Source organism: Bilifractor sp. LCP21S3_A7, assembly GCF_052118825.1.
Taxonomy (GTDB): Bacteria; Bacillota; Clostridia; order Lachnospirales; family Lachnospiraceae; genus Bilifractor.
Window position 1 is genome coordinate 173,015 of record NZ_JBQKGL010000004.1, and the last position, 57,671, is coordinate 230,685.

General features: G+C 47.5%; 49 protein-coding genes and 4 pseudogenes (2 of these 53 running past the window's edge). 37 read left to right on the forward strand and 16 right to left on the reverse strand.

The features are described 5' to 3' along the window. The 9 genes from ACTQ1O_RS05160 to ACTQ1O_RS05200 all read left to right on the forward strand — a co-directional run. Positions 1-1,327, forward strand: the 3' portion of a protein-coding gene (locus tag ACTQ1O_RS05160; RefSeq protein ID WP_441486387.1) for an ABC transporter substrate-binding protein. It extends 119 nt beyond the left edge of the window; only the last 1,327 of its 1,446 coding nucleotides appear in the window; its start codon lies beyond the left edge, outside the window; its stop codon occupies positions 1,325-1,327. Positions 1,328-1,533: 206 nt separating this feature from the next. Next, positions 1,534-2,418 (forward strand): carbohydrate ABC transporter permease, encoded by an 885-nt coding sequence (locus ACTQ1O_RS05165; protein ID WP_441486388.1) that lies wholly within the window; start codon positions 1,534-1,536, stop codon positions 2,416-2,418. Between the two features lie 4 nt (positions 2,419-2,422). Beyond that, positions 2,423-3,253 carry a carbohydrate ABC transporter permease gene (locus ACTQ1O_RS05170; protein ID WP_441486389.1) on the forward strand — a complete coding sequence of 277 codons (831 nt, stop codon included), beginning with the start codon at positions 2,423-2,425 and terminating at the stop codon, positions 3,251-3,253. 40 nt (positions 3,254-3,293) lie between these two features. After that, positions 3,294-5,270 carry a glycoside hydrolase family 127 protein gene (locus ACTQ1O_RS05175; RefSeq protein ID WP_441486390.1) on the forward strand — a complete coding sequence of 659 codons (1,977 nt, stop codon included), beginning with the start codon at positions 3,294-3,296 and terminating at the stop codon, positions 5,268-5,270. A gap of 49 nt (positions 5,271-5,319) precedes the next feature. Next, the gene (locus tag ACTQ1O_RS05180) at positions 5,320-6,762 is read left to right on the forward strand and encodes a four-carbon acid sugar kinase family protein (RefSeq protein WP_441486391.1); all 1,443 of its coding nucleotides are present in this window, start codon (positions 5,320-5,322) and stop codon (positions 6,760-6,762) included. Further along, on the forward strand, positions 6,759-7,433 hold the full coding sequence (locus ACTQ1O_RS05185; protein WP_441486392.1) for an aspartate/glutamate racemase family protein: 675 nt from the start codon (positions 6,759-6,761) through the stop codon (positions 7,431-7,433). The genes ACTQ1O_RS05180 and ACTQ1O_RS05185 overlap by 4 nt, the downstream gene beginning before the upstream one ends. A 153-nt stretch (positions 7,434-7,586) precedes the next feature. Next, complete coding sequence (locus tag ACTQ1O_RS05190; RefSeq protein WP_441486393.1) at positions 7,587-8,666, forward strand: response regulator transcription factor; 1,080 nt, start codon at positions 7,587-7,589, stop codon at positions 8,664-8,666. A 24-nt stretch (positions 8,667-8,690) separates the two neighbouring features. Further along, positions 8,691-9,515: a 3-keto-5-aminohexanoate cleavage protein gene (locus tag ACTQ1O_RS05195; protein ID WP_441486394.1), complete on the forward strand. Its 825-nt coding sequence runs from the start codon at positions 8,691-8,693 to the stop codon at positions 9,513-9,515. Between the two features lie 171 nt (positions 9,516-9,686). Then, on the forward strand, positions 9,687-11,417 hold the full coding sequence (locus tag ACTQ1O_RS05200; protein WP_441486395.1) for a sensor histidine kinase: 1,731 nt from the start codon (positions 9,687-9,689) through the stop codon (positions 11,415-11,417). 219 nt (positions 11,418-11,636) lie between these two features. On the opposite strand, the gene ACTQ1O_RS05205 is transcribed toward ACTQ1O_RS05200, so the two are convergent. Then, complete coding sequence (locus ACTQ1O_RS05205; RefSeq protein WP_441486396.1) at positions 11,637-14,441, reverse strand: family 78 glycoside hydrolase catalytic domain; 2,805 nt, start codon at positions 14,439-14,441, stop codon at positions 11,637-11,639. 111 nt (positions 14,442-14,552) lie between these two features. Then, on the reverse strand, positions 14,553-16,097 hold the full coding sequence (locus ACTQ1O_RS05210) for an ASKHA domain-containing protein (RefSeq protein ID WP_441486397.1): 1,545 nt from the start codon (positions 16,095-16,097) through the stop codon (positions 14,553-14,555). A gap of 384 nt (positions 16,098-16,481) precedes the next feature. Between ACTQ1O_RS05210 and ACTQ1O_RS05215 the strand changes: the two genes are divergently transcribed. Then, complete coding sequence (locus ACTQ1O_RS05215) at positions 16,482-16,946, forward strand: DUF2798 domain-containing protein (protein ID WP_441486398.1); 465 nt, start codon at positions 16,482-16,484, stop codon at positions 16,944-16,946. A 299-nt stretch (positions 16,947-17,245) separates the two neighbouring features. Here the strand turns inward: ACTQ1O_RS05215 and ACTQ1O_RS05220 are convergent. Then, a pseudogene (locus ACTQ1O_RS05220) lies at positions 17,246-17,571 on the reverse strand (transposase); the annotation flags it as partial. 487 nt (positions 17,572-18,058) lie between these two features. Between ACTQ1O_RS05220 and ACTQ1O_RS05225 the strand changes: the two are divergent. The 3 genes from ACTQ1O_RS05225 (at position 18,059) to ACTQ1O_RS05235 (ending at position 20,797) form a co-directional block, all read left to right on the forward strand. Further along, positions 18,059-18,298: a hypothetical protein gene (locus ACTQ1O_RS05225; protein WP_441486399.1), complete on the forward strand. Its 240-nt coding sequence runs from the start codon at positions 18,059-18,061 to the stop codon at positions 18,296-18,298. A 71-nt stretch (positions 18,299-18,369) separates the two neighbouring features. Further along, positions 18,370-20,478, forward strand: a complete 2,109-nt coding sequence (locus ACTQ1O_RS05230; RefSeq protein WP_441486400.1) for a clostripain-related cysteine peptidase — start codon at positions 18,370-18,372, stop codon at positions 20,476-20,478. After that, positions 20,468-20,797 carry a hypothetical protein gene (locus ACTQ1O_RS05235; protein ID WP_441486401.1) on the forward strand — a complete coding sequence of 110 codons (330 nt, stop codon included), beginning with the start codon at positions 20,468-20,470 and terminating at the stop codon, positions 20,795-20,797. The genes ACTQ1O_RS05230 and ACTQ1O_RS05235 overlap by 11 nt, the downstream gene beginning before the upstream one ends. Positions 20,798-20,878: 81 nt before the next feature. On the opposite strand, the gene ACTQ1O_RS05240 is transcribed toward ACTQ1O_RS05235, so the two are convergent. Continuing rightward, on the reverse strand, positions 20,879-21,517 hold the full coding sequence (locus ACTQ1O_RS05240; protein ID WP_441486402.1) for a hypothetical protein: 639 nt from the start codon (positions 21,515-21,517) through the stop codon (positions 20,879-20,881). A gap of 599 nt (positions 21,518-22,116) precedes the next feature. Here ACTQ1O_RS05240 and ACTQ1O_RS05245 point away from each other — a divergent pair. The 6 genes from ACTQ1O_RS05245 (at position 22,117) to ACTQ1O_RS05270 (ending at position 25,762) form a co-directional block, all read left to right on the forward strand. Next, positions 22,117-22,503, forward strand: a complete 387-nt coding sequence (locus tag ACTQ1O_RS05245; protein ID WP_279198801.1) for a hypothetical protein — start codon at positions 22,117-22,119, stop codon at positions 22,501-22,503. Between the two features lie 60 nt (positions 22,504-22,563). Next, a complete protein-coding gene (locus tag ACTQ1O_RS05250) occupies positions 22,564-22,857 on the forward strand; it encodes a hypothetical protein (protein WP_279198802.1) in 294 nt (97 codons plus the stop codon). A 78-nt stretch (positions 22,858-22,935) separates the two neighbouring features. Continuing rightward, a complete protein-coding gene (locus ACTQ1O_RS05255; RefSeq protein WP_441486403.1) occupies positions 22,936-23,667 on the forward strand; it encodes a LytR/AlgR family response regulator transcription factor in 732 nt (243 codons plus the stop codon). A 20-nt stretch (positions 23,668-23,687) separates the two neighbouring features. Continuing rightward, positions 23,688-24,005, forward strand: coding sequence for a hypothetical protein (locus tag ACTQ1O_RS05260; protein WP_279198804.1), 318 nt, complete (start codon positions 23,688-23,690; stop codon positions 24,003-24,005). A gap of 105 nt (positions 24,006-24,110) precedes the next feature. Then, entirely contained in the window at positions 24,111-24,812 is a 702-nt protein-coding gene (locus tag ACTQ1O_RS05265; protein WP_441100884.1) for a TIGR00266 family protein, read from the forward strand. A gap of 428 nt (positions 24,813-25,240) precedes the next feature. Continuing rightward, on the forward strand, positions 25,241-25,762 hold the full coding sequence (locus tag ACTQ1O_RS05270; RefSeq protein WP_441486404.1) for a phosphatase PAP2 family protein: 522 nt from the start codon (positions 25,241-25,243) through the stop codon (positions 25,760-25,762). A gap of 201 nt (positions 25,763-25,963) precedes the next feature. On the opposite strand, the gene ACTQ1O_RS05275 is transcribed toward ACTQ1O_RS05270, so the two are convergent. Then, positions 25,964-26,923 (reverse strand): DMT family transporter, encoded by a 960-nt coding sequence (locus tag ACTQ1O_RS05275; RefSeq protein ID WP_441486405.1) that lies wholly within the window; start codon positions 26,921-26,923, stop codon positions 25,964-25,966. A 128-nt stretch (positions 26,924-27,051) separates the two neighbouring features. Between ACTQ1O_RS05275 and ACTQ1O_RS05280 the strand changes: the two genes are divergently transcribed. After that, positions 27,052-28,080: a Gfo/Idh/MocA family protein gene (locus ACTQ1O_RS05280; RefSeq protein ID WP_441486406.1), complete on the forward strand. Its 1,029-nt coding sequence runs from the start codon at positions 27,052-27,054 to the stop codon at positions 28,078-28,080. A gap of 54 nt (positions 28,081-28,134) precedes the next feature. Continuing rightward, entirely contained in the window at positions 28,135-28,563 is a 429-nt protein-coding gene (locus ACTQ1O_RS05285; RefSeq protein ID WP_441486407.1) for a hypothetical protein, read from the forward strand. A 34-nt stretch (positions 28,564-28,597) separates the two neighbouring features. Here ACTQ1O_RS05285 and ACTQ1O_RS05290 read toward each other — a convergent pair whose 3' ends face one another. Together ACTQ1O_RS05290 and ACTQ1O_RS05295 are read right to left on the reverse strand one after the other, a co-directional pair. Continuing rightward, a complete protein-coding gene (locus ACTQ1O_RS05290) occupies positions 28,598-28,945 on the reverse strand; it encodes a hypothetical protein (protein WP_441486408.1) in 348 nt (115 codons plus the stop codon). Continuing rightward, positions 28,936-29,694: a type IV toxin-antitoxin system AbiEi family antitoxin domain-containing protein gene (locus tag ACTQ1O_RS05295; RefSeq protein WP_441486409.1), complete on the reverse strand. Its 759-nt coding sequence runs from the start codon at positions 29,692-29,694 to the stop codon at positions 28,936-28,938. Before ACTQ1O_RS05295 ends, ACTQ1O_RS05290 begins: the two co-directional genes overlap by 10 nt. 443 nt (positions 29,695-30,137) lie before the next feature. On the opposite strand from ACTQ1O_RS05295, the gene ACTQ1O_RS05300 reads away from it, so the two are divergent. Beyond that, complete coding sequence (locus ACTQ1O_RS05300) at positions 30,138-30,365, forward strand: hypothetical protein (protein ID WP_441486466.1); 228 nt, start codon at positions 30,138-30,140, stop codon at positions 30,363-30,365. 94 nt (positions 30,366-30,459) lie between these two features. Here the strand turns inward: ACTQ1O_RS05300 and ACTQ1O_RS05305 are convergent. Both ACTQ1O_RS05305 and ACTQ1O_RS05310 read right to left on the reverse strand, forming a co-directional pair. Next, a pseudogene (locus ACTQ1O_RS05305) lies at positions 30,460-31,307 on the reverse strand (recombinase family protein); the annotation flags it as partial. A gap of 271 nt (positions 31,308-31,578) precedes the next feature. Then, entirely contained in the window at positions 31,579-32,394 is an 816-nt protein-coding gene (locus ACTQ1O_RS05310) for an alpha/beta fold hydrolase (protein ID WP_117943784.1), read from the reverse strand. Between the two features lie 540 nt (positions 32,395-32,934). On the opposite strand from ACTQ1O_RS05310, the gene ACTQ1O_RS05315 reads away from it, so the two are divergent. Beyond that, on the forward strand, positions 32,935-35,232 hold the full coding sequence (locus tag ACTQ1O_RS05315; protein ID WP_117943785.1) for a glycoside hydrolase family 3 C-terminal domain-containing protein: 2,298 nt from the start codon (positions 32,935-32,937) through the stop codon (positions 35,230-35,232). 175 nt (positions 35,233-35,407) lie between these two features. After that, positions 35,408-37,885, forward strand: coding sequence for a glycoside hydrolase family 2 protein (locus tag ACTQ1O_RS05320; protein WP_441486410.1), 2,478 nt, complete (start codon positions 35,408-35,410; stop codon positions 37,883-37,885). 21 nt (positions 37,886-37,906) lie between these two features. Here ACTQ1O_RS05320 and ACTQ1O_RS05325 read toward each other — a convergent pair whose 3' ends face one another. Beyond that, complete coding sequence (locus tag ACTQ1O_RS05325) at positions 37,907-39,106, reverse strand: helix-turn-helix domain-containing protein (protein ID WP_441474033.1); 1,200 nt, start codon at positions 39,104-39,106, stop codon at positions 37,907-37,909. Between the two features lie 225 nt (positions 39,107-39,331). Between ACTQ1O_RS05325 and ACTQ1O_RS05330 the strand changes: the two genes are divergently transcribed. From ACTQ1O_RS05330 to ACTQ1O_RS05345, 4 genes are all read left to right on the forward strand, one after another. Then, entirely contained in the window at positions 39,332-41,971 is a 2,640-nt protein-coding gene (locus tag ACTQ1O_RS05330) for a glycoside hydrolase family 3 C-terminal domain-containing protein (protein ID WP_441486411.1), read from the forward strand. A gap of 77 nt (positions 41,972-42,048) precedes the next feature. Next, positions 42,049-44,796 (forward strand): family 78 glycoside hydrolase catalytic domain, encoded by a 2,748-nt coding sequence (locus ACTQ1O_RS05335; protein ID WP_441486412.1) that lies wholly within the window; start codon positions 42,049-42,051, stop codon positions 44,794-44,796. 99 nt (positions 44,797-44,895) lie between these two features. Continuing rightward, a complete protein-coding gene (locus ACTQ1O_RS05340) occupies positions 44,896-46,296 on the forward strand; it encodes an MFS transporter (protein WP_441486413.1) in 1,401 nt (466 codons plus the stop codon). A 769-nt stretch (positions 46,297-47,065) separates the two neighbouring features. Continuing rightward, the gene (locus tag ACTQ1O_RS05345; protein ID WP_441474029.1) at positions 47,066-47,983 is read left to right on the forward strand and encodes an AraC family transcriptional regulator; all 918 of its coding nucleotides are present in this window, start codon (positions 47,066-47,068) and stop codon (positions 47,981-47,983) included. Here ACTQ1O_RS05345 and ACTQ1O_RS05350 read toward each other — a convergent pair. Further along, positions 47,952-48,176: an AAA family ATPase gene (locus ACTQ1O_RS05350; protein WP_441474028.1), complete on the reverse strand. Its 225-nt coding sequence runs from the start codon at positions 48,174-48,176 to the stop codon at positions 47,952-47,954. The genes ACTQ1O_RS05345 and ACTQ1O_RS05350 overlap by 32 nt on opposite strands. 56 nt (positions 48,177-48,232) lie before the next feature. Between ACTQ1O_RS05350 and ACTQ1O_RS05355 the strand changes: the two are divergent. The 9 genes and pseudogenes from ACTQ1O_RS05355 to ACTQ1O_RS05395 form a co-directional block, all read left to right on the forward strand. After that, a pseudogene (locus ACTQ1O_RS05355) lies at positions 48,233-48,418 on the forward strand (phage tail tape measure protein); the annotation flags it as partial. Between the two features lie 137 nt (positions 48,419-48,555). Further along, positions 48,556-48,735, forward strand: a complete 180-nt coding sequence (locus ACTQ1O_RS05360; RefSeq protein WP_441486414.1) for a hypothetical protein — start codon at positions 48,556-48,558, stop codon at positions 48,733-48,735. Further along, positions 48,689-49,870: pseudogene (locus ACTQ1O_RS05365) on the forward strand (flavodoxin domain-containing protein); the annotation flags it as partial. The gene ACTQ1O_RS05360 and the pseudogene ACTQ1O_RS05365, both read left to right, overlap by 47 nt. Then, positions 49,868-50,080 carry a rubredoxin gene (gene rd / locus ACTQ1O_RS05370; protein WP_441486464.1) on the forward strand — a complete coding sequence of 71 codons (213 nt, stop codon included), beginning with the start codon at positions 49,868-49,870 and terminating at the stop codon, positions 50,078-50,080. The pseudogene ACTQ1O_RS05365 and the gene rd, both read left to right, overlap by 3 nt. A gap of 690 nt (positions 50,081-50,770) precedes the next feature. Next, complete coding sequence (locus ACTQ1O_RS05375; protein ID WP_441486415.1) at positions 50,771-51,049, forward strand: hypothetical protein; 279 nt, start codon at positions 50,771-50,773, stop codon at positions 51,047-51,049. Further along, positions 51,037-51,363: an N-6 DNA methylase gene (locus tag ACTQ1O_RS05380; protein ID WP_441486416.1), complete on the forward strand. Its 327-nt coding sequence runs from the start codon at positions 51,037-51,039 to the stop codon at positions 51,361-51,363. Before ACTQ1O_RS05375 ends, ACTQ1O_RS05380 begins: the two co-directional genes overlap by 13 nt. Positions 51,364-51,544: 181 nt before the next feature. Then, positions 51,545-52,009, forward strand: coding sequence for a hypothetical protein (locus ACTQ1O_RS05385; RefSeq protein ID WP_441486417.1), 465 nt, complete (start codon positions 51,545-51,547; stop codon positions 52,007-52,009). A gap of 47 nt (positions 52,010-52,056) precedes the next feature. After that, positions 52,057-52,218: a hypothetical protein gene (locus ACTQ1O_RS05390; protein WP_441486418.1), complete on the forward strand. Its 162-nt coding sequence runs from the start codon at positions 52,057-52,059 to the stop codon at positions 52,216-52,218. A gap of 13 nt (positions 52,219-52,231) precedes the next feature. Beyond that, positions 52,232-52,468 (forward strand): cytochrome C, encoded by a 237-nt coding sequence (locus ACTQ1O_RS05395; RefSeq protein ID WP_441486419.1) that lies wholly within the window; start codon positions 52,232-52,234, stop codon positions 52,466-52,468. 93 nt (positions 52,469-52,561) lie between these two features. On the opposite strand, the gene ACTQ1O_RS05400 is transcribed toward ACTQ1O_RS05395, so the two are convergent. The 5 genes from ACTQ1O_RS05400 to ACTQ1O_RS05420 all read right to left on the reverse strand — a co-directional run. Beyond that, positions 52,562-54,148 (reverse strand): recombinase family protein, encoded by a 1,587-nt coding sequence (locus ACTQ1O_RS05400; RefSeq protein ID WP_441486420.1) that lies wholly within the window; start codon positions 54,146-54,148, stop codon positions 52,562-52,564. Further along, on the reverse strand, positions 54,127-55,920 hold the full coding sequence (locus ACTQ1O_RS05405) for a recombinase family protein (RefSeq protein ID WP_441486421.1): 1,794 nt from the start codon (positions 55,918-55,920) through the stop codon (positions 54,127-54,129). The genes ACTQ1O_RS05400 and ACTQ1O_RS05405 overlap by 22 nt, the downstream gene beginning before the upstream one ends. A gap of 50 nt (positions 55,921-55,970) precedes the next feature. Beyond that, positions 55,971-56,141, reverse strand: a complete 171-nt coding sequence (locus ACTQ1O_RS05410; protein ID WP_441486422.1) for an SHOCT domain-containing protein — start codon at positions 56,139-56,141, stop codon at positions 55,971-55,973. After that, entirely contained in the window at positions 56,138-56,557 is a 420-nt protein-coding gene (locus tag ACTQ1O_RS05415) for a helix-turn-helix domain-containing protein (RefSeq protein WP_441486423.1), read from the reverse strand. The genes ACTQ1O_RS05410 and ACTQ1O_RS05415 overlap by 4 nt, the downstream gene beginning before the upstream one ends. Positions 56,558-56,648: 91 nt before the next feature. Further along, a protein-coding gene (locus ACTQ1O_RS05420) for a DNA polymerase (protein ID WP_441486424.1) crosses the window boundary here: on the reverse strand, positions 56,649-57,671 show its 3' portion. 960 nt of this gene lie beyond the right edge of the window; only the last 1,023 of its 1,983 coding nucleotides appear in the window; its start codon lies off the right edge, out of view; it ends in the stop codon at positions 56,649-56,651.

The following is a 57,671-nucleotide window of genomic DNA, read 5'->3' on the forward strand; positions in this document are numbered from 1 at the left end:
AGCGTCCGCAAGCGTATCGACATCCACACAGTCAGAGGCACAGTCATCATCCTCAGAGGTGGCCGCGACTTCGACATCCGCAAGCAGCGCGGCGTCAGGAGATGTGGATACGACAGCAAAGAAGGAGATCAAAATCCTTGCAATCTGGGCAGAGGACAGTACGGAGGGCAAGATCATCAATGAGCTTACCCAGAAATACATCGATGAAGTAAACCCGAATTTTTCCTTCGAATATGAATATGTGGCACAGGCGGATCTGTCTTCCAAGATTTCCACACTGGTTGCATCGGATGATCTTCCGGATGTTTTTGTTTACTCGGCAGGAAAACCGCTGCAGCAGCTAATTGAGTCGGATAAGGTTGTGAATATTTCCGAGGCACTTGACAAGGTCGGCGAATCGGACTGCCTGCTTCCGGCGGCGAAGTCCAGCCTGCTCGGTCTTTCCAATACGGATGATCTCTATGATCTTCCGTTCGGCTTAAACATTGAGGGCTTCTGGTATAATAAGTCGGTGTTTGAGAAGGCCGGTGTAAAGATTCCTGAGACCTGGGACGAATTCCTTAAGGTTTGTGATACGCTCAAGAGCAAGGGAATCCAGCCGCTGGCAACCGGTGGCGCGGATAAATGGCCGACGACAAGACTTGTCAATGCGTATGCATATCGCTCCATGGGACCGGATGCGGTCAAGAAGGCCAGCGACGGCGAGGCAAAGTTCACGGATGACGGATACGTAAAGTCCGCACAGATGGTTGCGGATATGGCAAAGAAGGGCTATTTCGGAGAAGGCGCTACGACGGTTGACTCTACAACGGCGGAAGGAATGCTTCTGAACGGACAGTGCGCGATGCTTTATGATGGCTCCTGGTTCAGCTCTTCTATCACAGACCCGAATACAAATCCGAGCGGCGAAGACAACATCGGATTTATGGGGGTTCCGGTTGTAGATGAATCCGTAAGTCCGGCTACCGAATACCCGACAAACTGCGGTAATGTCATTTGTCTCTCCAAGGGCAAATACGATGCGGCAACAGCAGGATGGCTTCAGTATTTTGTAAAGAATATCGGAAACTACTCGATGGAAAATTATCAGAGCATCCGTGGATTCAAGTATGATACCGACGACAGCAAGCTGGGTACAACCGTTAAGACTATCATCGACGACATCAATAACGCGACCGGCTCTACCGCATGGTGGGAAGCTTATATGGACGACGAGACCAAGGCAGCGGCGCAGGATAATATCCAGAACGTTCTGAATGGAGACATGGACGGACAGCAGTACTGCGAGGCAATTCAGAACGCGTATGATGTATACACAACGGAATGATTTCAATCATTAAACGGTAAATACAGTACATACTGTATACGCTCTTCGAAAACGCAGAAGGGCTCGCCGCACGCGAAGTGCGCGTAAGAGGCTTTGCGCAGGCAAAGCAGGAAACCAGAAAAACAGGAGGCTGCTGAAGGAGGTGTTTGAGCCTTCAGCAGCCTTCTTTAATGGAAATTTTAATGGAAATATAATGGGGAAATACCATGAATAAAGTCTTGTCCAACCGAAAGGTGATTGCGCTGTTTGTCATCCCGGCACTGATCTTATTTACCGGGCTGGTTGTCGTTCCTGTTCTCTGGTCCTTTTATTATTCCCTCTATAAGGGAACGCCGGGACTTAACTGGAAATTCACCGGCCTGACCAACTACAGAAAGCTTTTTATTGATGCGAAATTTCATGCGGCCTTGATGGTAACCATCGAGTATATTCTGATGACTATGCTGGGCATGGTGATTCTGGGACTGCTGCTGTCCTTGATCTACCGTTTCTGGCTTGACCGGTTTAAAAACATTGTGAAGACGATTACCTTCTTCCCGGTTGTACTTCCGACGGTAGCGGTAGGACAGCTCTTCAAGAAGATCTATGAAATTCAGCCGTATTACGGACTGCTGAACAGTTTGCTGGCGGCGCTGGGAAGGCAGGATCTGATCCAGCCCTGGATCGGACAGCAGAGCACGGCTCTGAAATGCCTGAGTATCATGGATATCTGGGTATCTCTGGGCTTCTACGCGGTGATCTTCTACGGAGGTCTTCTGGATATCTCAGAGGATGTTATTGAGGCGGCCAAAATAGACGGCTGTAACAGCTGGCAGCTGTTCACCAGAGTTCTGCTGCCGCTCCTGCGCCCGGTGACCATTACGTGTCTGGTGTTTGCCTTTGCGGGAACAGTGAAGATGTTTGAATCGGCGATGGCGCTGACCGGGGGAGGACCGGCAAGTGCGACGACTTCGCTGTCGATGTATATGTACAACGTTGCCTTTGAGTACAGGAACTACGGTTACGGCTCCGCGGTAGCAATCGTGATCTTCCTGATCTGTATTATCGGAACGCAGATTATTAAACGGTTTGACGTGAAGGAGAATGATTGAGACGATGAAAAAAAAGACCTACGAAATATTTAAAGGAATCATTGTATTACTCATCGTGATCATTGATGCCTACCCGATTTTCTGGCTGTTGACTTCGGCAATGAAAGCGCCGACAGAATTCACATCGAGTCCGTCCTATGCGCTGCCGAAGGGATTCTATTTTCAGAACTTTGTAAATGCCTGGACACGGGGGCACATGGGAAGGTATTTCCTGAACAGCCTTTTGTACACGGTGATCTCTCTGTTTTTCATCGTGCTGATTGCCGTACCCGTCAGTTTTGCACTGACAAAGATGCGTTGGAAGGGGAGATCCTTCTTCGCCAATTATTTCCTGACCGGTCTTATGGTCCCGGTGGCGACCGCCCTGCTCCCGTTGTTCCGCATCTATGGTAATATGGGAATTCTGAACACCAGGCTCTGCCTGATTCTCACCTACGTGGCATTTGGACTGTCGCTTTCTATTTTTCTGATGAGCGGTTACATGCGGTCCCTGTCGGATGAGATCCTGGAAGCCAGCGTCATTGACGGATGCGGAATCTTTTCCATGATGTGGTACATTGTCGTGCCGCTGATGAAGAACGGAATCGTCACCGTGCTGGTACTTCAGTTCTTCTATAAGTGGAATGATCTGCTGTTCTCCATGACCTTCATCAGTGACAGCAAGCTCAAGACAATTCAGACAGGACTGCTTTACTTCACAAACGAATTCGGTACTAAGGACTGGGGATCGATTTTTGCTTCTATCGCGATCAGCGTGCTTCCTATGCTGGTGATTTACCTGGTGCTGAACCGGACAGTCGTGGAAGGAATGACGAGCGGAGCGGTAAAGGGATAAGGCGGAATGACTGTAAGAAAGAGGGAGGAAAGGAAAGCAAATGCTTACAGATACCAGGAATTCCAGATACGCAAAATTGTGCGGAACCGGTGGTAAGGACGTCCGATGGACGAACGGATTTTGGAGGGATGCGGTTGCTTCCTGCGCAAAAAGCATGGTTCCACAGCTGGAGCATATGTTTGAAGCGAAGGAGATCAGCCATGTCGTAGAGAATTTCCGAATCTGCGCCGGAGAGGCGGAGGGCGATTTCGACGGTACCTTTTTCGGGGATGGCGATTTTTACAAGTGGATGGAATCCGAGCTGTATTCCGCTGTATTGCTGAAGGATCCGGAAAGATTTCAAAGGCTCAGGGCGTATATCTCCTTGATTGGAAAGGCGCAGCAGCCGGACGGTTATCTTTCGACGAAGCAGATCATCGCGGCGATGCATGGGGAATCGGCCAGAAATAAGGACATCAATGAATTTGAAGTCTACAACATGGGCCATCTGTTTACGTCTGCCTGCCTCTATAAGAGAATGACGGGAGAGGATTCTTTCCTGGACATTGCCAGAAAGGCGGCCGGTTATCTGGCAAATCTCTATGATCAGGCGGAGAAAACGGGAAATGTCCAGACAGCGGTGTGTCCTTCTCATTATATGGGACTGATTGAACTGTATCGGACGACCGGAGACGAAAGCTATCTGGAGCTGGCAGAAAAGTCAATCCGGCTGCGGGACAGTGTCGTCGATGGGATGGATGACAACCAGGACCGCATTCCTCTGAAGGAGCACAAGAAAATTATCGGCCATGCGGTCCGGGCAACCTATTTGTATGCGGGGGTTGCAGATCTGTATGCAGAAAAGGGCGACCCGGATTATCTGCGGGTGCTGCATGACGTCTGGCACAACATGGTTTCGACCAAAATGTATATCACCGGAGGAATCGGCGCGCTGTACAACGGCACGTCTCCGTACGGCAACTTTTTTAAAGATCAGAAGATTCACCAGGCGTTCGGATATGAATATCAGCTTCCGAATGTTACCGCGTATAATGAAACCTGTGCGTCGATCGGTCTTGTGATGTGGGCGTACCGCATGTTTCTGGTGGAACCGCGGGCAGAGTACATGGACATCCTCGAACGGGCGATGCTGAATACGAACCTGGCAGCGGTCTCTCTCGACGGAAAACGATATTTTTATGAGAACATGCTCCGCCGCGCGAAGAAACTGGAGTATGAGCTGATCTGGCCGCTTACCCGGTCGGAATATATTCTGAGCTATTGCTGCCCGCCGAATCTGGCGCGTGTGATCATGGAGTCTGCGGAGTACGCATACGCCGTTTCAGAGGATTCTGTCTACACCGGGATGTACGGGGAGAACCAGGCGCACTTCCATCTGGCAAACGGGGCGGATTTTGTAATGACGCAGACGACGGACTATCCGTATGACGGCAATATCAGATTGCAGATTTCCGATATCAAGAAGGATGGTCCTGTCACGCTCATGCTTCGTATACCGGGGTGGGCGGAACGCGCCGAGGTTACCTGTCACGGCAGAACCGAAACGTATGGGAAAGAATCTGCGGGCTCGTACCTTCCCGTAGCATTATCCTCCCTGGAAGATGCAGAGATTGTGCTGAGTATTCCCATGAAAACAAGAAATACCATTGCGAATCCGATGGTAGAAGAGGATACGGCGCAGATAGCAATTGAGAGAGGACCTCTGGTATTCTGCATGGAACAGCCGGATGTGGAGACGGAGAGCCTGGATCAGATCTGGCTGGATCCGTCGGCGGAATATCAGCTACGGTTCGAGCAGATCGACGGCCGCAGAATCGGTGTTCTGGAGACGACGGCCTTTCAAAGGAAAATCTGGAACGGAAATCCGGAGACGGATCCGGAAGGAGCGTCAAATCTGTACCGGACACTTCCGAAGGCGGAATTTGAGCCGGTCGATGCCAGAATGGTGCCTTATTTCGCATGGGATAACCGCGGTGTGGGAGAGATGCGGATCTGGATGCCATATCGTACGCGCTGAGAGAAAGAGCATGTTGAATAGAAGAACGGATGGGAGATAGAGGAAGAAAATGAAAGAAAATGCCTTACCAATTTCCGTACTGGACACATTTCCATCCTACGATCATCGTCGGGTGGATGAGCTGCTTCGGCAGGAGGTTTCCAAAAATCATAGGAAAATCGTGGTTCTCGATGATGATCCGACCGGTGTACAGACGGTACACGATGTGTCTGTCTTCACGGATTGGTCAGAGGAGAGCATTCGAAAAGGATTTGAGGAGAATAGAAGGCTTTTTTATATTCTGACGAATTCAAGAGGGCTTACGCGTGAACAGACGGTGAAGGTTCATCGTGAAATCGCGGCGAATCTCACCGTGGTCTCGAAAAAAACGCATCAGGACTTCCTGTTGATCAGCCGCAGCGATTCTACACTTCGCGGCCATTATCCGCTGGAAACGGAAATCCTTCGGGAGGAAATGGAAAAAAGAACCGGAGAAACGTTTGACGGGGAGATCCTCTGCCCTTTCTTTCTTGCCGGCGGAAGATATACCATTGGGAATGTACATTATGTTAAAATGGGAGATGTACTGATTCCTGCAGCACAGACGGAGTTTGCACAAGATCGGACATTCGGATATCATTCCAGCAGCCTTCCGGAATATGTAGAAGAAAAAACAGGCGGAAGATATCGGAAAGAAAGCTGTGTATGCATCGGCCTGGAGGAGCTGGAGAGTCTGGATGTCGGCGGTATAGAAAAGAAATTGACCGAAACCTCCGGTTTTCAGAAAATTATCGTGAATGCTGTATGCGAGGATGACCTGAAGGTTTTTGCTGCAGCGCTTTACCGGGCTCTGGAGAAAGGAAAACATTTTCTGTATCGAACGGCGGCTTCCTTTGTAAAGGCTGTCGGAGCCATCGAAGACCGTCCGCTGTTAACCCACAGAGAGCTGGCAGCCGGAGATGGACGAGGCGGTATCATTGTGGTAGGAAGTCATACGGCAAAGACAACTGCGCAGCTGGAAGAGCTGCGCAGCGTTCCGGGAATCGACTTTCTGGAGCTGAACTCAGACCTTGTGCTGGATGGGGACGCCCTGGAAGAGGAGACGAAGAGAGTCATAAAGGCGGAGGAGAAGAGTCTGCAGGCTGGACGAACCGTTTGTGTGTTCACCAGAAGAAAGCTGCTGACCATTGACGGGGATACGGAGGAAGAGGCGCTTGTTCGTTCGGTGAAGATCAGCGATGCGGTGCGGAAATGTGTGGGGGAGCTGCGGGTGACGCCTTCCTTTATTGTCGCCAAGGGAGGAATCACGTCTAGTGACATCGGTGTAAAGGCGCTTCAGGTCCGAAGGGCAGATGTTCTGGGGCAGATTGAACCGGGAATTCCGGTGTGGAGAACCGGAAAGGAAAGCCGTTTCCCGGGAGTTCCCTATGTGATTTTTCCCGGGAATGTTGGGGAAAAGGATACGCTTAGAAAAGCAGTTCAGAAGCTGATGTATGAGGAGGAGATAAAATGAAGGCAGGTCTTATTTATACGAGCACGACACCGGAGCTGATTGCGCTTGTTGAAAAAGAGGTAAAGGAACAGCTCGGAGAGGATGTAGAACTATACAGCGCACAGGATCCGAGCATTCTGGCAGAGGTTCGGGATGCCGGTTATGTCACAGCAAATGCGGCTGCCCGACTGATCGGCATGTATATGAAAGCCGTTCAGGAGGGCTGTGATGCACTGCTGAATATCTGTTCCTCCGTCGGGGAAGTGGCGGACAGCGTACAGGATGTCGCCAGATATATCGGTGTGCCGATTGTACGCATTGACGAAGATATGTGCCGGGATGCGGTAAGGACGGGAACACGGATCGGAGTGATGGCAACGCTGGAGACAACGCTGGAACCGACCAAAAATACGATACGCCGTATGGGAAGAGAGTGCGGCAGACAGATTACGATCGTGGACTGTCTGGTGGAGAATGCGTTCGGACTGGATCCCGATGCTTTCCGCGCCCGGATGGCAGAGTGCGCGGAGAAGATCGCTGACCAGGTGGACGTCATCGTTTTTGCTCAGGGAAGTATGGCCTACTGTGAAGAATACATTGCAGATAAGGTGCACAAAACGGTCCTTTCGAGTCCGCGCTATGGCGCAAGAGATCTTCGAAGAGCCCTGATCCGAAAAGGTGTGATCCGGTAGAAAAAACGTACTTGTGAAAACAGGAGGCCAGGCATCTCAAGGGCAGAAAATGTTTTCTTAGCGGACGGCAGGTATGCAAAGATCGTGATTTTGGGGGTTGACGGATCGCGGGGATGTGGAGCAGGCGATCAGGATTTAAAGATAGAGTAAGGTATGGAAAAGGAAACAAGCAGGAAGCTGATCGTAATTGATGATGAATATCTGGCGGTGCGTGGGATTGAGACTATGATTCGAAAGATGGATGTGCCTTATGTGTTCGCCGGCAGTGCGCAGGATGGCGTGAGTGGGCTGAAGCTGATCGAAGAGGTCAGACCGGATCTTGTGATTACGGATATCCGTATGCCCGGTCTTTCCGGCTTAGATCTGATTGCGGAAGCGAGAAAGAAGTTCCCGGATATGATTTTTTCTCTGATCAGTGCCTATCGCGAATTTGAATACGCGCGTCAGGGACTGGAGCTTGGGGCGGTCAGCTATATCGATAAGCCCATTACGAGGGACAAGCTCCAGCAGCTTTTTGCGCGGACGGATCGCCTGCTGGATAAGAGGCGACGGGCGGAATCACAGGATGATCGTGTATCTGCGCTCGCGGAAATTCGATTTTCCAGGAACATCTTTATCGAAAAAGTGGACAGCAGCGATCTGGAGAGCTGGGATCGCGAGCTGGAGCATTTCCGTGCGATTTTGCAGGACTACCATTTTACCGCCGAGGACTACAAGAACGAGTGCTACCATCTGGTCCGGTCGGTCGAGGAAGCCTATTACGAGAAGTGGAAGATTTATGATCCGGATTCTCATCTGGCGCTGTACCAAAATGTGGAGAAGCTCGAATCGAAGGAGGCACTCGACGAATATACGGAGATGATTCTCGACCATGTGCGGGAAAAGATTTCCGCACACAAGATGGGAACATCCTACCGGGTAGTGACACGTGTGATCAATTACATCAACGAGCACTATGCGGAGGAGATCAGCTTAAATGAGCTTGCGGAGAAAGAAGGCGTGAGCGTCACCTACCTGAGTATTCTGATTAAGGACGAGGTGGGCATTTCCTTCATCCGGTATCTTACAAATGTACGGATGGAACACGCAAAGGAGCTGCTGAAGAGAGGGTATCGCGTAAATGAGGTGAGCGGGATGGTCGGATATAATAATTATCGCTATTTTACCAATGTATTCAAAAAAGAGACAGGGCTCACACCCATGGAGTATAAGGCGAAAACAGGAAAAAAATAAACGTCGGAAAGGAAGAAACAATCCATGAAAAAAGTAATGATTTCCGTAGCGCCGGTTTCTAATACAGAGAACGAGATCAGGCCGGAGGCAATCGCGGAAGATGTATATCGTTCCTATCTGGAGGGTGCTTCCATGGTTCATCTGCACGTTCGGGATGCCCATGGCAAGCTCACGGCGGACATGACCAGGCTGGAGGAGACCGTTGAGGCCATTCGCTCTTATAAGGATTGTGACATCGTTATTGAAATTTCAACGGGAGGGGTATCTGATCTGACGATTCAGGAGAGATGTGCGCCCTGTTTCGTGGATTATTCGGAAGCACTCAGTCTGAATGTAGGCTCTGTCAATCTCGGAAATGCCGTGTACAAAAACCCGATCCCGGACGTGGAATACTGCGTACAGCAGATTCTTGCGCATGACAAGCGACCGGAAATAGAGGTTTTTGAATTAGGCATGATTCATATGGTGAAGGAACTCAATGAAAAATATCATTTCATTCGTCCGATCCTTTTTGCGCTGGTATTCGGAAACCGCGGGGAGATGCCGGCAACGCTTCCCGCGCTGCGCCACATGAGAGAGTACCTCTACGAATGCTTTCCGGAAAGAAGTGACGTACTATGGGGCTATACGCAGGCAAATCGAAGAGATTTTCAGATGATACGGGAGGCTGTTGCCATGGGAGCGGACAGTCTGAGGGTCGGTTTTGAAGATTCCTGCTATCTGGATCCGGAGACCAGGACAGACAGCAACTGGAAGCTGATTCGCAAGACCGCCTCGATCATACGGGAAAACGGTCAGGAGCCAATGACGCCGAGTGAGGTGCGCAGCCTCTTGAAGATACCCGGGTAAATTTAAAAAAAAGACGCATACAGAAGTGTTGTAATAGACCGCGTGTGTAGAAGCTGCAATCGCTTGTTTTCATTCGTATACCGACTGGAGCAAATTTTACACACGCGGAATTTATTTACGCGAACAGTGAGCCGCAGCCGAATGCGAAGGATTCGAGAAAAGGATGATCGGATGAAGCGAGTAAAACATACGATCCGTGCACAGATCAGACAATCCATGATTGCGATTTCAGTCGCTTTTATGCTGGTTCTGGGTGCGGGATTTTTTCTTTTATATGAGAGAAACGTTGAGAGTAACTACCAGGACGACTTCGCGTACAGTCTGGAGATGGCGGATCGTATTATGAGAATCCGGACAGACAGTGTCATTGAGCTGATGCGAAACCTGCTGTCAGATTCCGCCTATATGCATGCGCTCTATTCATCCGACGATGCGGAACGGTTCTATTTCACCTCGGATCAGGCCCGGGTTCTCGAATCGGCATCAAGCCAGATCACGCGCCAGTCGTATCAGATCGCGAACATTGCTTCACTCAGCCCGGATGGGAGACTTTTTCTGTATTCTCCGCTGGGAGACAGCGAAAAGTACAATAAGCTGTATCGGGATAAGACGCTTATTGATTCTGAATGGGTCCGTAAGGCAAAGGAGAAAAACGGGAGGGAGACTATTGTAGGCGAAAATGTCCTGACGGGTGAGGGCGGAATGCTGTCGATCACCAAATGCATGAAGAACCTCGAGACGGGGCAGATCTGCGGGTATATGGTTGTTACGATTCAGAACCGGCTGTATAACCAGGCGTTTGCCGGGCAGGGACGCTACCGGTCGAATTGCTTCATGGTTCTGGATCGGTCGTTGCATAACCGGTGCGTCTATTACTCGGGTGATGAGGAGACAAAGGGGGAATTCTATCATTCTTTCACCGGTGATGAACAAAGCAGCTATGTGTTCAGTTCCCTGGACAGCAACTTCAGCAATTTTCGGCTGGTCAGCGGAATCCAGAGATCAGAGCTTTTATCAGAATCGCTTCCGATGGCTGTGTTTATCATTGCTATACTGGCGGTGCTGATTGCTGCCTGCATTTTTGTGTCGTGGAGAATTTCGAACAGAATTTACCTCCCGCTTCGGCGGCTGGAAACTACGATTCAGCAGGCGAAGGAGGGAAACCGGAATATTACCGAGCCCTTTGATGACAGTGAGATCGGATTGATCGGACAGGAGTTTACAGGGCTTGTGAACCGTAACCTTGTGCTTCGGGAACGGCTCTTTACGACAAAGATCCGGCAGCGGGAACAGGAGCTGATCGTTCTTCAGGAGCAGATCAACCCGCATTTTCTCTATAATACCCTGGATGCCTTGTACTGTCTGGCAGAAATTCATGGGACGGAGGATATCGCCGTGATGGTGGAGGCGCTCTCTGAGACGTTCCGCCTGAGTCTGAATAATGGAAGCCAGCTGATTCTGGTGAGCGAGGAAATTCGTCATATTCAGGCCTATATGACAATCCAGAACATGCGGTTTAACCAGAGGTTTGATCTTGAAATAAAAATCTGTCCGGAAATTATGAAGAGAAGTATTTTGAAACTGATCCTGGAGCCGTTTGTGGAAAATTCAGTGGTGCACGGATTGGAGCCGAAGATGGATCGGGGGCATATTCTTCTAAAGGGGGAAGAGCTGCCCGACGGCATGCTGCTGTTTACGGTGCAGGATGACGGGGTTGGTGTAAGTTCGATGGAAGAGCTGGAAAAGGGATATGGAATCTCAAATGTCCGCGAGCGGATACAACTATATTATGGTAAAAAGTCCGGAGTCTTTTTCGAGGAACCTGAGGAAGGCGGCTTGAAGGTGACGATACGTATCGATCCGGAAAACAAGGAGAATCGAATGGAAGGCAATGAAGGGTAACCGGGACAGGGCTTTGAAGCGTTGAGAGCGAGATAAAACACGCTGCGCGAGTTTTATCTCGCTATCGCGAAGCTCGCCGCACTCGAATGCTTCGCATTCGGCTGCGGCTCACTGTTCGCGTAAATAAGCATCCCGCATGTACACGGCATAGCTGCAGTGTGCATACGGGATGTTCGGTTTTATCTCGTTGCGCGTTATTCTATTCCACGCAATTGGTTTTTAATCTACTTCCCGCAGCAGCTGATCGATCTTTTCCTGCTCCTCATACGGCAGATAGGTAAAAGGACCGTTGAGCGTCTGCCGGAGTGTAAAAAGTTCCTTCTCGAAGGGTATGACGGAATACCGTGAATAAAAATATTTGTCGAGAATTGCCTTTGTCTTCGGATTCTCAATTAATTCACTCATCAGAGAATCGAGGCTGTATACCTTGCGATAGGGTCTTGTGGGCCGGTAGGTAAAGGAATAAGTTCCGGCCTGAACAATCAGGGAGACATTGCTGCCGTCCTGCTGTATGGAGACGATGCCGTCCATGCGGTCAGCACAGGAACGCAGGGCGTTTGCATCGGCATCCGGGAGCACAAGCGTCGCTTCTGTATTAAAGGGCACGGTGACTTCTATGGTAAGGTTTCCGTCCGCCAGTCGGTAACCGCTTCGGATCAGACCGGAAGCGGAGCGCAGGGAACCTCTTGCCTGGGGAATGGAGTAATTAGGCTTTGGGGAAACCGTAAATTTGCGGAAGCCCGGATGATCTTCATCGGGAATGATTCCAAGCATATCGCGGAACATCCATTCTACGACCGAGCCGTAGGAATAGTGGTTCAGGGAATTCATCTCCGTGCCGCTGATGCTTCCGTCCGGAAGCACGGAGTTCCAGCGCTCCCAGATCGTTGTGGCGCCCATGAGCACTTCATACAGCCACCCGGGGAAGCCCTTTTCGAGCAGAAGATGATAGGCGCAGTCATTCATACCGTTGTCAGAGAGGACGCGCATCAGATAGGGCGTTCCGACAAATCCGGTCTCCAGATGATATTGGTTTCGCGCCAGCTTGTTCAGGAGACCGCTCCTTACCTTTTCCAGTGCGAAATCCGGTGTGAGGCCCATGTAGAGAACCACTACATAGGCGGTCATCGTATCCACGGTGAGACGGCCGGACGGGGAGAAGTATTCATGAATAAAGGCATCGTGAATCTCGTCCGCAAGAAGCCGGTAATCGGTAGCCTCCTTCTCATATCCGAGAATTTCGGCACTTTTCGCGACGATTCGTGTCGAATAATAGTAATAGGCCGAGGAAATCAGGAACGGGTCGGTGGCTCCGTATACGCCGCCCTTCACATTTCCGTCGAGGGCAAGCCAGTCTCCGTAGTGGAATCCGCTCTGCCACAGGCGTCGGGAACCGTGCGCGTCATCCTGCCGCTTCATGTAGTCAACCCAGCTCCGCATGCTGTCAAATTGTCTCCGGAGAATTTGCCTGTCTCCGTAATGCAGGTATACATTCCAGGGAATGATGGTCGCCGCCTCGCCCCACGCGGTGGAGATGGTGCCGGTATATCCTGCGGTGGGCACGACATCTGGAACAGCGCCGTTTAACCGGGACTGCTCGCAGGCCAGATCATAGCCGAATTTGGTGTAAAAGGCATAGGTGTCCATATTGAAGCAGGCGGTGCCGGAGAAGATCTGCGCGTCACCGGTCCACCCATACCGCTCGTCCCGCTGTGGACAGTCGGTGGGGACATCGAGAAAATTCCCGCGCATGCCCCACTTGGTGTTCTCGAAGAGCTTATTTACCAGGGGATCGGAGGTCTCGAAGCTGCTCAGATCCTCCATCTCGGAGTAGATAACCAGCCCCTGGAAATCAGCCGGGTCCGGTTCGCCCGGCCACCCGGTGATCTTAACGTACCGGAATCCGTAGAAGGTGAAGTGCTGTCTGACATCGCGTTCCGTTCCATCCGAGACATAGGTGAATTCGGCAAGCGCGGTTCGCAGGTTGTCGCGGTAAAAATTACCGTTCTGCAGAATCTCGCCAAACTGGAAATGGATCTTTGTCCCCTTCGGAGCGGAACAGTGAAAACCAAGCCATCCCACCATGTTCTGGCCCATGTCGAGTACGGTTTCTCCGGCGGGCGTGTGAATCAGCGCAATGGGGCTGAGCTTTTTCTGAATCAGGATGCGCGGATCGAGACGGGGCTGCAGCTTCGCTTTGTCCAGAGGAATAACCTCCGTGTTCAGAATCTCGGTGCGGTCAATGCCGGGCTCGTAGACTTCTCCGGGATAGATGCCGCTGCTGGTCACAGGGCTTTTGCGGGCCTTCCATTCCGGATTCGTGCAGATTGTTTCCATACTGCCATCTGTATAGAAGAGCTTCAGCTCGGCAATACAGGCCAGACGGTCTCCGTAGAGCTCGTGGTTTTTCCGCAGGCCGTACCATCCCTTATACCAGCCGTCGCCCAGCAGGATTTCGATGCGGTTATGTCCCGGGACAAGATCCGGGATAACTGTCTGGTAGGGAATCCATGCGTTATAGTCGCAGAAACCGGGCATCAGGCATTCCTCACCCTGCTTTTTACCGTTGATGTACACCTCGTACAGGCCGAGGCCGGTGAGATAAAGCCGGGCCTTTGCCAGGGGCTTTGTAATCTCAAAGTCATGAAAAATGCTTACCTGAAGTTCCTTATCCGCGCATGGGGTGATCCAGTCTGCAATCCATTCACCTGCCTTTGCGGTTTCAAACCACGCCGTTTCACTTTCGGCGGAGTCGCCGTTGTCCGCCTCTGCAAAGACCTTCCAGTAATATCTCTTTTCCGGTTCCGGGGAGACAGGAAGTTCATAAGCCGTGCCGCAGAGATCCGGACAATTCCCGCTGTCGTGCAGGATGCGGGTGAAATGCGGATCATCGGCAAGCAGTACACGTGCAGATTTTTGCTTTTTCGCCGTCGTATCTTCGACAACAAAGGATACCGTCGGATGCTCAAGGCGGTATCCGAGCGGATTCACCAGGTGGTTGACTTTCATGTGTGTGATTTTCATGCTACCCTCCCAATCCATTTATAAAACAGTTTCCTATCTATTCATTATATTAATGATCAGCCGGGCGAAACAACATGGAAATTATTGAAAAAAGTAATGGATTTTTTAAACTTATTCCCGAACCTTTTCCCTCAGCTTTTTCATGACGCTCGGATATCTTCTTCCGTCCGTGTGCGGGAGGGCGGAAGCCGCCTGCATCATCTCCACAAAATTATCGACCGCGCCGAACTGCACGTATGACATGAGATCCAGAATGCGATCGATATCCGTCAGAAGATCCTTGTTCAGGAGAAGCTTTGATGCGCCTTCGAGCGAGGTATTGCCGACAGGGCAGATGCGGTCGCGCTCAACGTCGGGATACATGCCGATGTTAATCGCGGATTCCTTGTGTATATGTGCGCCGAAGGCGCCTGCCATGTAGAACGTATCAATATCTTCGAGGCGGATGCCGGAAGCGTGCAGCATGTACTCGATCATCGTAGCGGCAGCGGCCTTTGTGTTGATAAACTCCCGAATATCGCTCTGATAGAAATAAAGACCGGAGGAATAGCAGACAGCAGCTTCCTCCATTCCGGTGTCCGGGTTCTTTTGGATAGAGATGAGGCTGCTCTTCTCGGGCTGCAGCACGCCCTGCAGGTTGATCCAGCCGTTTAGAAACAGCTCGGAGAGAAGATCGACGATGCCGGAGCCGCAGATACCGGCGGGGACTTTATCATCGATGGTTTTCAGGTGAAATTCGCCGTTCACAAGCGACACGCTTTCAACGGCTCCCGGCGCGGCGCGCATACCGGTGTGAACAACGCCACCCTCCAGAGCGGGGCCCGCGGCGCCGGCCCCGCAGAGCAGAAAGCTGCGGTTTCCGACGGCGAGCTCTCCGTTTGTTCCGACATCGAAGAACAGGGAGATTTTGTCTTCCTCATATATGCCGGTCGCAAGGATGCCGCTGATGATATCTCCGCCAAGATAATTGGCCTTGCCTGGCACACAGTACACATAGCCGGCGATTGGAAGATCCAGATCCGTTCCGCGGAGAAATCCCGGAGCATCGGAGCGGACGGCATAGGGGGTCTGGAAGATGCAGAAGGGGTCGAGGCCGATGAGAAAATGAATCATTGTCATATTGCCGGATACCACCATTGAGAGATATTCTGACGGCGCGATCCCGGTTTTGTCGCGAAGCGAGGACAGAAGATCGGTCAGAGTTCTTATCGTCGCTCTGCGGATCTCGTCGAGATGCGCGGGGTTGTCCTTTGCGTAGAAAATACGGGTGAGGATATCCTCGCCGAAGGCGATCTGCCGGTTGTATGCGCTGGCCTCTTCAATGGTTTCGCCGGATTTACAGTTCAGCACGCGCATGTAAACGGAGGTGCTCCCGAGATCGACCGCGAGTCCGTAATGGCTCTTCTCCGTGTCTCCGGCCTCCAGATACAGAATCTCCCACAGTGCTCCGTTCCAACCGAGAGAAGCCGTGACCTCCCAGCCCGCATTCTCACACAAAGGGTAAAGCTGACGGAGGGCAGCGGCAGAGAATGATGCGGAAATACCCTTTTTCTTCAGAGCATCCAGGATGCGCGCCTGGGAGGAACGGCAGTCTTCCTCAGAGGGCGGATTCATTTTCAGAAAAATCTTTCGGCTCAGACCAGATATCGGTTTCATAGATAATATCCTTTCGTTTGCTGCAGGCGGAAATCCGCTGCTTTTCGGCTGTGGGCAGTTGCTGTCGTCTCCTTTAACCATAGGAGTAAGTTTGAGCTATTATAACGCGGAGAATGATTTTATGCAAAAAAATACACAAGGGGAAGTCAAAAAAACTTACGTAGCGGAGAATCAAAAGACATTTATGTAACGGGAAATCAAAAGACATTAATGAAACGGGAAATCAAGAAATTTTACGTGACGGGGGATTAAAAAAGCTTTACACGACGGGGAAGAATATGCTATGATAGGCAAGTTAATTTAAGAATACGGTTTAATTGGAAACGCACACTCTCTTCAGTGATAACGAACAACACGTCATATATCGGAAGGAGTGTCTTTTTTATGCCCGAAAACAAATTTGAGAATTTTATATTTACTGTGATCATGGCTTTTATTATGGTTTATGCGATGATCTGCTACAACATTTCACTGAATATCGGCGGGATGAGAGACGCGGTGTTCGGCATGGCCTTCGGGGAACTCAGGATTATGTGGCCGGTGGCGATTGTGCTGGAAATGTTTGTAATGGAAAAACCAGTGATGTATCTGACAGGCAGAGTCATCTCGGATAATATGCCGCCCTTTTTGATTCTGCTGATCCGCTGTTCTCTGACCGTGTGCCTCATGTGCCCGGCGATGAGCCTGGTCGCGACGATTCTGTTCAAGGATTTTCATGAGGCCGGATTCATCGGTGTATGGCTTCAGACAGCCGCAATGAACTTCCCCATGGCGCTCGCGTGGCAGATCTTTTTCGGCGGTCCCCTGGGAAGACTTATCTTCCGGAAGCTGTTCCGGAAGAAATCCTGAAAAACAGGAAAGCCGGAACATGCCGCGAGGGCAGAGCGGGACAGGCGCCTGCGTGTGCCCTGCAGCCGGATCCGCTGAGATTACGGAACATGCGGAGCAGCCAGGTCCGCACTGTCATATGAAAGCGCAAAACTGCCGGATGTATATCGTACATCCGGCAGTCAGACTGTAGACAAACAGGCTTTGGGGCAAGCCCCTGGAGCCTGTTTTATCGTTAAAAATTATGTGAAACAGAATTCTGATGGAAAAAGAGAATGAAAAGCTAAAAACAGAGGATTCCCACGCCCTATTTTTCCCTTTCTATAGAATAACGTTTCCTGTTCAGCTATCTTCTTTCTCCACTTTTTATTATTCGCCCTTGCCTTTACATGCGTGGAATCAATAAAAATCTCATTTGATCGACCAGCTTGTATTTATAACATTTGGAAAGGATCTGTGAAAAAATCTGTTCAAAAAGATCTGTATCTTGAAATCGACGTGTGTAATTCTTGCCGAAAGTAGAAAAATGCGGAACTTTATCATACATGTCCAGACCCAGAAACCAGCGATACGCAACATTGACATTGATCTCTTTGATCGTCTGACGCATGCTTTTTATGCCGTAGAGATACTGTATAAGCGGAATAGGCGGGTTGTTTGGCGTAATCGGAGAGATGGGTGTGGTACAGCATAAAACGATTTGTGTCAAGAACCGATTTTGCCGACAGCCGCCGCTTTTCCGTACTGTTCTCCGGGGCCGTATTCTGCGAAAATACAGATATATTCAGGAGGGCGCTGTTCCCATCCTGATACGCAGCACGTGCAGAAAGTGATACAAGCCAGTTCAATAGAAGCGGTTTCATGGAGGAATTATCGCGTTCATTGTTACAGTGGTTGTTGTGGGCGCGGTAATCGGAGGACTGGCGGTACTCGGAAGCAGTGTCTGAGATTGCCGTGTTACCTGAAAGGATCAGGTTTTCCGCTGCTGCGGACCTGGTCCTTTTTTTTTACGCGAACAGTGAGCCGCAGCCGAATGCGAAGTATTCGTGTGCGGCGAGCGTCGCGATAACGAGATAAAACTCGCGCAGCGTGTTTTATCTCGTTCGGACAGCCGGGGAAGGAGGAGCCTGTGAATGGAACAGCTTTTGGTAGGAGTTTGCGAAGACGATAAAGAAGAACGGGTACGTCTCCTTGACATGGTGACAGAAGCAGCGGAGAAGGTGAAAGTTGAGGCGTTCGGAAGCGCAGAAGAGCTGCTGGAATCGTACTATCCGGGAAAGTATGACCTGATTATCCTTGATATTTGTCATGGAAGACGGACAGCACGTCCATATCCACAGGCAGGGCTTTTTTGCCGCAAAGCGTGCTTATGAGCAGTACCTTTTTTCCATCGCGGACGGGTGGAAGGAGACATAAAGGGATTCTGCTAAAGGAGAGTCAGAACATGAAAAGAAGATACGCAGCTCTGCTTATGGCAGCTCTGCTTGCCGCCGGGACAGGACTTACCGGCTGCGGACAGGAAGAGGACAGGAGCGCTCAGGACGTACAGGGTTATTCTGACAATGTGGCTGCACAAGAAAACGGGGCGGCCGATGCATCGGAAGAAGACGGGACTGAGGCAGAATTCCAGGCGGGGCAGGCCGGAAGCGACCAGCCCGGATGGACGCTGCTCCTGTATCTGTGCGGTTCCGACCTGGAGAGCCAGGGAGCCATGGCCTCCATGAACATCGAAGAAATGTGCAGCGCCTCTGTCCCGGATGATGTCAATGTCATTGTGGAGACAGGCGGATCCTCGGAATGGAACTGGGAGGGGATTGATGCGGATGAACTTGGCCGCTACGAGCTCCGGGACGGAAGTCTGAATGAGGTTGGCAGCGCGGAATCCGCGTCTATGGGCGACCTGTCCACACTGGCCGACTTTATCAGCTGGGGGGTATCGCAGTACCCGAGCGAGCATTACGGGCTGATCCTCTGGGATCATGGCGGCGGGAATGCGGAAGGCGTCTGCTATGACGAGCTCTATGAGAATGACAACCTGACGCTGGAGGAACTGGAGGCCGCTCTTGGGAGTGCTTCCTGTACATTTGATTTTATCGGGTTTGACGCCTGTCTGATGGCTAGCCTGGAGACGGCCAAGGCCGTGGACGGCGCTGGCTATTATCTGGTTGCCTCGGAGGAGACAGAACCGGGGGAAGGATGGGATTACGCGGCCATCCTGAATGCACTGGACGAGAATTCCGCCTTAAAAGGCGATGAGCTGGGGAAAGTGATCTGCGATTCCTTTCTGGAAAAGTGCATCCGGCTGGACTGCGAAGATGAGGCAACGCTTTCCGTTGTCAATCTGTCAAAGATCAGCATGCTGGACAGCGCTTTTGATGACTACACCGGGGGAATGGCTCTTGCGGCAGGCGATGTCCGGACACTGAACGATGTGGCCGGGGCCGCGGACAGGACAGAGTCATATGGAGGAAACACGGAATCCGAGGGCTACTGTAACATGGTGGACATGGCGGATCTGGTGGAAAATACGCAGGATTCTGTACAGAGCGACGGAACAGAGCTCCTGTCTGCTGTGGAAGATGCCGTAGTGTACGAGACCCACGGACAGAGCCGTGAAAATTCCAACGGACTTTCCGTCTTTTATCCGATCAGCGTCACAGAGGAAGAGCTTTCCGGTTACGTGCAGAACTCGGACAATACCCCTTACCTGCAGTATATCGCGGCGGTGACAGATAATTATGATTCTGTTGACTGGACAGAAGCCTGGAGCGCCTATCAGTCTGCGGGACAGGACGCGGAGGCCACGGAGGGGGACGCGGAAGGCACCGGGGATGAGCTGCAGAGCCAGCTGTCAGACCTGGTTCCGGTAACTGGCAGCGATTTCGATATTCAATATGAACAGAGCTTGGATGAAGACGGGTTTCTGAATCTTTTTATCACCTCCGGGCTGGATGCGGTGAAATCGGTACATTTTCTTCTGTGGTATGAGACAGACGGATCTGAGGACGGAGCAGCTTCCGAATTTGTCTATCTGGGAGAAGACAATGATATCGAGGCAGACTGGGAGAGCGGGCAGTTCCGTGATAACTTCCGGGGTACCTGGATGACCGTCGGGGGAGAACCGGTAAACGCAGAACTGATAGAAGAAACGGACAATTATAATCTTTATTCCATTCCGGCAGAAGTGAACGGGGAAGAAACCAACCTGCGCGCTGTCTATGATTTTACGGAGGAAGCTTATCGGGTACTGGGCACCTACGACGGTCTGGAAGAAGGCGGCGATTCCATGACAAGCAGGGGGATTCATCCGCTGGAGGAAGGAGATGAGGTTGTCTTCCTTCTTCCCACTTATGAAGCCGACACAGACGAGGAAATCTGGTATTACACCGATGCGGTGACATGGTCCGATGATGTTGTCATGGAGGATGAGGATCTGGGCGACGGTTTCTTCCTGTACATGTATGAAATCGAGGATATGTTCGGGACAGAATATGATACCGACCCGGTTGAGATGCAGGTAGACGGAGATACTATTATTCCTTATGAGAGCTAGGAGAAGCTTTTCCCAGGGGGCGGCAAGTCTCTTCATCAGATGCATACAGGATGTAAAGCTTGACGGAAAGCTGAACAGCAGCAAAAAAGGCCAGGGATGCAGTAAAGCCATTCCTGCCGGGCAAGTCTTCCGGAGACTGATTCTTCATAGAAAATTACAAAAAGTAGTCATTCGATACGGCTGTCTGAGAAAATCAGACGGCCGTCTTTTCTGTGCGCCCGGCGGGCGCACGTTCTATAGGGTGAAAGTCCCGACCCCGCCCGGCAGTGGGAAGGGGATAGCCGAACAGCAAGGGTTTGGATGCCATGAGGGCGTGTGAAAAAACTTTTCGTTTTTTCACACGCCCTTTTTTACAAAGTGTCTTCCTGGAGATGGTCAGACTCTGCAAAGAACTGGCTTTTTACTGACCATTTGCCGCAAGTAAACCAACTGCAGTGCCAAAGTAAGTGATGGTCTGATCTGCATCCAGGTACTCCGCAGTGTAGGTAGTGCCATTCTGATCATAGAAAGCAGCAGAGCCGTCGTCTCCCTCAACACATCCGATGCTGAAGCTATTACCGGTATATACATCTGTTCCGTCCAGTACCGTCCACGTAATTCCGTCATCGCCGGATTCCTTCTGGGTTGCAGTGTACTGTCCGCAGAGGACGTCTCCGGTACCATCTGTATCCACAGTGATAAGTGCTACATAATTATTTTCATCCGGTCCCTGGAACAGAGCGAATACAAGCTCATTTCCGTTGTCATCCTTTGCGTACAGGCCAGTCTGAATCATATCAGCAGTAATATCGCCAAGAGAGAAGGTACCGTCCGAGGAAGTGCTTGCAGTATCCACGGAAGCGCTTGCGGACGCAACGGAGTCACCGGAAACATCTTCATAGCTGCCGGAATCTGCATAACTGCTTGCGTCTTCTGTATAGCTGCCGGAGCTTGCAGATGCGCCGGATGCGCTGGATGCATTGCTGCCGGACCCGCATCCGGCGAGTACGGAAACGGAAAGTACACCAGTTACAAGAATCGTGACAAGTTTGTTTTTCATAATTTCTCCTCCTGATATTGTGGGATAATTCCCGGATTTATTAGATTTGCTGTGGGACGATGGCTTCAGGATCTGTCTCATTTCACTAAAAGCCTTATCATCTTTTTAGGGAAGAAAGATGATGTGTTGTCTGCAATATCTTTAAACACATTATGCATGAACAGCGGCGTGTGAAAAAGTACAGCTTCTCGACAAAAAAAATCAAAATTGGTACTTGACAATAGAAAAGGCGATAAAAAAGGCAGGAGCTGGACAGAAGTTCAGACTATTAATAAATTTGCAAAATAAATAATTATATTATATCTCAAAATAATAATCAATAACCGATTATACCGGCTGTATCCGATTTTCTGTACTACAAAGAGCCGATTAACTCTGACATAATGGAATCGAAGCAAGGAGATAGGAACGCAGCAAGGAATATTGAATTCCCTGAAACCAGACAAAGCGTTCCCTCAAACGAGATAAAACACGCTGCGCGAGTTTTATCTCGCTATCGCGACGCTCGCCGCACACGAATACTTCGCATTCGGCTGCGGCTCACTGTTCGCGTAAATAAGAGCTTTTATAATATATATATTTATGAGGAGGTTACAAAGATGCTAGGAGTAAAAATCAAAACAGTGAAGACAAAGAATGAGTACACCATCGAGGAGTTCTATGATGCGATTAAGGACAAGAGCTTCTCCGCCGGAGCACCGGCATTGACAAAGCATGGATTCAGCACCATCGTAACATTCCCGCCGCTGGATCGCAGAAATCAGATCTGGATTGTTCCGGTATTAGGCGTCGGCAAAAAGAAAGCAAGCAAATTCCAGCTTTCCAAGCAGGAGATCGCAGGAGCAGGCAACGCCGCCGTCAATATGGCATTAAATGATCTTACAGGCGGACTGCTGGGACTTCGAGGCATTGCCGGAAAGAATACAAAGACAGCGGAGAAACTGATCGACATCACGGTTGAAGAGCTGAATGCATTAGGACTTTGATAAACAGGTAATTCCTATTATGGGAAAACATAATTTGCTGAAATAAAAGGAGAAATAATTATGAACCAGAATGCACCCGCTCATGGGAAAGCCATAGCAAGTTTAATATGCGGTATTGTAGGATTTATTTTCTGCTTCTTTGGTTACTCGGCGATTGTCTCCGTCATTCTCGGAATCGTTGGAATAGTTCTTTCAAGGAAAGCTAAGAAGGAAGGCAACGATGAGGCTATTCGCAAGATCGGATCTATTATCTCAATTATCACAGTGATCGCGGGAATTATCGGCATTATTGTTGCGGCGTTTGTTGTAGGTGCTGTAGTAAGCGGACTTGGTGCTATAGGAAGCAGTATGTAATACAATAAGCAGCAGGCTTGCCTGGCTGCGCAAATAACAGCCCTGGAAAGGAACGGTTGACACATGGAGCAGCTTCGGGTGGGTATATGTGAAGATGATAAGGAATCGCGTATCCGGCTTCTGGGTATGGTGACGGATTCTGCAGAGAAAGTTACCGCAGAGGCGTTTGAAAGTGCTGAAGATCTGCTGGATCATTTCTTTCCCGGAAAATTCGATCTTCTGATACTAGACATCTATCTGGGAAAGATGACCGGAATTGACGCTCTGGAACAGATCCGAAGAAAGGATACACGTGTGGTGGCGGCGATTGCCACAACCAGTCAGGATTTTGCGCTGGAATCCTATCGCCTTCGTGCCGCCCGTTATCTGGAGAAACCTGTAAAAGAGGATGATATCCGGGACCTGATCCGGGATGTTATTCACAAGAAAGAATCTGAGCCGCATTTCGAAGGTGAAGCGGGAGGCAAGAGGATACGGGTGCCTTTTGACTGTATTCTCTTCGCAGAACAGAGAGGGAAAAACATATGTCTGCATATGGATGACGGAGAAGAACTGGTTTTCCGTGGAAAACTGGATGACGAGAAGAGCAAATTTTCGGAGAAATATTTTTTTCGCTGTCATAAGAGCTTTCTGGTTAACCTCTCGAAAATTTGCGGTATAGACCGCGAGCTGCTGACCTTTGTCATGCAGGGGGGAGAACAGGTTCATATTCACCGACAAGGATTTTTTGCCGCAAAAAGAGCATATGAACATTATCTGTTTTCCATTGTTGAAGGGTGGAAAAATGAAGAGCAGGGGACGGACAAGTAAACGAATGCCGGGAGGTAATCATGAAAAACGTTCTGAAAAAGCTTTGGCAGGCACTTTGCATCCTTTGGGAAGACGTCATGATCGGTCTGAAAATACTTTTTTACGTCTTGGTTATCATATTTTTTCTGTTCGGTGTGATTGCATTGTTTTCAGGAGGTCCTGAACTTGGTATCGTTCTGATAATTGTTAACTTTTTACTTTTTCTGCTTCTTCGTAAACTGGACCATGTCGCAGACTTGAAATTTGAGGAAGAGTTCAAGGAAATCACACGTAGAAATCGTGAAGAGTCAGGTGTGCAGGAACAGCAGTGCAAGGAGAGAAAAGACCTTGGGGGATGAAGATCCGGGCGATGGATTCTTCCTGTATATGTATGAGACAACAGGTATTTTTAAACATCAATAAACAATAACAGTTAAATTCTTATAGAACAAGGAGGTAACGAAATGAATCTGGAATTAATCGGTGATGCAGGATCTCAGCTGGCGAAAATTCACCTCGGAAATGGTGAGGTCGCTAAAATTGAAAATGGCGCAATGGTTTATATGCAGGATGTGAAGCTTGAAGGAAAGCTGAACAGCAGCAAGAAGGGTCTCGGCGGTCTTCTCGGCGCAATCGGAAGAAGTCTTGTCAGCAATGAGAGCATGTTTATTACGCAGGTTGTTGGTACGGCTCCGGAAGGCGTTGTTGCAATTGCCCCCTCAGTTCCCGGAAAGATTGCAAAGCTTGAGGTTGGTGCAAAACAGTACCGTTTGAATGATGGAGCATTCTTTGCCTGTGATGATTCCGTAAACTACAAGATGCAGAAGCAGAATATCAGCCAGGCGGTATTCGGAGGATCTGGCGGACTGTTTGTTATGGAGACAGAAGGACAGGGAGATCTGCTGATCAGCGCATTCGGCGATCTTATTGAGCTGGAGTGCACACCTGTGAAGCCGATCACCATTGACAATGAGCATGTTGTAGCATGGGATGCAAGTTTGAATTACAGCATCGAGGTAGCGTCCGGAACCTTCGGTTTCACAACGGGCGAGGGACTGGTTAATAAGTTTACCGGGAATGGAAAAATCCTGATTCAAACCAGAAATATTCATTCTCTTGCAGATGCTGTTAAGCCGTTCCTGCCGGATAAGTCGGATGGAGATTGAGCGTTAGAAATTTCAGACTGTAGACAAAGGGCGTGTGAAAAAACGAAAAGTTTTTTCACACGCTCTTCCTGTCATTCTTAGGAAGGAGAAAACTGATTTTTTCAATCAGAAATATGAAAAAGAAACGTTTGTGCTGATCGTTTCTATATTTTTGATACTACGCTGAATTTGTGATAAAGATTTGCTCAGTCTATGAACATTCTGTGACCCCTCTGAAAAAAACAGCCCGCCTGCCGGGGAGGCGCAGACGAAAGAAGACTGGGCAAAGAGAGACCCGTCCCATTCCGTCAATTCCCGTATTGTTTACATGTGGTGCCTTTAAAAATACACATTCTGCCTTTATAATGTAGCTATGCAGGAAGTAAAGCTGGAGAGAGAGGAGTTTTTTCCGGTTCTCCGGCATTAATAAAAACGGGGAGGGAAAATGCATGGAAAAATTGAGACAGGCAGACCGTGACATCCTGCTCTGGATTCAGAACAATTTCAGAAACAGATATGCAACGGTTTTCTGGAAGATTATGACCGCACTGGGCAACCTCGGAATATTCTGGTTCGCGGTCTGTGCGGTCATGTGGTTTATGCCGCAGTACAAAAGGACAGCTGAGACAGCACTGGCATCTCTTGCAGCCTCTGCCGTCATAATCAGCCTGGTTTTGAAGCCGATCTTTCACAGGGTTCGTCCGTATGACACGCATGAGGTCCTGATTCCGCTGATCCCTCATCCGAAGGATCTTTCATTTCCATCTGGCCATACTGCTGCCTCCTTTTCGTGCGCAGTCGTATTTATGCTGCGAGTTCCGGCACCCGCAGGAATCCTCTTCCTTGTGATTGCCGCGCTCATCGCGTTCTCCAGAATCTATCTTGGCGTGCATTACCCGACCGATGTCGCGGCGGGCGCCGGAGTCGGTATTCTCTGCGCGGTATGCTGTGCGTGGCTGATACCCGTATAAATAAGATATGCCGCTACACGGATCATTACCACTACACGGATCATTACTGCTATATGGATGATTATCGCTATATGGATCAATGCCACAATGGAGAAGTTTCCGGCACGCACCGGACTGGGATTCGAGGAAGTGATGCGCCAGGAGGTATCCCGTCCGGAAAATCCGGAATTCCGCCTTTTTTGGTTGGGGGCGGAAATCAGCTCAGCTCCGGACATGACCGGGGGTTTTCCGGCGGCTGAACAGCATGCCGCCCAGCAGGCACAGCAGGACGCCGACAATGATGAAGGCGGATCCGGCGGCGAAGGAAAGACCGACGGTTTCGTGGAAGAAGATCACACCCATGATGGTGGAGGTCAGGGGCTGAATCGGGTAGAGTGCCGAGCAGTTGCTTGCCGGAAGGACAGCGAGTCCCTGATTCCACAGAATATAAGCAATACCGGTGCACAGGATACCGAGATATAATAAGCCCGCAATCACACCTCCGTTGATGTGAATCGTCGAATGAGTTACAGCGTGTTCGATCAGTGCGAAGACGAATTCACAAACAGCCGCCACTCCAATGGCATTTCTGGTGATGACGAGCGGATTGTATTTCGCAAGACCCTGACGGGTAAGAACGGAGACGAGAGACCACAGAAGAACAGAGGCAATCGACATCAGTATGCCCGGGAGATTGATGTTTCCGCCGGTTCCCAGGATCAGATAAACGCCGAATACCGCCAGAAGGATTCCGATGATCTTACTTCCGGTGAGCTTCTCATGAAGAATCGGTACTGCCATAAGAGATATGGTAACCGGGCACATAGAATTGATCAGCGAAGCCATTGATGAGCCTGCGTACTTGGTGCCCATCAGCTGGATGCCGACGCCGATTGCATAGCCGAACACGCCCATCAGAATGACGTATTTCCACCCTTGCCCGTCAATCCTGGTACTTCGTCCCTGTTCATCCGTCCCGTTGGCATTCCATTTCCGGCTTCCGGTCTTCACGATGATACTCAGGGCAGCAAAGGCAATCGTAAAACGGCAGAACATGACGGCAAAGGTCGGCATATATCGCAGGACGACCGAACTAACCACGTAAAGACTCCCCCACAATACAAACACAAAGATAAGACCCAGATAGGCGGCAGTATTTTTTTCACAATAATTCCTCCTCATGATTTCACAGACCTCTATATTAACACAATGAAAACAGAATGGAGCGTCTTTCTTTATGTTTTGTTTTCCTTTACTTGTGGATGGAGATACTAATGGGCGGTATTTGATGGAGATATGGAGAGACAGATATGAAGCTGGCGATAATCGGAACCGGAAAAATAGTACAGGAAGCTCTTTATGCAATAGATTCTTTGCGCAGCATTGATACCCGTGCCATCTTCGGAAGAGCGCACAGCCGGGAGAAGGCGCGAAGTCTCGCGGATCAATACAGGATACCGGAGGTGTATACCGATTACGAAATGCTCCTGGAACAGTCAGACGCGGATACGGTATACATCGGTCTGATCAACAGCGTACACTATGCTTACGCGAAGGAGGCATTGCTTCACGGGAAGAACGTGATTCTGGAGAAACCGTTTGTCCTTGAGAGCAGTCAGGCGGAGGAACTGCGCGATCTGGCCAGGGAGAAAAATCGAATCATTCTGGAGGCTGTCACTGTGCTGCACAGCGCTGTCTTCCGGAAAATGCGGGAATGTCTTCCCGGTATTGGAGCCCCAAAGCTTGTCCTCTGTAATTATTCTCAGTATTCCCGCAGCTATGATGCGTATCTGAACGGTGTGATTGCTCCCGTGTTTGACCCGGCGCAGTACGGCGGGGCAGTGAACGATCTCGGGGTATATACGATTCACTACTGTGTCGGCCTGTTCGGAATGCCGGAGGATGCGGCGTATTTCCCAAACAGGGGCTATAACGGGGTGGACACTTCCGGAGTTCTTGTCCTGACGTATCCCGGCTTCATCTGTGTATGCGCGTCCGCAAAAGACTCGGACAGCCCGGGTTTCATCACTGTCCAGGGAGAAAAGGGATGGATGCGTGCAGACGGGAAGCCGAACGTGCCGGAAAAGCTGACGATTCAGACGCTTGATCAGGGAAATCCGTCGGTCAGTACAGATGCGGCGGGCGCGACTGTGCGGAAATCCATTGTAAAGGATTATTTACCGCCTGCAGTCCGGCACCGTATGACGCAGGAATTTGCGGACTTCGCAGAGATTATTGACGGGAAGGAGAATGCGGTAGCGGACGAACTGATGGAGGAAACCATTCAGGTGGTGAAGGTCCTTGAGATGGCAGGCATGCAGGATCACATGCGTTCATGATCCAGAATGCCGCATGTCCCTTGCCAGGATTAATACAAATAGGGGAATTTGTTTATGAAAAGATTCACAATTTTTCTAACCACCGCCATAAGTATTTCACTGTTATCCGCTTGCGGAGATCGTCAAACATACGAAAACCATACATCTGAACCGATGAAAGAGCAGCCAACAGCCACGCCTGAACCTACTGAAGAAATACCAACGGTCACACCCGAACCTTCTGAAGAGACACCAACGGTCACACCCGAACCTACTGAAGAAACACCGACAGTCACACCTGAACCTACTGAAGATTCACAGACAGATGAAATATGGTGGCGTTCTATCACAATCACGACAACCGCACCAGCTCCAGAAGACACAAATCCATACGGCTACAACATGAGTCAGTATTCTGATGGAGAAGATTTATACGATGATAATGAAGATGATTTCGAGGACGAAGAAGAAGCAGAAGATTATTATGATGATTATGGAGAATAAATAATGTATTATGAGGATTTTCAGATTCAGGATATCAGTCCTGATGATTTATGATCATGCGGGCTGTATCTCGTGACTGCTCGATGGCTTTGTCGTAATTGACACATCGACCATTCAAACAGATTTGCATCCCACAGACCTTCTCTAATTTTTGTGCTAAACAGAGAGAATAAAAAAACAGTTTTTTTCTCATAGGTTGACTTCTAATAAAACGTGCAGTTAGAGAAAAGCTGCGTGCAGTACAACGGCCCAAAAGCTTGAAAACACTCGATAATTCCTCCTGTGCAAAAAGCTGGAGAACCATCTGAAATGATATTTTGTCTGCCTTGGCCTGATTCTTTAACCTGGTCAGCACAGATGCAGTCATATTTTTTACAGCCATATTCCCAGTACCTCCCGAACCTTTTTCTCGACATGCAGCTCTTTGGCATACTTCATGAGCCTTGCGGTTGATTTTTCCGGATCACTTACATATCTCTGTACAGCAGTATTAAAAACTTCTCCATCGACTTTATTCCGATGAAGAAGCAGATCACACATCGTACGTTCTCGATCATAGACTTTTATTTTTTGCCCATCGATTTCTGTTTCACTAATTCCGATAAGATAGCGCTCTTTTCGAATAAAATGCGGCTTAACAATCGGGTATTCAATATAAAAGCGCGTCCGGGTACTTGTGCTTTCTACAGCTATATGCCATGCGGATGGTGTTCTATCGGTATACCCGTAATGCTCCAGCGCACTTTCCATACAAAGAACTCCATCAGGAAACAGAACTGCAAGAGTCGGGATATCAGAAAAAGAATTATCTCCTGCATACTGATAATATCCTCTACGTATCTGCTCAATCTGATTTGCGGCCAGCAGCTCCTGTATTTTTTTGTAGTAAAATCCTTCCTGCTTCAGTTCTGCAGTTCGCATTATTCCACCATGTTTCTCGAAGATTGCTGCCAGAGATTCCGCCATTTCCTCACCTCCATTTGCAAACCATACAACTCTGAATATGATGTTGTATAGTTTGGTAAAAACAGTATAGCCAATGGTATCCGAAAAGTCAATTATCAGCCAGTTCTTTTGTAAGCGGTTAATCGTCAGTACCTGTTGAACTCGGCTAATATTTGAGATGATCAAGTCAAATAAATCTAGGATTTTTTTGACTTTCCCAAAGGAGGCTGGGTATTAATGGACAAGATCACTTCCAATGTTCGACGCAGTCAGTGGTTTGACATCATTCATGCGTGTAATACCAGCGGTCTTACTTGGAAGTCGGCAGCTTCAAGTGGCCTCGAAATACCAAAGAGCTTGCTGAGATTTCACCGGAGCAGTTTCATCGTCTGCTTGACGGTTTTGTTGTGATTGACACATCGACTGTTCAAACGGATCTGCATCCCACGGACCTCCTCCAGGGCAGTCAGGCGGAGGATGCAGTGTATTTTCCGAACAGGGGCTATAACGGGGTGGACACTTCCGGAGTTCTTGTCCTGACGTATCCCGGTTTCACTTGTGTATGCGCTGCAGCAAAAGATTCAGACAGCCCGGGTTTCTTCAGCGTCCAGGGAGAAAGGAAAATTTAATTGGGAGTAGAGATTTTCTCCCAACGGCAGAGAATATCTCCCAAAACAATAAATGAAATGGGAGATAAATATTCGCCTTGGGTGTTGATTCCGCTTACCCTGCTGCTCCCGCTTCGTTTCGGAATTATGGGAGTATTGCTTGCGGGACCTGTTGCTGATTTTTCAGCGTTTATGCTATCTGTTGTACTGGTGGGTATAGAATTAAAAAAACAAAAAAATGACATGTAAACAACAGCCCTATGTGAAAACATTCTTTTTCCGCCGTTAAGTAATCAAGAAGCAAAAACTTAAAAACCGTTGCGATAAATTTTATAAATTCACCACCACAATCTGCGCAAAACATGAGTCCGGTTAACGGATTTGCTTTGCCCTGTGCTATTGGGCGGTGCTTGGTCTCTCTGATTTTCTGAACCACATACCAGGTGTCTTCATCAACAATAGCTTCCTGCGTATCTCTGAATATCATCCAGTCCTCCGGATTAGTATATTGGGAATGCTTGTCTTCGCAAGATAGTAGGATGGACGCTCAACCTTTTCGTTTGTGAGTATTCTGGCAACCTGCATCGGTCCATTCCCTTCAATAATTAACTGGAAAATACGTCTTACCACAGCAGCGGCTTCTTCATCAACAAGCCAGTGGTTGTTATCTTCCGGGTCTTTTTTGTATCCGTAGATGGCATTAGAAGTCAGATGTTTGCCTTCCATACCCTTGTTGCGAAGTACAGACTTGATTTTTCTGCTGGTATCACGCACATACCATTCATTCATAATGTTTAAGAATGGTGCAAATTCATTGGATTCAGAATGTGTGCTGTCAACACCATTGGAAATGGCAATAAAGCGGACGCCTTTTTCTCGGAATAAAACCTCCGTATAAAAGCCTACTTCCAGATAATTTCTGCCGATTCGACTCATATCCTTGACGATAACACATCCGATTTTTCCTTCTTCAATGTCGGCAGTCAACCGCTTCCAATCCGGTCTGTCAAAGTTAGTACCGCTATATCCATCGTCGGTATAGTGTGCAAGGTTCGTAAACCCCTGTTCTTTGGCATACTTTTCAAGCATTTTCTTCTGGTTTACAATGCTGTTGCTGTCCCCATTCAGTTCATCATCTCGTGACAGTCTTTCGTAAAGTGCTGTTATTTTGTTGTTGTCCGGTCTCTTCATAAAATCTCCTTTCCGAGGTAGCAATACCTCTGTGACCGGGCATCTATGGATGAATTTATTCTATCATACAGGGTCACTGCTATATAATCTTGTGATTCGGGAACAGATTTTCTAAAAATGACCATAAAAATGACAGGGCATGTAACCCTGTCATAAAGTTAGAAATTGTTCCTTCACTTATAGGAGAAATTCGAGGGGATAAACGGAACTGTTTTTTTCTAAACAATAGTATGTAAATGTTTACGACAAACTGCGATTTTCCTACGATTCATCATATCTTATTTATCAGTTTTTCTATTAACGAATTCACTTCCTCCGGTGCATCGGTATTTGAATTATGTCCTGCATTTTTAATCCATGCAATAGGAATTCCAGTATTTTTATGCCATGCATTATTGTAACGAATACAAGAACCGGCATGATCTTTTTCTCCACATATCAGTTGAGCCGGACAGTTTATCCTGTATGGAAGATTAGTTTCCATTGCTTCTGCCAATATTCTAAAACCATGACCTGCGATTTTGGCATATCTTTTTTGGTCACCATCGTAGATCATCATAATATCATGCATTAATTTTCTACCATATTCGGATGTAGCCACACCATTTGTTCCCGTTTTCAATAATGATTTCCAAGGATAGTATCTATATACTGGCTCCATTTTTTTCAGAAGCCACAGCTCGATTCCTGTTACATATTTTCTTTGTAAAGGAGCAGAATCAATAGAAATAAATCCTTTCAGCTTGTTGGGAAATAATTCTGCATACGCTTGACCAACATAACCTCCCATGGATTGTCCTATAATCACTGGATACCGAATGTTTTCCAAGCTCAAAATATCATCAAGCCATTTCGCTTTATCCGACAAAGAAAAATTAAATTCAAACGGCCAGGATTTTGCATGACCAGGTGCATCCCATACAAAAACATTATATATGCCTTCAAAGAATTCAATTTGTTTATCAAATAGTCTATGGTCGGCAGTTAAACCTGGAAGGAAAATCAAGGTTGCTTTTTCTGGATCTTGTCCCAGATTTATCCAATAATGAATACATCCACTTTGCGTTTTATATATCTTTTCATTCATTGCAAACACTCTTTCAAATTCAAGTTTTCTTTATTATAGTACTGATTAAAACGTGATACAACATATAAGAAGGACGGGACTAAATAAATGTCCTGTCCATATCATTATGCTATGAATATATCAGTTGTCAGGGCTCCAGCCTATCCGCAAATACAGTTCATAATCACGCTTATCATCAGAAGCTCCATGCGGAAGCGAAACGGCATTTATTATTATGTATATCCGTGTGTGTACCGGGATAAAAAACTGACCTGCCTTGCCTATGCAACGTCGAAAAGTCCGTTAGGGCCATTTACTTATCAGGGGATAATTATTGATAATGCCAAATGCGACCCGAAATCCTGGAATATACACGGAAGCAGAGCCGGGAACCTATGAAATCAAAGTAACCTGTAAAGGAGATGTGGTACTGCATTCCGTGACCATTCAGTAAAGGAAATGCAAACCTATTTTTACAATAAATAACTCAAAACTATAATACGAAAAGAAAAATATATGCTATCTTTATCCAAAAGAGAAAGATTGGCAGGAGGATGAAACATGGAAACAGCAAAAATAAAAGAATTGGTCTCCAGAATGACTCTGGAGGAGAAAGCATCTTTGTGTTCCGGGCTTGATTTCTGGCACACAAAAGGAGTGGAACGTCTCGGAATCCCTTCGGAAATGGTCTCAGACGGACCTCACGGACTCCGCAAGCAGGACGATAAAGCAGACCATTTGGGAATCAACGACAGCATTCAGGCTGTTTGCTTTCCAGCGGGATGTGCAACCGCATCCAGCTTTAACCGTGAGCTGGTGACAAAACTTGGAGAAACACTGGGGGAAGAGTGTCAGGCAGAAAATGTAAGCACAATCTTAGGCCCGGCTATGAACATTAAGCGTTCCCCGCTGTGCGGACGTAATTTTGAATACTATTCAGAGGACCCACTTGTGTCAACGGAAATGGCAGGTGCGCTTGTCCACGGCGTCCAGAGCAAACATATCGGAACAAGTCCGAAGCATTTTATGGCAAATAACCAGGAATATCACCGCTTAACAAGCTCTTCAGAAATGGATGAACGCACCATGCGTGAAATTTACCTTGCTTCTTTTGAAGGAATGGTAAAGAAGGAAAAGCCGTGGACCATTATGAACGCATACAACAAGCTGAACGGCACATACCTTTGTGAAAATAAAGAAATGCTCACAGATGTGCTCCGCAAGGAATGGGGATTTGACGGCTATGTAATGACAGACTGGGGTGCGATGAATGACCGTGTGGAAGCTCTGAAAGCAGGCTGCAATCTGGAAATGCCGTCCTGTGAAGGCGCTACGGATGTGGAAATTGTTGCCGCAGTACAGGACGGAACACTGGATGAATCTGTACTGGACAAGTCCTGTGAAGAATATTTGAATGTTATTTTCAAATATGAGGAAAACAGAGACAAAAACGCGGTATTTCAGCATGAAAAAGACCATGAGACAGCCCGGGAAATCGAAGAGGAGTGTATTGTGCTTCTGAAAAATGAGGATGCGCTTCTCCCGTTGTCCGCAGACAAAAAGGTGGCTTTTATCGGCAAATACGCCGAGGAACCACGCTATCAGGGCGGCGGAAGTTCCCACATCAACAGCTTTAAAACAGAATCTGCAATGGACGCCGTAGAATTTCTCGCAACTGTAAAAAAGGAAAACATCACATTTGCCAAAGGCTTTGATGATGTTGAGGATAAAGTGGATGAAGCATTGGCTGCAAAAGCCGTAGAGGCTGCTGCTAATGCGGATGTGGCGGTAATCTTTGCCGGACTGCCGGACAGCTTTGAATCCGAAGGGTATGACCGGAAGCATCTTGGGATGCCGAACTGCCAGAACGCACTGATTGAAGCGGTGGCGGAAGCACAGCCGAACACCATAGTTGTGCTTCACAACGGCGCTCCGATAGAAATGCCGTGGCTCGGAAAAGTAAAAGCCGTGCTGGAAGCCTACCTGGGCGGACAGGCTGTGGGCGGCGCAGTGGTCAATGTGCTTTACGGAAATGCAAATCCAAGCGGACGATTGGCGGAAACATTCCCACTTCGGATACAGGATACGCCGTGCTATTTGAATTACGGCGGAGAACATGACAAATCGGTTTATTCAGAGGGCGTATTTGTGGGATACCGCTATTACACATCCAAAGAAATGGAAGTCCTGTTCCCGTTCGGATACGGATTGTCTTATACGACCTTTTCTTACGGCAATCTTACGGTGGACAAAAAGGAGTTTAAGGAAAGTGAAAAACTGCTGGTATCCGTAGACGTAACAAATACAGGCGCATGTACAGGAAAGGAAGTCGTACAGCTTTACGTAGCGCCGAAGGGCGGAACAATCATCCGCCCGGTACGGGAGTTAAAAGCATTTGAAAAAACAGAACTTGCACCGGGTGAGACAAAAACCGTCACCTTTGAACTTGACAGCAGAGCCTATGCATACTGGAATACGGAAATCCATGACTGGCATGTGGAGACCGGAGCCTATGAAATCCAGATTTGCCGGAATGCACAGGAAGTGCTTCTGTCAGAGGAAGTACAGGTAGAATCAGAAACCGTCCTGCCGAAAGTGTATACCCTCAATTCCACAATGGGAGAAATCATGGCAGACCCGAAAGGAAAAGCCATATTGGAACAGGCAATGGGTGAAATGGAAGGAATGGACGGCGAGAGTACAGAGGAACAGATGCAGGATGATTCCGGAGTGATCAATGACGAGATGATGGCGGCAATGATGGAAGCCATGCCGCTCAGACAGATGCTGAGTTTTGTACCGGGAGTGACAAAGGAAGCACTGAACCAGCTTGTTGCAGCGCTAAACGCAGCAGAATAAACATACAGATCTACAAAAAAATACCGGGACAGGGGATTCAAGTTTCCTCTGTCCCGGAGTTTTTTTGAAAAATTGTGTTACAAAATTATAATAATAAACTTATATTTATAATACGGAATACTCTTCAACTGTTAGAATATTTAAAAAATGAACAAGCTGCATTAGGGAGGTCCGTATGAAAAAAATATCTTTAAACCAGAATTGGCAGTTTGCCAAAGGAACCATAACAATGATGGAGTTAATGATGGGAGACGCAGGAAATATAGAAAATATTGATTTGCCCCATGATGCCATGATTTATCAGGAAAGAACTCCGGCAACTGCGAATGCACATCAGACAGGATTTTATCCGGGCGGTGAATATACTTACATGAAAAAGTGGGAGATTCCGGAAGCGTGGAAGGGATGTACAGTTGTTTTGGAATTTGAAGGTGTTGCAGATACCTGCCGTATTTATATGAACGGGGATCTTGTAACAGAGCATGTGAATCCATATACAGGCATTTTTGCAGACGTCAGCGGTTATCTGAAGTATGGACAGGAAAATGAACTGAAAGTAGAAGTATGCAGTATAGAGCAGTCCAGCCGCTGGTATAGTGGCGCGGGGTTATACCGTCCTGTGTATGCATGGGTGGGAAAGACTGTGCATATTCCTGCTCAGGGGGTGCGTGTTACAACAAGAGAAGCTGACTGTGAGGCGGCAGTCGTGGAAGTAGAGGTTCCAATCTGTAATCGGGGAATGGTTTCCGAAACAGTACAGGTGGAAATTACATTGACCGGACCGAATGGGGCGGAAGCAGCCGCAGAGCACATACCGGTAACTGTTTTTGGAGAAAGCACGCAGATGTGCTGTCAGCGTTTGCTTGTAGAACATCCTGCATTGTGGAGTGATGAAACACCAAATCTATACTCCTGCCGGATTACAATTTCTGAGGATGAGAATCCAATAGACAGTGTAAATATTTCAACAGGAATCCGTACACTTCGACTGAATGCAAAACAGGGGCTGTTAGTGAACGGTAAACCAACGAAACTGAGGGGAACCTGTATTCACCATGATAATGGGATTATCGGAGCGGCAACATTTCCGGATGCGGAGTATCGGCGCTGCCGCCAGATGAAGGAAGCCGGATTTAACGCTCTTCGAAGTGCACATCATCCGATGAGTAAGGCAATGTTGGAAGCCTGTGATAAACTGGGGATGCTGGTGATGGATGAACTGAGTGATATGTGGACTCGGACAAAGAATCCCCATGACTATGCAAATTATTTTCCGACACATTGGAAGCAGGATGTGTGGGACATGGTGGAAAAAGACTATAATCATCCATGCGTGATTTTGTACTCGACCGGAAATGAGATTCCGGAGGCGGGCACTCAAAAAGGGGCAGAATGGAATCGGAGGATTCATGCAGAAATGAAACGGCTGGATGCCACACGCTATACGACGAACGGAATCAATGGTCTGATGGCAGGAAATGACCGAATGGGCGAAATTATGTGCCAGGCTACAGGGATGACTCCGGAGCAGCTTGAAGCGATGCAGCAGCCGGATGAGCAGAAGCGTGGAGGCGCAGATGAAATCAATGGGATGGCTGAGGTTATGGTGGGACCGCTGGCAGATGCGATTGCCACCAGTCCGATTCTGGAAGAAATGATAGGAGAATTTGCTGCGGCAAATGACATTGCCGGATATAATTATCTGACGGCATTACATGAAGAAGATCACATACGTCATCCGAATCGGGTTGTGCTTGGCACAGAGACTTTTCCGGCGGACATTGTTCATTTGTGGGATATCGTAAAGCGCAATCCACATGTGTTAGGAGACTTTACATGGACCGGATATGATTATCTGGGAGAGGCCGGATGCGGTATATTCCATTATAATGGAGGAGTGAATTTTTCAGCGCATTGGCCGGACAGACTGGCAGGTATCGGTGACATTGATATTCTTGGTGATCGTAAACCAATCAGTTATCTACGGCAGGCAGTATTTGGAATTGGCCATGCACCATCTATCGGTGTACTTCGGATGGATAAGGCAGGAATTGAAGTCGGAAAAACACCGTGGATGTGGAAGGATAACCTTGCAAGCTGGACATGGCCGGGATATGAAGGGGAAACAGCAAGTGTGGATGTTTATGCCAATGCAGATGAGGCAGAACTGTTCTTGAATGGGGAAAGTCTGGGACGAAAGTCGATTGGCGGAGTATATGTTGTGACGTATGAGGTACCTTATCATCCGGGAAAGCTAGAGGCAGTCAGTTATCTGAACGGAGTGGAGGCAGGCCGGGCTGTCTTACAGACAGCAGGGAAAGCGGTGAAGCTTAAGGTTGAAGCCGACCGGAATGAACTTCCTGCTGACGGAGAAAGTCTTACTTTCGTAAAAATCAGACTGGAAGACGCAGCAGGAAATTTCAATCGTCGGGAAAGTGCAACAGTTACAATTAAAGTAGAGGGATGTGCTGCATTGCAGGGATTCGGAAGTGCAGACCCGAGCTGCGAAGGAAGTTACCAGTCTCATACATGGAATACCTATGACGGCAGTGTAATGGCAGTAATCCGGGCTGCAAAATGTTCGGGGAAGGCAGTCGTAACCATTTCAGCGGTAAATTTTGCAGAAGAAAAACTCGTTCTGAACATCAAATAGAAAGATGCCCCGCCTGGTATATTAGTAGATTTTGTGGGTCTGATTCCGATACTGTGTCGGAGTCAGACCATATTTTTTCTTAAATACAGTCTGAAAGTAAGACTGACTGGAAAAACAAAGATAGTTACTGATTTCGCTTAATGTCTTATCCGAATATGTCAGGAGACTTTTTGCCTCTTCCAGCTTACACCGCATAATGAAGCTGCAGACATCGAAGCCGAGCTCTTTTTTGAACTTGTTTGTCAAATAAGAGCGGCTTCTTCCGATATGCTCAGCTACATCGCCAACCTGAATGGATTCGTTGATGTGGTGAGTAATAAACTGAATACACTCAAATATTTCCAGAGACATTCCCTGAGGAATTTTATTTTGCGAAACCCGTTCCGTAAAATCAATCAGCATAGAATAAGACAAGGTTTCAATGTGGGAAATATTCTGCAGCTTTTCACATTCACGGATATATACATCGGCAAGCTGGTAAGCCTGTTCCATATCCATTCCTCCGGCAATGGCACTTCTTGTAACAATTGCAACAGTTGTAATGAAAACATTCTTTTCCTGCCGGAGGGAGTTGTCAGCCATAAGACCACCCGATAATTCGGAGGGGGTGTTTAACAATGTTTTCATTTTTTCGACGTCTCCATTTTGAATATACTGCAGAAGTTTCTGTTCAAACTGGTAGGTATTATGAAAATGCTGTTCTTCCTTTGCATTCATCACCTGATTGGAATGTACATTGGAAAACTCGCTGATGCTGCTTATGTTTTCCAGATTAAAATGCTGTCCAACAGAAATATATTCATCGTTGAAACACAGGTGAAGCCAGGCAAGTGTCTGGAGAAACTGGTTAAAGGAAATCTGAGGAATATTGACCAGAAATTGGAGTATATCCGGTTTGTGTTCCTGACTGATTGCCCATTCCTGCATGAAAGTGCGAAGTGTAAGATCTGAAATAGGTGTGCTGAATACAGGGCCAATGATGATTACGCAATCAGCATGCTCCGGCTTTATATAACCATAATAGCCGAAGGACTGCGAGATAAAATAGTCCGGGTTTTTTGTGAAATGTCGGAAACCGGACAGGATGCCTTTAAAAACAGACGGATCTTCCAAAATCGAAGGAAAGGAACAGTCATTGTCGGGTGAAGCGTGGTAATAGCCAATCGGTATGGAGGTTGATGCATAAAATAATTCACAAAATGCCTTTAAATCAGTAATCATGGAAGACTCCTCCAGGTAAAACCGTACTTTTAAACTCTCTTTGAAATGGATGTAATACTAATTATAAGGTGTTCTATTTATAAAAACAAGGACAAAATTGAAATATTGTAATCAATATTGTAATACAAAAATTATATGGTTTGATATTTTATAGATAACTCGTAACTGTGAGGGTACTGAACAGTTACGATAACTCAATGAAAGTATTTAAAAGGAGAACTCAACATGGGAATGGAAGATTTTTGGGAACAGCTTCCGACAGGAAAAGAAGATAAACCATTGCTTTTTGAAATGGGACCGCTGGAGTACGATTTTCATGATATTGACGGATTGTATTTTATGCTGGATCGTCGACTATCCGGCTGTCTGCTTATGATGTGGGCAAAGCCGATGAATCCGGATATTCAGGGAACCGTCACCTTAGATAGCAGGGTGGTATCCGGCTGTATCAACCAATATATGGAAGTTATGGGAAATATGTGGGTGCTTGGAATTCCGCTTCGGGGACTTGTGACAGAGTACGGTCGGGAATATCAACTTCACGTGGAAGGTTTTGTGGACATGGATGGGAATGAGATGAATCCGCAGGATTTTACGGTCAGAGGTGTGAAAAAAGTGAAACCGAAGCCGGAAGATGCAGCACATGAACAGATTGCACTGGAAGCCGCCAGGGAGGGAATCGTTCTTTTGAAAAATGAGGCGGAAGTTCTTCCACTGAAGAAGGGAACGGTATTGAATCTGTTTGGCAGAGGTATTCACGAATTTCGTATCGGAGCAGTGGGGGCAGGCAAAATCAATCCTCGCTACAGTGTTAATTTTGTGGAGGCTGTCAGGGAAGGAGAAGCTTATTCACTGAATGAAGAACTGGTTGAATTTTACGGCTGTGACAGGGATGAGATACCGGAGGACGAGATGTTGATGCGTGCAAAGAAATTGTCCGATACGGCAATCGTGTTCCTGACACGTGCAGCAGGAGAAAACCAGGATGCTTCCACGGCGAAAGGGGAATACTATCTGAGCGAGGCTGAAGAAGCACTTATTGCAAAAGTAACGGATACATTTGCAAAGACAATTGTGGTTTTAAATGTCGGATATCCGATTGATGTGACATTTGCAGAAAAGTATGCAGTTGCAGGACTTATATATTCGGGATTTGGTGGAATGCTTGCAGGACCGGCACTTTCGGATATCCTGATCGGGGCTGTAAATCCGTCAGGGAAGCTGCCGGATACATGGGCAAAGGATTATTTTGATATTCCGTCGTCGAAAAATTTCTATGACTGTGTAGATAAAACACGTCTGACAGCAGATGAAAATATATATGTGGATACTTGTTACGAGGAAGACATTTATGTGGGATATCGTTATTTTACAACATTCAGGAAAAAAGTGGCGTATCCGTTTGGCTACGGATTAAGTTATACAGAGTTTTGTATCAGGCAGGAGAATATTCGATTTGACGGGGAAGTACTGGAACTGGATGTATATGTGAAGAATGTCGGGGAAAAAGCCGGAAAAGAAGTTGTTCAGGTTTATGTAGGCAAACCGGAATCAGAACTGGAGCAGCCGGAAAAAGAACTGGTATTCTTTGAAAAAACAAAGGAACTGCTTCCGGGAGAGGAACAGAAGATTCCTGTTCATGTTCCGGTGAAAGTATTGACTTCATATTCGGAAGAAAAAGCGGCGTATATTTTATCAAAAGGATATTACCGTATTTATGTGGGAAACAGTATTGAAGCAGCGGAATGCGGCGGATTCGACGAAGAAGAAACAAGAATAATCAAACAGGTAACCAATCTGCTTTGCTGCGATTACAAATTTACAAGATTATCCAAAACAAATCCGGATGATACATGGCCGACAGGAGCGCATTCCGGAGTGGTCAAAAATAAGTTGACATTTTTGCCTTATGAGAAGAGGAAACATTATCCTGCAAAGTTTGATATGGAGAAACCGGAAGAGAAGGTAACATTTGATGCTGTAAGAAAAAATCCGTCACGTGCGGCTGAGTTTGTGGCACAGATGTCACCGGAGGAACTTGCCCGCATCAGCATCTGTGCCTCGGCAGGGTGGGGAATGGAAGGTATCGGTGAGGCAGGTCGTGTATTTCAGACAGAAGGATATGATTTGCCGGACTTTCCGGTGAGCGATGGAAACAGCGGAGTCAATCTGAACATCAAAAATATTGGAATGCCGTCAGGCGTTACAATCTGTGCTTCGTTCAATAAAGAATTATCGGAAGCAATCGGGTGTGTAATCGGGGAAGAAGCGAAGGCATTGGGCATGCCGCTGGTTCTTGCACCAGCATTTAATATTCACAGAAATCCGCTAAATGGACGACAGCCGGAATATTTTTCGGAAGATCCGTATTTGTCCGGTGTCATGGCCGGATTTTATGCAAAAGGATTGGAAGGAGCCGGGATCGGAAGCTGCTATAAACATTTTATCGGGAACAACTGTGAATCTTCCAGAAAGCGAAATCAGAGTCTGATTTCCGAACGTGCAATCCGGGAAATTTATTTCCGAACTTTTGAATATGCGATGGATGTTCATATGCCAGCCAGCTTTATGACGGCGTATAATGCGGTAAACGGCTGCCCGACAGCAGCGGATGAAGAACTTCTACAGGGGCTTCTCAGAGAAGAAAATGGGTTTGCCGGTTTTGTAATGACGGATTGGACAACCTATGACAGTGTAGATGTGGCAGCAATGGTACAGGCGGGAAACTGCTGGATTACGCCGGGCTCTAATGATGATACATATACCGGTCAGATAAAGAAAGGATTGGAGAACGGTACCATAGACATGGCAAGACTTCAGGAGAATGTTACCGCTCTGATTCGTACAATGGCAAAATTTTCGTAACTGTTCAGTACCCTCACAGTTACAAATTTTCATAGAATAGAAAGAATCAGAAAAACAAAAAGAGAGAGGAAATGCATATGATTCGTGATTTGACAATAGAATACAGAAAAAATCCGATAGGAATCGATGAGAAACCACGTTTCTCATGGAAGTTGGAGAGTGAAAAGCAGGATGTTGTGCAGACAAACTACCAGATTCAGGTTGTCAGCGGAGGCCGGCTTATGTGGGACAGCGGCCGGGTGAAAAGCGACCAATCCGTTCTGGTGCCATATAAGGGTGCTGCATTGAAAGAGATGACTGTTTATCAGGTGCAGGTCAGTGTATGGGATAATTACGGAGAGCTGGGACAGGTGACAGGAAACTTTGAAACCGGTTTGATGAGAGAAGAAAACTGGAATGCAAAATGGATTACCCATACACTTCCGGCTGAAGAGACTGCATGTCCGGTATTTGTCCGCAGCTTTTCTCTGGACAGACCGGTGAAGAGAGCAAGGCTGTATGCGACTGCCTGTGGTGTATATGAGGCATTTATTAACGGAAGGAAAACAGGAGACTTGTTCATGGCTCCGGGCTGGACATCTTATCATCACCGACTGCAGTATCAGACTTATGATATTACGGAACTCCTGGAAAAAGATAATGAGATTACGGTTACTGTAGGAAACGGGTGGTATAAGGGAGAACTCGGGTTTGATGCAAGACCGAATATTTACGGCGACAGAACGGCTTTGCTGGCAATGGTGCGTATCGAGTACGAAGACGGGGAAACTATCTGCATCGGCACTGATACGGACTGGCATGTGGAAACAGGAGAAATTCTGTTTTCCGAGATTTATCACGGTGAGATACAGGATTATACAAAAGAAAGAAGGCAGGTGGGAAAGGCAGTTCTGTTTGAACATACGGATGATATCGGGCAGATTGTGGCGCAGGAATCCGAGCCGGTCCGGGTAACGAAACGGTTTGATGTAAAGGAAAGGATCGTGACTCCAAAAGGAGAATTGGTGTTTGATTTCGGACAGAATATGGCAGGACTGGTAGAAATACGACTTCCAAAACTTATGGGAGACAGATTAGTTATTCGATATGCAGAAACACTGGATAAAGATGGAAACTTCTATACAGAGAATCTGCGGACGGCAAGATGTACAGATACATTCGTATACGGAGAAAAGCAGGTGGGAATGCTTGTGATGCCGCACTTCACTTTCCACGGATTCCGTTATATTTGTGTGGAAGGCGCAGGAACGGAAACAGAGGCATCGGATTTTACGGCATGTGCAATGCACACAGACATGCAGCCGACAGGAACATTCACATCCGACAACACGTTGGTTAACCAACTGCAGAGTAATATACAGTGGGGACAGAGAGGCAACTTCCTCGATGTTCCGACAGACTGCCCACAGAGAGATGAACGGTTGGGCTGGACCGGAGATGCACAGGTATTCTGTGGCACAGCCTCCTATAATTTCCACACGGCATTATTTTTCCGAAAATGGCTGCGGGATATGGCAGCAGAGACCACTCCGGAGTGGGGCGTACCTCATGTTGTTCCGAATATTCTCGGAAATCAGGCGGGAGCAGCGGCATGGAGCGATGCTGCGACAATCATTCCGTGGACGATTTATAAGGTTTACGGGGATAAAGAGATGCTTGCGGAGCAATTCCCGATGATGAAGAACTGGGTGGATTATATACATGCGAGAGTCTCGAAAAACGGATTGTGGCAGAGTGGATTCCAGTATGGAGACTGGCTGGCGCTGGACATAGAATCCGGAAGCACCGACCGGACAGGCGGAACGGACAAATATCTGGTGGCAAATGCTTATTACGCATATTCGACCAGGATTGTGCGGGATGCTGCGGATGCATTGGGGTATGCAGAGGAAGCAAAAGCATACGGTGACTTATATGAAAAAATAGTAGAAGCCATTCATGTGGAATACGTGACAAGAAGCGGACGAATGGTCAGTGAGACACAGACAGCCTGTGTGCTGATGCTGTACTTTGACTTGATAAAACCGGAATTTCGTAATCGGATTTTGGAGACATTGGAGTTAAATATCGGGGCACACCATAATCATCTGACGACAGGTTTTGTGGGTACACCGTATCTGTGTCATTGTTTGTCAGAAAACGGTCTTCACGGGTTGGCGGATGAAATCTTTATGAAAGAGGATTTTCCGGGCTGGCTCTATGCAGTAAAGAAAGGCGCAACGACAATCTGGGAGCGTTGGAATTCCATTCTGCCAAATGGGGATTTTGACGAATCAGGTATGAACTCCCTGAACCATTATGCGTACGGTTCGATTGGAAGCTGGCTGTACGAAAAAGTTGCAGGAATACGCTGTATGGAACCGGGATATAAGAAAATACGGATTCAGCCGACGCTGACAAAGGGAATGACAGAGGTGTCCGCAACTTATGAATCCATATATGGAACAATCGTAAGTGCATGGAGCTGCAGAGAAGGAAAAATCTGCGTGGACGTGCAGATTCCGGCGAATACAACGGCAGTTATCCAGCTTCCGGAGAAAGAAGCGGAATTTACGGTTGGTTCCGGCAGATATCATTACGAGTACAAGACGGATACCAATCTGAAATTCGAGAAATATTCGTTGGAGTCAACACTCGGAGAGTTGGTCGCCGAAGAACTTGGCCGCAGTATGTTTGAAGAAATGGTGCCGGGAATGCTGGAAGACCCGCTGATTAAGTTTGCATTGTCCATGACCATATCCGATCTGCTTATGCAGGATGCGCAGGCAAAGCCAATGTATCTGGCAGTCATTGATGCGCTGAACGCTGCAAATTCAAAATTATAAAAAATAAGCTAAAATTAAAATACGTACAATTAGGAATGTGATATTTTAAGCTTACAGGATATCAAGAAAAAATGTGATACGAAATGAAGGAGGAACACAATGAGTAAAAAACCATTAGGAAAGGACAAATTCGGTGTTCAGAAAGTAATGCGCGTGAAGGATTACTTCGGAGATGCTATGGGACAGTTCGCATTGAATGCGATGTCCACACTGGTAGGACAGCTTACATACTTCTATACGGATAAGGTTGGTATGGCTGCCGGGGCGATTGCAACAATGTTTATTGTCTGTAAGATTATTGACGCATTTACAGACCTGATTATGGGAAATATCATTGACCATACAAAACCGGGAAAAGAAAAATATCGTCCGTGGCTTTTGAAAGCGGGAATTCCGGCAGGTATTGTAATGGTTCTGATGTTTACGGTGCCGAAAATAGGAGATATGGGACAGATTATTTACGTGACAATAACGAACATTCTTCTGACAGCAGTATTATATACGGCAATGGCAATCCCTTATAACTCGCTTATGACCGTTCGTACGAACAGCCAGGAAGAACGAGGCATCATGGGAACATGGAGAGCGGCGACCGGTTATGTGGCAGGTATGATATTTGCAATCTGTATGATTCCGATTACGAATGCACTGGGCGGAAACCAAAACGCATGGATTAAATTTGGCTTTATCATGGGAATTATTGTAATACTGGCAGCCTTGATTTGTTATGCAACAAGCCGTGAGACAGCAACAGAGGCAGGAGCGGTAGTAGAAGCGAAAGAAGAGGATGAAGAAGTGATTCCGTTTAAGGAAGCGCTTGGAAAGCTGTTCCACAACAAATACTGGGTGATTGTTCTTGTGGTGAATCTGCTCTCATGCATTATATATGGTCTTACAGCGGGTGCGGGAGTATATTACTGTAAATGGATTTTCGGCAATGACAACCTGGTCGGCGTTCTCGGAGGAATCGGAATGATTCCGACCCTGTTAGGATTCATATTTGTAGGACCGATGATTAAGAAACTTGGTGTTGTGAAAACGCTGCTGGTGAGCTTTGCAATGGGTGCAGGAGCAAATATACTGCTTCTCTTCACAAAAGACATCTTTTTCTGCTACGCATTATTCGGAAGTATTACAACATTTGCAACCATTCCGATGATGTGTCTGGTTGGAGTTATGACGGCAATGTCAATTGATTATAATGAATATAAATATGGTGTAAGAATGGTAGCAACCTCCAACAGTGCATCCAGCTTTGGCGGTAAAGTGGGAAGCGGGCTCGGAACATCTATTATCGGCTGGTTCCTTGCGGCAGTCGGCTATGATGCTGCACTGACTGCAGCGCCGGCAGCTACAAAAATGGCAATTTACGGATTCACTATTGTAACACCGTTAGTGATATTTGTTATTATGTTTATTCTTGTAAGCAAGTTTGATCTGGAAAAAACACTTCCTGCGATGAAAGAAGAAATTGCAAAAAGAAAAGCACAGAATGCCTAAAAAAACGCCAAAAAGCTTCCTGTATAATTTAAATAGGTCAAGAGATTGACAAAAAAATACCTCAAGTAAAATTAGATTATTACTGACCGGCAAGTTGGTAAAATCTAACGAATACAAGAGGTATCTACAATGAATATTAAAGGTTCAAAGAAGAAAAATCAAGTTTTATCAGTAAATAAGAGATTCAACAGTAACGGATTTTATTCAGTGTATTGAGTGTGAATATAGCAAAAATTGCCGCTTAGTTTAGCAGACTGGGGCGGCTATTTTTGTGTCTTATTGCTTCCTATTGTGTATCCGAGACTGAAAGCTGTCAAGTATAGGCTAATAACAGCAATCAGACCTTCAAGCGTCAACATTGGCATCCCCTCCTTTAGCAAGATTTCCGTCAGCCGAGCTGGGGATTTCTATGTAATCGGAGGGGTGCTGAGTGCCGGTGGCACTCGTTTAGCACCGACCGTAACGGAGTGTAGACCACAGTCCCTCCGTAGAAGGACTAACCGCCTACCGTGTAGGTAGCACCCATAGAACGATCATAACAACCTGTGAGTGTATATGCAATCCTAAATTTGTTTTTATTGAGTGTTCACCAAAGAAGTTGTGATAACAGTATGATAACAAAATAATTCAAAATCAGAAAAACGCTCCGGATTTCCGGCTGAAAATGATAATAAAAAGACAGAAATATACGAAAAAAACGTCTTAATATGCAAGACCGATACCGTTTGAGAGGACGAACCACTTCCAGGGGCGAACCGAATTCATCGGGATGATTGATTCCACTCTTGTGGAAGCAGACTTCATCCTGAACAATCCGCAAAAAAATGTCATCTCCGAGGAGCATATCATTCCGGAAGGAAAAGATGTGGAAGCAGTCTGCCATCTGCCGTTTGTGGATGACAGACTGCATCGTCATGATCATCTTGAAATTGATTATGTATACAGCGGATGCGCCGGGCTGCAGACAGAGGATAACACCTATATCCTGAAGGAAAATGAACTCTGCATCATTCCTCCCGAGATGCTCCATAACCTGACAGTGGATGATGAGGAGAGCATCGTCATCGGGATTATGGTACGCATGTCAACATTCGATACGATCTTCGGAAATGTATTGGCCATGGATGATCTTCTCGCAAGATACTTCAAAAATATTCTATATAATAAGAACAACCGCCATAGCCTGCGTTTTCACATTTCTCCGGAAGATGAACTGTTTTCAAAGCTGATTCAGGACATCATCCTCGAAGCACACAGCTCTGCACGGTATTCCGGAGCAATAGCCAACTGCCTGATACAGGAGATGTTCTTCCTCCTTCTTCGCGAATACAGCAGCACAGCCACCTATTTCACCCGGGACGAATTTATGTCAGGCCAGAGCCAGTTCCTGATGATACTGGAATACACACAGAAACATTACGACACGGTAAGCCTGGAATTCCTGTCCCGCTTCTTTAACTACAACGAAAGCTACCTGAGCCGCATGTTTAAAGAGAAAATGAACATGAACTTTAGTGAGCTTCTGATGAACATACGAATGAAAAAGGCAACAGACCTTCTGAAAAACACACGCTACAGCATTGCGGACATCTCCGAGATGGTGGGGTACACCTCAGTCGATTACTTTACAAAAGCATTCAAAAAAACCTACCAGCTCACACCTTCCAGATACAGGAAATCTTCCTGACGGCAATCAGATGATGGACCATCGTTCCGGGGGGATCTGCCGGGGTTGTGAAGAGCCGGATGACATTGCGGAGAAGCTTCGGATGGAGCTTGGCATCAAGCTCATCAACGATCCCCAGACGCCCCTCCTTCAGGGCCATCAGGATAACAGGGAGCGCGGCAAACAGCTTGCTGAAACACATTTGATTTTTCAAAGGCATCTCTTCGGAGATGTCTTTCTTTTTGCCATTTTTAAGGAGGTGAGCGTCGTATGGCTGGCTCTCGTATTAAAGAAATCACAATAGAAATAGACGGCGATACCACAAAACTCACCACGGCTTTGAAAAAGGTCGATAAGCAGATCAGGGACACACAGAGCAGTCTCCAGGATGTGAACAAGTTGCTCAAAATGGATCCGGGGAATGCCGATCTTCTGGCGCAGAAGCAGAATATCCTCTTTGCTTTTTTTTATTATACGCAAAATAATCTTTTGTGGTGTATCTTTAGATACAGAAAAAATGATATTACAGCGCTATACTTGTATCGGAAGGCGAGAGGAGGATGTCAGAATGATACGAAAGATCATCCATATAAATGAGGAAAAATGCAATGGCTGCGGCACTGACCAACATGCCGCTGATCGATGAAAAGCTTGGCAATATCGCTGCGGTAGTATTGAACGATGTAAGAAAGAACGGAAAGAAAAGTGATTTTGAGGAGGAGAAACATGAGAAAACATGTAAAAGGAAATGTCAGTTGGGTCGGCTATATTGACTGGGAACTGGAAAGCTCCCATGGGGATGACTATTCCATCATGAACGGCTCCAGCCAGAACGCTTACTTGATTGAAGAGGAAAAGACGGTCCTGATCGATACTGTATGGACGCCTCACCGTTTTGATTTTGTGGACAATCTGAAGAAAGAGATCGACCTTCATAAGATCGATTTCATTGTGGCAAATCATGGCGAGTGTGACCACTCCGGTTCTTTGACGGCTCTCATGGATGAGATCCCGGACACGCCCATCTACTGCACTGCAAATGCCGTTAAAAGCATTGAGGGACAGTATGGTAAGCGCGGCTGGAACTTCCATGTGGTAAAAACCGGCGACAGCGTGGATATTGGTAACGGCAAGAAGCTCGTCTTTGTAGAGATGCGCATGCTTCATTGGCCGGATTCCATGGCGACCTTCATGACAGGAGACAACATCCTGTTCTCTAATGATGCCTTTGGACAGCACTATGCCGTAGAAGAACTGTTCAACGACAAGGCGGATCAGTGCCTGCTGAACAAAGAAGCCATGAAGTATTTCGCCAACATTCTCAATCCGTTTGCACCGATCCTGACGAAGAAGCTGGCGGAGATCACCGGTTTTAATCTGACCTTTGATATGATCGCACCTTCCCATGGCGCGATCTGGCGTGAAAATCCGCTGCAAATCGTTGAGAAGTATGCCGCGTGGGCAGATGCGTATCAGGAGGACCAGGTCACTATTGCTTATGATACTATGTGGGAGGGTACCATGAAGATCGCGCATAAGATCGCGGAGGAGATCCACCGTCAGAGTCCGGAAACCGTCGTGAAGGTTTTCAATATTGCCAAGGCAGACAAAAATGAGGTCATGACCGAAGTATTCAAATCCCGAGCCATCGCGGTTGGTTCGCCCACGGTGTCGAACAGTTACCTGTCCTCTGTTGCGGGCTGGCTGGAATTTCTGAAGCAGCTCAAGTTCAAGAACAAGAAAGCTGCTGCGTTTGGCTGTTATGGTTGGAGCGGCGAGAGCGTAAAACTCCTGCAGGCGAAGCTGGCTGAAGCAGGCTTCGAAGTTATAGAAGAAAACATCCGTTGCCAGTGGAACCCGGAAGACAGTGATTTTGCCGGGATTCCCGCCCTTGTTACATCGCTGATCGGTAAGCAGGAGGAGACTGCGGAGACAACGGACAGCAGCGATGGCAAGCCGGCCAAATATCAGTGCGGTCCCTGTGGTTATATTTATGATCCGGAGAAGGGTGATCCTGACAGTGGCATCGCACCCGGAACTGCATTTGAGGATCTGCCTGATGACTGGTGCTGCCCGATCTGCGGTGTGAGCAAAGACATGTTCGAGAAAATGGGTTAAATATGCAGCATGGAGGACGCGGCCATCCGGGAAGGTTTCCGGGATTTGAAACCCGGAACCGCTTATGACAACTTATATGAAGCAGCCCTTTGCCGGGAGCGTGCCGACTGGATCGTCGGAATGAACGCCACCCGGCTTTTTTACGCGAACAGTGAGCCGCAGCCGAATGCGAAGTATTCGTGTGCGGCGAGCGTCGCGATAGCGAGATCTTTGGTCATTTGGGAATTCAATTTAGTCATTTGGAGGGGGAAATGACTAAATTGAAATGGCTTATGACGTAATTGAAAAAGTGTTCGCTTCCGAGAAGAAATTAATTGAAAGTATTCGCTCAATAGAATATAATTAAAGAGGCGTTTTTTACACATTTTTGGAGGAAAACACTATGGAATATTTGACTTCAGCAGAATGCGCAGAGAAGTGGAATGTATCTCAGAGATGGGTAGCGATATATTGCAAAGAAGGCAGAATCGAAGGAGCCATCCAGAGAGGCAGAATGTGGTTCATACCGGAAGGAACAGAGAAACCGATTGATCCACGTAAAGCTAGAAAATTAGAACAGAATAAATAGTAAATAATCCTGGAGGATATAGATAAATGGATAACGCAAGTATTAAGAAGTTGGAAGCAGACCTGTGGGAGTCTGCAGATCTTCTGAGAGCATGATCTAAGCTTACATCAAATCAGTATTGTATGCCTGTATTGGGACTGTTGTTCCTTAGATACGCATATAGCAGATATAAAATGGTCGAAGAAGAAATTCTGAAGGATAGACCAGTTAGAAACGGCCGAAAGATGCCAGTGGAAGCCAGTGACTTCACAGCTAAGAGCGCACTGTTCCTTCCTGAGATGGCTCAGTTTGATTATTTGGTCAATCTCCCTGAGAATGTTGCATCTATGGGACTGGTAAATGTATCCGGACAGACTATGGAAGTCTTGGCGAAGTGGTTAATAATGCCATGGAGCTTGTAGAACAGCAGAGCGATCAGCTTACCGGTGTACTGCCTAAGAGTTATACAGATTTTTCTGATGAGATTCTTGGAGAGCTTCTTAGAATCTTTAATAATAATGCATTGGATGAAGTAGGAGGAGACGTTATTGGACGTATCTATGAGTACTTCTTAAATAAGTTTGCAAAGAATATTGCATCTGATGATGGAGTATTCTTCACACCTAAGTCTCTGGTAAAAATGATTGTAAATATCCTTGAACCAAAGAGTGGTGTTCTTCTTGAAAACATTCAACCGAAAATGATACAATTTAACGCTTACAGAATGTGTGCGTGAAAAAAGGGTGCAAGGTCAAAAATTAGGGTGCAAATGTAGACATCGGGTTATGACCCGATTTTTTTGTGCTTTATATTTTTACAAATTACGTCGAAAGTATTTACAACTAGAAATATGAGTGATATATTGGAGATACAGATACAAGTAACACCAAATGTAGATACAAAAGGGGCTCTCAAATATGAAGATGGCATCTAAGTTCATACAGATAGAATTCGCTGACTCAAGAATCAAGGCTGCAGACTGTTTACGGGACCTGCGCGATGCGACAGAAAGCGCATCACTCAATTTGTATTCCAGATACAATGTTCAATTGGAAGTTCCAATGCTAATCGGAAACAATGTCGTCCTGGAGGTGAGGGTTCCTGTAGATATGGTTTCCAGTTTTGCGATCGGGAATCACTTAAGAGGTGTTTCTGCATATCTCACTAAAAACTGCAATGGAAGATATAACAATCACTTAGTTGGAAATCGCCTTTTGGTGTACACGGAAATCCCGTCACCTGAAGTAAAAACACAAGAGATGTCTACTGTTGATCGGCTGGAAGTGATAAGAAGGGTAGCAAAACTTCTCGAGCGTTCAGATGAAGAAGCAATGGATTACATCAGTAAGATCCTATCCATTCTAAACGATGCAGGAGAATGAAAAAAAATATTGCAACCACAAATAAGTAGCGGAGAAAGGATAGCAACATGGAAAATGGGATTGAAAACTTAACATTGGGAGCACCGGAATTAGCAAAGCATTCAACTGTAAATGTTAGTCTTACTGGCTGGCCAGCTGCTGTTGCCTTGATGAGCATTCCGGCAGCAGTAGTTGCTGTTTATGCTATCAAGGCAGTTGCACATTGTTAAAGGAAGCGAAGCAATGAAGAAGATTACAAATAAGCAATATGAAGAATATCAGAAGTTGCTGGATGACAAGGAACATGGCCGTATACTTACGCCGGATGGGTTGCGGCTCATCTGTTCCGCATGCAATTATGATCCGACTGAGATCGGAAAGATTATGCTTGAGAATCTTGCAAATTTACAGGCCAAGGGTGCTGTCAGTATGCATCCCGGACAAGATGTAGATCCAGAAGCAGACAATAGTGAAGTCTGACGAAAAGAATAAGTGAATTGCTGCAGAACGAATAAAAAACGTCACCTCCGGTTTTGTCGTAGGTGGCGTATTTTGTTTTATTGATATTTGGTTTCAGGCTTTGATTTCCATCCCGTTCTTGAAGGTTACCCGGATGTCATCTTTGCTGTAAACCGTGATGAAATCAACGAGGCTCTGAAACTGAGTCGCATTGAATTCTGTCACAAGGTCAGTCTGTTTCTGAAGGGTGTCAAGAAACTGCCGGATAGAAGAGCGGGCGAGTTCTTTTCTGCTGATTTCCGCCTCGGTGTCAGCGAGATTCTTTTTCGCTGTATTGAAGCGTTCCGTCAGAGCGTCATACCGTTTCTGGTATTCTGCCTGATCCTGCGGTTCCAGCGCGTTCTTCTTGATTTCCTTCTGCACCAGTTCAGCTGCGGCACTCATTTCGTCTTCATATTCTGTCCTTTTTCGTTCCAGTCCGGAAGTATTGTAAAGCGGTCCTGCGAGGATCTCATTATAATCTGCCAGAATCGATTTCTTGTCGGCGAACAGCTTGTTGACCGCTGAGATGTATTTTTCCTTGAGTTCATCATCCGTGAGGACTGGCGTTTTGCATTTCTCGCCGCCATCATACTTATGATTACACTGCCAGATCGTCCGGCGGTATTTGTCGTTGGAATGCCAGACCTTAGAGCCGTACCAGCTTCCGCACTGTCCGCATTTTACCTTACCGGAGAAAACATGAACGCCACTGTAGCGGTTTCTGCCGGGGCAGCGGCGCTTCAGTTCATCCTGGACCTGATCGAAGATCTCCGGATCGATGATTGCTTCGTGGTCCTTTTCAACATAGTACTGCGGGACCTCACCTTCATTGATTTTTGTTTTCTTAGTCAGGAAGTCAACGGTGAAGGACTTCTGCAAGAGTGCGTCACCCTTGTATTTTTCATTGGATAGGATGGCCTTTACCGTTCCGGCATGCCATTTCTGCTTGCCGCTTGGCGATGGAATATTCTCCTCCGTGAGCTTAGTGGCAATTCCGTAAGGCGTTGTGCCTTTCATAAACATTCGGTAGATCTGCTTTACAAGTTTGGCCTGTTCTTCATTGACTACCAACTCGCCGTTAGGCCCTCGGTCATAGCCAAGGAATCGTTTGAATGGAACAGTAACCTTGCCGTCAGCAAAACGTTTTCTCTGACCCCAGGTGCAGTTCTCGGAAATGCTTCTGGATTCTTCCTGCGCCAGCGAGGACATGATTGTGATCAGCAGTTCTCCCTTGCCGTCAAAGGTCCAGATGTTTTCCTTCTCGAAATAGCACTCGACGCTATGCTCCTTCAGTTCACGGATGGTAGTGAGGGAATCAACTGTGTTCCGGGCAAACCGGCTGACAGACTTTGTGACGATAAGATCGATCTTTCCGTCCAGCGCATCGGCTACCATTTGCTTGAATCCCTCGCGGTGCTTTGTGCTTGTGCCGGTAATGCCTTCATCGGTGTAGACTTTGACGAACTCCCAGTCGTTTCTTGCTTTGATGTATTTTGTGTAGTAATCGATCTGGGCCTCATAGCTTGTGAACTGTTCGTCGTGGTCGGTGGAGACCCGGGCGTAAGCGGCAACGCGGCGCTTCCTGTTCTCGCCAATGGGAGAGGAGGTGAAGGGCTTCAGGGTTGCCGGTATGGTTTTTACTTTCCGTTGTTGTTCCAAAACTTCTCACTCCTTATCTTTTTCATCTTCCTGCTCATCTGAGCTTTATATTCTGGAGTCCATCTCTCCTTCATAAGCTGCCTCATGTATTCTCTGGACACTTCGCTGCGAGGCGTGAAGGCCTTTTCCGGAGGAACGTAGTGCGTAGTTTCAACTCGTCCGTCTTTAAAGTGAAATTCCAGAAGATCTTTGTCTTTCACATAGATCACCTGGATCTGCTTTCTGAAAGCGGCCGCATCATATTCAGAAATTCCCATGATCTCGGCGATCTGCTTCTTCAGGACGTCCTCGCGTAATCCAACAGTTATGCAGCCTTTGCTGTGATCTGAGCAGCGCCAGTAGTGCATTTTCGGCTTGTTCGGATTGGAAGCAGGCTGTGTGCATCGGCGGAAATTGCAGCCGCAGGCAGCGCATTTGATTTTGCCGGAAAGCTCTGTCGTTCCCTTCGCATGCGGTTGCTCACGACGTTTTTTTGAAGTCAATGCACGGTATTCCGATGTCCAGCAATCCTGATGGCCGGTATTTGGTGCAGGACGGGTGACCTCCGTTCCATCTTTTAAGAAGAAGTGGAGCGTGTATTTCTCCGGCACTTCGATATGGTCGACCTTTTCAAGAAATACGGTCTCGTCAAATTCAGATAGTCCAAGCACTTCACAGCAGGCTTTTTCAAGAGCTTTCTGACTGATTGTGCCGCCGACTGGACACTTCTTGCCGGGAACCTGTTTTTTCTTCTTGCTGCCGCAGTTCCAGTATTCCTGTGGGTGACCTTTCTTCGTGCGGCGGTTGTGCATGTAGCTGACTCCGCAGTAAGGACACTTGATCTTCCCAGTGAAGCAGCAGGTGTTCAAGCTCTTGTTTGCCAGAGCACCAAGTTCCCTGCGTCGGAGCATTTCGTCCTGCACGTATTTCCATGTGTCGTAGTCGATGATTGCTTCATGGGTATTCTCAACGAAGTATTGCGGAAGCTCACCACGGTTTTTCCTGCGGTGTTTATTGATGGGATCCGAGATGAATTCTTTCTGAAAGAGCAGGTTGCCTGTGTAAGTGATGTTCTCCAGTATCTTTTTTATATTGGAGTCTTCCCATCTCGCACCGGATCTGGTCTTTATACCTTCCGCCGCGAATTCCCGCTCAGTCTCTAGTCGTGATTTTCCATCGAGAAAGTTCTGAAAGATCCGTTTTACAATTTCCGCTTCCTCAGGGACGGGGACTAATTTGTCTCCATCCCATTGATAGCCGTAGATCTGGAAATGACCGCTGGCGTTTGGCAGGCCTTCCTGCATGCGTTTGCGGATTCCCCATTTCACATTGTTGCTGATGCTGACGCTTTCTTCCTGCGCAAAAGAAGCGAGGAGCGTAAGCATCACCTCGCCGTCACCGGAGAGGGAGCGGATGTTTTCTTTTTCAAACCTGACCTCAACGCCGATGTCTTTCAGGTGCCGGACTGTTTTAAGAAGGTCAACGGTGTTTCTGGCAAATCGGCTGATGCTCTTGGTAAGAACAATGTCGATCTTTCCGGCATCGCAGTCAGCAATCAGCCGCATGAACTCCGGACGTTTCTCAGTGTTGGTTCCGCTGATGCCTTCGTCAGCGTAGATCCCGGCAAATTCCCACTTAGGATTAGACTGGATCAGTTCGCTGTAACGGGATACCTGCGCCGAGAGGGAATGGTGCAGCCGCTCGGTTTCCATGGACACACGGCAGTAAGCCGCGACCTTTTTCCGTTCCGGCAGGACCGGTTTCATCTTTTTGATTTCTGTAATTTTCTTCATGAAATCAGCTCCTTTCCGTGTCTATTCATCACTCAGACCCGCCGATGGTATCAAGCGTTATCTGAGAATAAAGTGCCGAAAACAGGGCGGTATTTGCGGAGCAGGATTGTATCAATTTCGTCGTATTCCGTCCGGGTGATGATGCCGGATTTCAGCATGGATTTTGCTGCCGACAGGCTCGCCTGGTAGTGGCGCTCGGCTTCGCATTTTTCTTTATTCACTGGTCAGCGCCTCCTTTGAATCTCGCTTTGATGTAGCATGCGTGAGAGCAGTATTTCCGGTGTGCGTTGCCATAGGCGGAAAAGGGTCTGCCGCAGCATGCGCAGGTGAAGTCATATACCGCTTTCCGATGCACCTGGTCCAGATGGCTGTTCCACCATTCCTGACGGCAGGCACTGCTGCAGAACCGGATATGTTTTCTTCCCGGAATCTGCCGGACAGGCTTTCCGCAGTTCGGGCAGAACTCAGCGGGTTCTTCAGCGGTTTTCTGCGCCGGGACACGCTTTCCGGCGAGGCCGTTTCTGCGGCAGTAAGACTTGACGGTATTCTTGGAAAGGGAGAGGGCTTCGGCAATCGCGTCATAGCTCATTCCCTGTTCTCTCATACGGAAGATACGGGTTTTCTGTTCATCGGTCATGGATGAGCACCTCCTTCATGTCTTCCGTCCTCAAAAAGACGGGCAAAACGCACCCCTTCGGATTAAAAAGTGCGTCTGCCCGTCAGAAACGTCAGTCTTTCTTATAAAATTCGCATTCGTAGCCGTCCGCACGGAGCAGAAGGCCGGGTGCCCACGGAGGAGTTCTGCCCATCTGCTCGCAGACCGCGTCGACGGATACGTCCATGCCGCATTCGATGATCAGCTCATCGTGCACATGAGCGCAGATAAAGCAGTGGGAGAGCGTCCGCATGGCGTAGCAGAGAATGTCGCGGCTGATCGCCTGGGTAATGTTCTCCACGATCTTCGGACCGTATGATTCGATGCGTTCCCACTTCTTCGTGGATCCAATTCCCATGTATGTGATGGATTCGCCGCCATACTGATTCGGCTGGATCATCGGCTTCACGTAGGCCAGATCTCTGCCGGAAGGAAGATGGATAAAGAGCATCTGGCTTTTGTAGAAGAACCGGATTCCTCTGACTTCCCGGGTTCCCTTTGTCCGGATAACCTCCTTCACAGCACGGTCGACGTCCCACCAGAACTTTGTAATATGCGGATTGGCGGCACGCCATGCGTCCACAATCGGCTGAAGTTCCTCTTCCTGCAGTCCCATGTCGAGCGCTCCCATCGCCTTCAGAGCGCCGACGGAGCCGCCATAGCCGCAGGCGAGAACCGCGATCTTACCTTTCTGCCGGAGCTCACCGTTGATGCCGTGTTTGACGACCGGCTTATGGAACATCGCTGATGCCGTAGCACAATAGATATCTTCTCCTCTGGCAAAGGAGTCCATCGTATGCTGTTCACCAGAGAGATAAGCCAGGACTCTTGCCTCGATGGAAGAGAAGTCGCTGACGATGAATTTCATGCCAGGACGGGGAATAAAAGCAGTCCGGATCAGCTCGGACAGAACGTTCGGAACGGAATCATAGAGAAGATCAAGAGAGTCATAGTCACCGTTTTTTACGAGGGCTCTTGCCTCCGCCAGATCCGGCATGTGGTTCTGAGGAAGGTTCTGTAACTGAATCAGCCGCCCGGAAAATCGTCCGCTGCGGTTTGCCCCATAGAACTGGAACATTCCTCTTGCTCTGTGGTC

Bases quoted from the DNA above. Each gene is read 5' to 3' on its own strand.
- ACTQ1O_RS05230 (WP_441486400.1), top strand. From the start codon at position 18,370: ATGAAAAGAAGATACGCAGCTCTGCTTATGGCAGCTCTGCTTGCCGCC.
- ACTQ1O_RS05270 (WP_441486404.1), top strand. From the start codon at position 25,241: ATGGAAAAATTGAGACAGGCAGACCGTGACATCCTGCTCTGGATTCAG.
- ACTQ1O_RS05290 (WP_441486408.1), bottom strand. From the start codon at position 28,945: ATGGCTGTAAAAAATATGACTGCATCTGTGCTGACCAGGTTAAAGAAT.
- ACTQ1O_RS05315 (WP_117943785.1), top strand. From the start codon at position 32,935: ATGGAAACAGCAAAAATAAAAGAATTGGTCTCCAGAATGACTCTGGAG.
- ACTQ1O_RS05285 (WP_441486407.1), top strand. From the start codon at position 28,135: ATGAAAAGATTCACAATTTTTCTAACCACCGCCATAAGTATTTCACTG.
- ACTQ1O_RS05340 (WP_441486413.1), top strand. From the start codon at position 44,896: ATGAGTAAAAAACCATTAGGAAAGGACAAATTCGGTGTTCAGAAAGTA.
- ACTQ1O_RS05345 (WP_441474029.1), top strand. From the start codon at position 47,066: ATGATTGATTCCACTCTTGTGGAAGCAGACTTCATCCTGAACAATCCG.
- ACTQ1O_RS05310 (WP_117943784.1), bottom strand. From the start codon at position 32,394: ATGAATGAAAAGATATATAAAACGCAAAGTGGATGTATTCATTATTGG.
- ACTQ1O_RS05335 (WP_441486412.1), top strand. From the start codon at position 42,049: ATGATTCGTGATTTGACAATAGAATACAGAAAAAATCCGATAGGAATC.
- ACTQ1O_RS05395 (WP_441486419.1), top strand. From the start codon at position 52,232: ATGAAGAAGATTACAAATAAGCAATATGAAGAATATCAGAAGTTGCTG.
- ACTQ1O_RS05415 (WP_441486423.1), bottom strand. From the start codon at position 56,557: ATGACCGATGAACAGAAAACCCGTATCTTCCGTATGAGAGAACAGGGA.
- ACTQ1O_RS05165 (WP_441486388.1), top strand. From the start codon at position 1,534: ATGAATAAAGTCTTGTCCAACCGAAAGGTGATTGCGCTGTTTGTCATC.
- ACTQ1O_RS05240 (WP_441486402.1), bottom strand. From the start codon at position 21,517: ATGAAAAACAAACTTGTCACGATTCTTGTAACTGGTGTACTTTCCGTT.
- ACTQ1O_RS05250 (WP_279198802.1), top strand. From the start codon at position 22,564: ATGAACCAGAATGCACCCGCTCATGGGAAAGCCATAGCAAGTTTAATA.
- ACTQ1O_RS05280 (WP_441486406.1), top strand. From the start codon at position 27,052: ATGAAGCTGGCGATAATCGGAACCGGAAAAATAGTACAGGAAGCTCTT.
- ACTQ1O_RS05195 (WP_441486394.1), top strand. From the start codon at position 8,691: ATGAAAAAAGTAATGATTTCCGTAGCGCCGGTTTCTAATACAGAGAAC.
- ACTQ1O_RS05235 (WP_441486401.1), top strand. From the start codon at position 20,468: ATGAGAGCTAGGAGAAGCTTTTCCCAGGGGGCGGCAAGTCTCTTCATC.
- ACTQ1O_RS05170 (WP_441486389.1), top strand. From the start codon at position 2,423: ATGAAAAAAAAGACCTACGAAATATTTAAAGGAATCATTGTATTACTC.
- ACTQ1O_RS05330 (WP_441486411.1), top strand. From the start codon at position 39,332: ATGGGAATGGAAGATTTTTGGGAACAGCTTCCGACAGGAAAAGAAGAT.
- ACTQ1O_RS05215 (WP_441486398.1), top strand. From the start codon at position 16,482: ATGCCCGAAAACAAATTTGAGAATTTTATATTTACTGTGATCATGGCT.
- ACTQ1O_RS05380 (WP_441486416.1), top strand. From the start codon at position 51,037: ATGGAGCTTGTAGAACAGCAGAGCGATCAGCTTACCGGTGTACTGCCT.
- ACTQ1O_RS05245 (WP_279198801.1), top strand. From the start codon at position 22,117: ATGCTAGGAGTAAAAATCAAAACAGTGAAGACAAAGAATGAGTACACC.
- ACTQ1O_RS05265 (WP_441100884.1), top strand. From the start codon at position 24,111: ATGAATCTGGAATTAATCGGTGATGCAGGATCTCAGCTGGCGAAAATT.
- ACTQ1O_RS05325 (WP_441474033.1), bottom strand. From the start codon at position 39,106: ATGATTACTGATTTAAAGGCATTTTGTGAATTATTTTATGCATCAACC.
- ACTQ1O_RS05205 (WP_441486396.1), bottom strand. From the start codon at position 14,441: ATGAAAATCACACACATGAAAGTCAACCACCTGGTGAATCCGCTCGGA.
- ACTQ1O_RS05190 (WP_441486393.1), top strand. From the start codon at position 7,587: ATGGAAAAGGAAACAAGCAGGAAGCTGATCGTAATTGATGATGAATAT.
- ACTQ1O_RS05375 (WP_441486415.1), top strand. From the start codon at position 50,771: ATGCCTGTATTGGGACTGTTGTTCCTTAGATACGCATATAGCAGATAT.
- ACTQ1O_RS05200 (WP_441486395.1), top strand. From the start codon at position 9,687: ATGAAGCGAGTAAAACATACGATCCGTGCACAGATCAGACAATCCATG.
- ACTQ1O_RS05225 (WP_441486399.1), top strand. From the start codon at position 18,059: ATGGAACAGCTTTTGGTAGGAGTTTGCGAAGACGATAAAGAAGAACGG.
- ACTQ1O_RS05360 (WP_441486414.1), top strand. From the start codon at position 48,556: ATGAGGAAAAATGCAATGGCTGCGGCACTGACCAACATGCCGCTGATC.
- ACTQ1O_RS05320 (WP_441486410.1), top strand. From the start codon at position 35,408: ATGAAAAAAATATCTTTAAACCAGAATTGGCAGTTTGCCAAAGGAACC.
- ACTQ1O_RS05405 (WP_441486421.1), bottom strand. From the start codon at position 55,920: ATGAAGAAAATTACAGAAATCAAAAAGATGAAACCGGTCCTGCCGGAA.
- ACTQ1O_RS05390 (WP_441486418.1), top strand. From the start codon at position 52,057: ATGGAAAATGGGATTGAAAACTTAACATTGGGAGCACCGGAATTAGCA.
- ACTQ1O_RS05210 (WP_441486397.1), bottom strand. From the start codon at position 16,097: ATGAAACCGATATCTGGTCTGAGCCGAAAGATTTTTCTGAAAATGAAT.
- ACTQ1O_RS05175 (WP_441486390.1), top strand. From the start codon at position 3,294: ATGCTTACAGATACCAGGAATTCCAGATACGCAAAATTGTGCGGAACC.
- ACTQ1O_RS05260 (WP_279198804.1), top strand. From the start codon at position 23,688: ATGAAAAACGTTCTGAAAAAGCTTTGGCAGGCACTTTGCATCCTTTGG.
- ACTQ1O_RS05185 (WP_441486392.1), top strand. From the start codon at position 6,759: ATGAAGGCAGGTCTTATTTATACGAGCACGACACCGGAGCTGATTGCG.
- ACTQ1O_RS05180 (WP_441486391.1), top strand. From the start codon at position 5,320: ATGAAAGAAAATGCCTTACCAATTTCCGTACTGGACACATTTCCATCC.
- ACTQ1O_RS05275 (WP_441486405.1), bottom strand. From the start codon at position 26,923: ATGAGGAGGAATTATTGTGAAAAAAATACTGCCGCCTATCTGGGTCTT.
- ACTQ1O_RS05385 (WP_441486417.1), top strand. From the start codon at position 51,545: ATGAAGATGGCATCTAAGTTCATACAGATAGAATTCGCTGACTCAAGA.